General features: G+C 71.0%; 54 protein-coding genes and 3 tRNA genes (2 of these 57 only partly in view). 26 read left to right on the top strand and 31 right to left on the bottom strand.

From position 1 onward, the window contains the following. The 6 genes from OHS57_RS19860 to OHS57_RS19835 all read right to left on the bottom strand — a co-directional run. Positions 1–1,168, bottom strand: partial view of an ArnT family glycosyltransferase gene (locus OHS57_RS19860; protein WP_328582860.1) — the 5' portion only. 1,052 nt of this gene lie to the left of the window's left edge; the window shows 1,168 of its 2,220 coding nt (coding positions 1–1,168); the start codon lies at positions 1,166–1,168; its stop codon lies beyond the left edge, outside the window. Next, positions 1,165–2,538 carry a glycosyltransferase gene (locus tag OHS57_RS19855; protein WP_328582859.1) on the bottom strand — a complete coding sequence of 458 codons (1,374 nt, stop codon included), beginning with the start codon at positions 2,536–2,538 and terminating at the stop codon, positions 1,165–1,167. The genes OHS57_RS19860 and OHS57_RS19855 overlap by 4 nt, the downstream gene beginning before the upstream one ends. Before the next feature lie 26 nt (positions 2,539–2,564). Continuing rightward, positions 2,565–4,139, bottom strand: coding sequence for a sensor histidine kinase (locus OHS57_RS19850; RefSeq protein WP_328582858.1), 1,575 nt, complete (start codon positions 4,137–4,139; stop codon positions 2,565–2,567). Positions 4,140–4,213: 74 nt separating this feature from the next. Next, positions 4,214–4,969 carry a response regulator transcription factor gene (locus OHS57_RS19845; RefSeq protein ID WP_041987063.1) on the bottom strand — a complete coding sequence of 252 codons (756 nt, stop codon included), beginning with the start codon at positions 4,967–4,969 and terminating at the stop codon, positions 4,214–4,216. 76 nt (positions 4,970–5,045) lie between these two features. Continuing rightward, complete coding sequence (locus tag OHS57_RS19840) at positions 5,046–6,185, bottom strand: amidohydrolase family protein (RefSeq protein WP_328582857.1); 1,140 nt, start codon at positions 6,183–6,185, stop codon at positions 5,046–5,048. A gap of 55 nt (positions 6,186–6,240) precedes the next feature. Then, positions 6,241–7,134 (bottom strand): DUF2797 domain-containing protein, encoded by an 894-nt coding sequence (locus tag OHS57_RS19835; RefSeq protein WP_328582856.1) that lies wholly within the window; start codon positions 7,132–7,134, stop codon positions 6,241–6,243. Between the two features lie 151 nt (positions 7,135–7,285). On the opposite strand from OHS57_RS19835, the gene OHS57_RS19830 reads away from it, so the two are divergent. Further along, positions 7,286–8,251, top strand: a complete 966-nt coding sequence (locus OHS57_RS19830) for an aldo/keto reductase (RefSeq protein WP_041987071.1) — start codon at positions 7,286–7,288, stop codon at positions 8,249–8,251. A 161-nt stretch (positions 8,252–8,412) separates the two neighbouring features. Next, complete coding sequence (locus OHS57_RS19825; RefSeq protein WP_041987074.1) at positions 8,413–8,760, top strand: ArsR/SmtB family transcription factor; 348 nt, start codon at positions 8,413–8,415, stop codon at positions 8,758–8,760. A gap of 6 nt (positions 8,761–8,766) precedes the next feature. Here the strand turns inward: OHS57_RS19825 and OHS57_RS19820 are convergent, their stop codons facing one another. Further along, on the bottom strand, positions 8,767–9,459 hold the full coding sequence (locus OHS57_RS19820; protein WP_328582855.1) for a GntR family transcriptional regulator: 693 nt from the start codon (positions 9,457–9,459) through the stop codon (positions 8,767–8,769). Between the two features lie 118 nt (positions 9,460–9,577). Between OHS57_RS19820 and OHS57_RS19815 the strand changes: the two genes are divergently transcribed. Together OHS57_RS19815 and OHS57_RS19810 are read left to right on the top strand one after the other, a co-directional pair. Further along, on the top strand, positions 9,578–10,120 hold the full coding sequence (locus OHS57_RS19815; protein ID WP_328582854.1) for a YbhB/YbcL family Raf kinase inhibitor-like protein: 543 nt from the start codon (positions 9,578–9,580) through the stop codon (positions 10,118–10,120). Between the two features lie 66 nt (positions 10,121–10,186). Beyond that, positions 10,187–10,534 carry a VOC family protein gene (locus OHS57_RS19810; protein ID WP_328582853.1) on the top strand — a complete coding sequence of 116 codons (348 nt, stop codon included), beginning with the start codon at positions 10,187–10,189 and terminating at the stop codon, positions 10,532–10,534. Between the two features lie 39 nt (positions 10,535–10,573). Here the strand turns inward: OHS57_RS19810 and OHS57_RS19805 are convergent, their stop codons facing one another. Together OHS57_RS19805 and OHS57_RS19800 are read right to left on the bottom strand one after the other, a co-directional pair. Then, a complete protein-coding gene (locus OHS57_RS19805; RefSeq protein WP_328582852.1) occupies positions 10,574–11,230 on the bottom strand; it encodes a class I SAM-dependent methyltransferase in 657 nt (218 codons plus the stop codon). Positions 11,231–11,301: 71 nt separating this feature from the next. Continuing rightward, positions 11,302–11,802, bottom strand: coding sequence for a hypothetical protein (locus OHS57_RS19800; RefSeq protein ID WP_328582851.1), 501 nt, complete (start codon positions 11,800–11,802; stop codon positions 11,302–11,304). 220 nt (positions 11,803–12,022) lie between these two features. On the opposite strand from OHS57_RS19800, the gene OHS57_RS19795 reads away from it, so the two are divergent. Together OHS57_RS19795 and OHS57_RS19790 are read left to right on the top strand one after the other, a co-directional pair. Continuing rightward, complete coding sequence (locus OHS57_RS19795) at positions 12,023–12,775, top strand: DUF6879 family protein (protein ID WP_328582850.1); 753 nt, start codon at positions 12,023–12,025, stop codon at positions 12,773–12,775. Positions 12,776–12,787: 12 nt separating this feature from the next. Beyond that, a complete protein-coding gene (locus tag OHS57_RS19790; protein WP_328582849.1) occupies positions 12,788–13,639 on the top strand; it encodes a helix-turn-helix domain-containing protein in 852 nt (283 codons plus the stop codon). 202 nt (positions 13,640–13,841) lie between these two features. Here the strand turns inward: OHS57_RS19790 and OHS57_RS19785 are convergent. Both OHS57_RS19785 and OHS57_RS19780 read right to left on the bottom strand, forming a co-directional pair. Continuing rightward, a tRNA-Arg gene (locus OHS57_RS19785) sits at positions 13,842–13,914 on the bottom strand. Positions 13,915–14,074: 160 nt separating this feature from the next. Then, positions 14,075–14,165 (bottom strand) — tRNA-Ser (locus OHS57_RS19780). Between the two features lie 201 nt (positions 14,166–14,366). On the opposite strand from OHS57_RS19780, the gene OHS57_RS19775 reads away from it, so the two are divergent. Together OHS57_RS19775 and OHS57_RS19770 are read left to right on the top strand one after the other, a co-directional pair. Beyond that, positions 14,367–14,879: an SSI family serine proteinase inhibitor gene (locus tag OHS57_RS19775; protein WP_328582848.1), complete on the top strand. Its 513-nt coding sequence runs from the start codon at positions 14,367–14,369 to the stop codon at positions 14,877–14,879. Positions 14,880–15,152: 273 nt separating this feature from the next. Further along, positions 15,153–19,556: a response regulator gene (locus OHS57_RS19770; RefSeq protein ID WP_328582847.1), complete on the top strand. Its 4,404-nt coding sequence runs from the start codon at positions 15,153–15,155 to the stop codon at positions 19,554–19,556. Positions 19,557–19,628: 72 nt separating this feature from the next. Here the strand turns inward: OHS57_RS19770 and OHS57_RS19765 are convergent, their stop codons facing one another. The 4 genes from OHS57_RS19765 to OHS57_RS19750 form a co-directional block, all read right to left on the bottom strand. Next, positions 19,629–20,048, bottom strand: coding sequence for a PPOX class F420-dependent oxidoreductase (locus tag OHS57_RS19765; protein ID WP_328582846.1), 420 nt, complete (start codon positions 20,046–20,048; stop codon positions 19,629–19,631). Between the two features lie 120 nt (positions 20,049–20,168). Next, positions 20,169–21,824 (bottom strand): long-chain fatty acid--CoA ligase, encoded by a 1,656-nt coding sequence (locus OHS57_RS19760; protein ID WP_328582845.1) that lies wholly within the window; start codon positions 21,822–21,824, stop codon positions 20,169–20,171. 303 nt (positions 21,825–22,127) lie between these two features. Continuing rightward, the gene (locus OHS57_RS19755; protein ID WP_041987150.1) at positions 22,128–22,724 is read right to left on the bottom strand and encodes a SigE family RNA polymerase sigma factor; all 597 of its coding nucleotides are present in this window, start codon (positions 22,722–22,724) and stop codon (positions 22,128–22,130) included. Between the two features lie 366 nt (positions 22,725–23,090). Next, the gene (locus OHS57_RS19750; protein ID WP_041987152.1) at positions 23,091–23,396 is read right to left on the bottom strand and encodes a hypothetical protein; all 306 of its coding nucleotides are present in this window, start codon (positions 23,394–23,396) and stop codon (positions 23,091–23,093) included. Between the two features lie 388 nt (positions 23,397–23,784). Here OHS57_RS19750 and OHS57_RS19745 point away from each other — a divergent pair, with 388 nt between their 5' ends. After that, positions 23,785–24,687 (top strand): bifunctional DNA primase/polymerase, encoded by a 903-nt coding sequence (locus OHS57_RS19745; protein WP_041987154.1) that lies wholly within the window; start codon positions 23,785–23,787, stop codon positions 24,685–24,687. A gap of 48 nt (positions 24,688–24,735) precedes the next feature. On the opposite strand, the gene OHS57_RS19740 is transcribed toward OHS57_RS19745, so the two are convergent. From OHS57_RS19740 to OHS57_RS19730, 3 genes are all read right to left on the bottom strand, one after another. Continuing rightward, on the bottom strand, positions 24,736–25,566 hold the full coding sequence (locus tag OHS57_RS19740; RefSeq protein ID WP_328582844.1) for a DUF4097 family beta strand repeat-containing protein: 831 nt from the start codon (positions 25,564–25,566) through the stop codon (positions 24,736–24,738). 28 nt (positions 25,567–25,594) lie between these two features. Continuing rightward, entirely contained in the window at positions 25,595–26,050 is a 456-nt protein-coding gene (locus OHS57_RS19735; protein WP_328582843.1) for a lamin tail domain-containing protein, read from the bottom strand. A gap of 158 nt (positions 26,051–26,208) precedes the next feature. After that, a complete protein-coding gene (locus tag OHS57_RS19730; protein WP_041987163.1) occupies positions 26,209–26,976 on the bottom strand; it encodes a hypothetical protein in 768 nt (255 codons plus the stop codon). Between the two features lie 102 nt (positions 26,977–27,078). Here OHS57_RS19730 and OHS57_RS19725 point away from each other — a divergent pair, with 102 nt between their 5' ends. Next, entirely contained in the window at positions 27,079–27,306 is a 228-nt protein-coding gene (locus OHS57_RS19725; protein WP_041987166.1) for a hypothetical protein, read from the top strand. 113 nt (positions 27,307–27,419) lie between these two features. Then, positions 27,420–27,890: a PASTA domain-containing protein gene (locus OHS57_RS19720; protein WP_328582842.1), complete on the top strand. Its 471-nt coding sequence runs from the start codon at positions 27,420–27,422 to the stop codon at positions 27,888–27,890. Positions 27,891–27,973: 83 nt separating this feature from the next. Here OHS57_RS19720 and OHS57_RS19715 read toward each other — a convergent pair whose 3' ends face one another. After that, complete coding sequence (locus tag OHS57_RS19715) at positions 27,974–28,708, bottom strand: DUF4232 domain-containing protein (RefSeq protein ID WP_041987170.1); 735 nt, start codon at positions 28,706–28,708, stop codon at positions 27,974–27,976. Positions 28,709–28,763: 55 nt separating this feature from the next. Beyond that, on the bottom strand, positions 28,764–28,895 hold the full coding sequence (locus tag OHS57_RS19710; protein WP_277816756.1) for a hypothetical protein: 132 nt from the start codon (positions 28,893–28,895) through the stop codon (positions 28,764–28,766). Between the two features lie 147 nt (positions 28,896–29,042). Here OHS57_RS19710 and OHS57_RS19705 point away from each other — a divergent pair, with 147 nt between their 5' ends. After that, positions 29,043–30,329, top strand: coding sequence for a helix-turn-helix domain-containing protein (locus OHS57_RS19705; protein ID WP_328582841.1), 1,287 nt, complete (start codon positions 29,043–29,045; stop codon positions 30,327–30,329). A gap of 61 nt (positions 30,330–30,390) precedes the next feature. On the opposite strand, the gene OHS57_RS19700 is transcribed toward OHS57_RS19705, so the two are convergent. The 5 genes from OHS57_RS19700 to OHS57_RS19680 form a co-directional block, all read right to left on the bottom strand. Beyond that, positions 30,391–30,477, bottom strand: a tRNA-Ser gene (locus tag OHS57_RS19700). Between the two features lie 101 nt (positions 30,478–30,578). Then, entirely contained in the window at positions 30,579–31,184 is a 606-nt protein-coding gene (locus OHS57_RS19695) for a GNAT family N-acetyltransferase (RefSeq protein WP_041987189.1), read from the bottom strand. After that, a complete protein-coding gene (locus tag OHS57_RS19690; protein WP_328582840.1) occupies positions 31,181–32,353 on the bottom strand; it encodes a ThiF family adenylyltransferase in 1,173 nt (390 codons plus the stop codon). Before OHS57_RS19690 ends, OHS57_RS19695 begins: the two co-directional genes overlap by 4 nt. A 283-nt stretch (positions 32,354–32,636) precedes the next feature. After that, positions 32,637–33,032: a hypothetical protein gene (locus OHS57_RS19685; RefSeq protein WP_328582839.1), complete on the bottom strand. Its 396-nt coding sequence runs from the start codon at positions 33,030–33,032 to the stop codon at positions 32,637–32,639. Positions 33,033–33,076: 44 nt separating this feature from the next. Continuing rightward, positions 33,077–34,732 (bottom strand): S1C family serine protease, encoded by a 1,656-nt coding sequence (locus OHS57_RS19680; RefSeq protein WP_328582838.1) that lies wholly within the window; start codon positions 34,730–34,732, stop codon positions 33,077–33,079. A gap of 220 nt (positions 34,733–34,952) precedes the next feature. Here OHS57_RS19680 and OHS57_RS19675 point away from each other — a divergent pair, with 220 nt between their 5' ends. From OHS57_RS19675 to OHS57_RS19665, 3 genes are all read left to right on the top strand, one after another. Next, positions 34,953–35,756, top strand: coding sequence for a glycerophosphodiester phosphodiesterase (locus tag OHS57_RS19675; RefSeq protein WP_041987195.1), 804 nt, complete (start codon positions 34,953–34,955; stop codon positions 35,754–35,756). Between the two features lie 59 nt (positions 35,757–35,815). Continuing rightward, positions 35,816–36,463 carry an ATP-binding protein gene (locus OHS57_RS19670; RefSeq protein WP_328582837.1) on the top strand — a complete coding sequence of 216 codons (648 nt, stop codon included), beginning with the start codon at positions 35,816–35,818 and terminating at the stop codon, positions 36,461–36,463. Between the two features lie 236 nt (positions 36,464–36,699). Further along, positions 36,700–37,665 carry a DUF5926 family protein gene (locus tag OHS57_RS19665; protein ID WP_041987203.1) on the top strand — a complete coding sequence of 322 codons (966 nt, stop codon included), beginning with the start codon at positions 36,700–36,702 and terminating at the stop codon, positions 37,663–37,665. A gap of 310 nt (positions 37,666–37,975) precedes the next feature. Here the strand turns inward: OHS57_RS19665 and OHS57_RS19660 are convergent, their stop codons facing one another. Further along, complete coding sequence (locus tag OHS57_RS19660) at positions 37,976–38,521, bottom strand: hypothetical protein (protein ID WP_328582836.1); 546 nt, start codon at positions 38,519–38,521, stop codon at positions 37,976–37,978. A 238-nt stretch (positions 38,522–38,759) separates the two neighbouring features. Further along, positions 38,760–39,443 (bottom strand): bifunctional DNA primase/polymerase, encoded by a 684-nt coding sequence (locus OHS57_RS19655; protein ID WP_328582835.1) that lies wholly within the window; start codon positions 39,441–39,443, stop codon positions 38,760–38,762. Positions 39,444–40,022: 579 nt separating this feature from the next. Here OHS57_RS19655 and OHS57_RS19650 point away from each other — a divergent pair. Further along, positions 40,023–41,546, top strand: coding sequence for a PP2C family protein-serine/threonine phosphatase (locus tag OHS57_RS19650; RefSeq protein ID WP_328582834.1), 1,524 nt, complete (start codon positions 40,023–40,025; stop codon positions 41,544–41,546). A 99-nt stretch (positions 41,547–41,645) separates the two neighbouring features. Continuing rightward, entirely contained in the window at positions 41,646–43,136 is a 1,491-nt protein-coding gene (locus tag OHS57_RS19645; protein WP_328582833.1) for an aminopeptidase P family protein, read from the top strand. A 44-nt stretch (positions 43,137–43,180) separates the two neighbouring features. Here OHS57_RS19645 and OHS57_RS19640 read toward each other — a convergent pair whose 3' ends face one another. After that, on the bottom strand, positions 43,181–43,633 hold the full coding sequence (locus OHS57_RS19640; RefSeq protein WP_041987215.1) for an ATP-binding protein: 453 nt from the start codon (positions 43,631–43,633) through the stop codon (positions 43,181–43,183). A gap of 192 nt (positions 43,634–43,825) precedes the next feature. Here OHS57_RS19640 and OHS57_RS19635 point away from each other — a divergent pair, with 192 nt between their 5' ends. The 9 genes from OHS57_RS19635 (at position 43,826) to OHS57_RS19595 (ending at position 54,006) form a co-directional block, all read left to right on the top strand. Next, positions 43,826–44,722 carry a hypothetical protein gene (locus OHS57_RS19635; protein WP_328582832.1) on the top strand — a complete coding sequence of 299 codons (897 nt, stop codon included), beginning with the start codon at positions 43,826–43,828 and terminating at the stop codon, positions 44,720–44,722. Between the two features lie 151 nt (positions 44,723–44,873). Next, positions 44,874–45,650, top strand: coding sequence for a YcnI family copper-binding membrane protein (locus OHS57_RS19630; RefSeq protein WP_041987224.1), 777 nt, complete (start codon positions 44,874–44,876; stop codon positions 45,648–45,650). Between the two features lie 103 nt (positions 45,651–45,753). Further along, complete coding sequence (locus OHS57_RS19625) at positions 45,754–46,419, top strand: SCO family protein (RefSeq protein WP_041987227.1); 666 nt, start codon at positions 45,754–45,756, stop codon at positions 46,417–46,419. Further along, positions 46,416–46,904 (top strand): copper chaperone PCu(A)C, encoded by a 489-nt coding sequence (locus OHS57_RS19620; protein WP_328582831.1) that lies wholly within the window; start codon positions 46,416–46,418, stop codon positions 46,902–46,904. Before OHS57_RS19625 ends, OHS57_RS19620 begins: the two co-directional genes overlap by 4 nt. Before the next feature lie 14 nt (positions 46,905–46,918). Next, positions 46,919–48,988 (top strand): copper resistance CopC/CopD family protein, encoded by a 2,070-nt coding sequence (locus tag OHS57_RS19615; protein WP_328582830.1) that lies wholly within the window; start codon positions 46,919–46,921, stop codon positions 48,986–48,988. Between the two features lie 120 nt (positions 48,989–49,108). Further along, the gene (gene efeB, locus OHS57_RS19610; RefSeq protein ID WP_328585111.1) at positions 49,109–50,347 is read left to right on the top strand and encodes an iron uptake transporter deferrochelatase/peroxidase subunit; all 1,239 of its coding nucleotides are present in this window, start codon (positions 49,109–49,111) and stop codon (positions 50,345–50,347) included. A gap of 46 nt (positions 50,348–50,393) precedes the next feature. Beyond that, positions 50,394–51,329: a prephenate dehydratase gene (gene pheA / locus OHS57_RS19605; RefSeq protein WP_041987238.1), complete on the top strand. Its 936-nt coding sequence runs from the start codon at positions 50,394–50,396 to the stop codon at positions 51,327–51,329. 584 nt (positions 51,330–51,913) lie between these two features. Further along, a complete protein-coding gene (gene serS / locus OHS57_RS19600) occupies positions 51,914–53,191 on the top strand; it encodes a serine--tRNA ligase (protein WP_041987241.1) in 1,278 nt (425 codons plus the stop codon). Continuing rightward, a complete protein-coding gene (locus OHS57_RS19595; protein WP_328582829.1) occupies positions 53,188–54,006 on the top strand; it encodes an HAD family hydrolase in 819 nt (272 codons plus the stop codon). The genes serS and OHS57_RS19595 overlap by 4 nt, the downstream gene beginning before the upstream one ends. 557 nt (positions 54,007–54,563) lie before the next feature. Here the strand turns inward: OHS57_RS19595 and OHS57_RS19590 are convergent. The 3 genes in view from OHS57_RS19590 to OHS57_RS19580 are tightly spaced (at most 27 nt apart) and all read right to left on the bottom strand, a layout consistent with a single transcriptional unit that may run on beyond the window. Further along, on the bottom strand, positions 54,564–55,283 hold the full coding sequence (locus OHS57_RS19590) for an ABC transporter permease (protein ID WP_041987247.1): 720 nt from the start codon (positions 55,281–55,283) through the stop codon (positions 54,564–54,566). Positions 55,284–55,310: 27 nt separating this feature from the next. Beyond that, entirely contained in the window at positions 55,311–56,222 is a 912-nt protein-coding gene (locus tag OHS57_RS19585) for an ABC transporter ATP-binding protein (protein ID WP_041987250.1), read from the bottom strand. Then, positions 56,219–56,958 carry the 3' portion of an ABC transporter permease subunit gene (locus OHS57_RS19580; RefSeq protein ID WP_041987252.1) on the bottom strand. The gene runs 142 nt beyond the window's last position, so 740 of the gene's 882 nt are visible here — the last part of the coding sequence; its start codon lies off the right edge, out of view; the stop codon is at positions 56,219–56,221. The genes OHS57_RS19585 and OHS57_RS19580 overlap by 4 nt, the downstream gene beginning before the upstream one ends.

Raw genomic sequence — 56,958 nt, 5'->3', positions numbered from 1 at the left:
CCATGAAGCTGAAGACCGCCATGGTCATCAGCAGGGCGCCGCCCCACACCAGGAACGCGGCGCGCGCCGTGTCCGTACGCGCGGCCCTGCGGGTCACCACCAGACCGGCGACGAGCAGCAGCAGCGCGGCGGGCAGCAGCCAGGAGATCTGGCCGCCGACGGTCTCGTTGAACATCCGGCCGAGCCCGGTCTGACCCCAGCCCCTGCCGCCGCCAGCGCCACCTCCGCCGGGGCCGCCTGGCGCGCCGCCGCCCGGGGCACCGCCGCCTCCGACGCTGCCGGTCTCGTCGCCGCTGATCCGGCCGAAACCGTTGTAACCGAAGGTGAGTTCAAGGAACGAGTTGTTCTGCGAGCCGCCGATGTACGGGCGCGACGACGCGGGCCACAGCTGCACGATCGCGACCCACCAGCCGCCGGAGACCACCAGGGCGACTGTGGCCAGGGCGAGTTGGCCCAGCCTGCGCCGTACAGGGGTGGGCGCGCACACGGCGTACACGACGGCGAGCGGCGGCAGGATCAGGAACGCCTGGAGCGTCTTCGTCAGAAACGCGAAGCCAACGGCGACGCCCGCCCACAGCAGCCACTTCGTCCGCGCGTCCTCCAGCGCCCGCAGGACGAAGTAGACGGTGGCGGTCATCAGCAACGCGAGCAGCGCGTCCGGGTTGTTGAAGCGGAACATCATCGCGGCGACCGGTGTCAGCGTCAGCACGAGGCCCGCCGTCAGCCCGGCGGTCGCGCTGAAGCGGCGGCGTACAGCGGCGTACAGCAGCGCGACCGTCCCGACGCCCATCAGCGCCTCGGGCACCAGGATCTGCCAGGAGCCGAGGCCGAAGAGACGTACGGACAGGGCCATCGGCCAGAGCGCGGCCGGGGGTTTGTCGACGGTGATGGAGTTCGCGGCGTCGGACGAGCCGAAGAAGAACGCCTTCCAGCTCTCGCTGCCCGCCTGGACGGCGGCGGAGTAGAAGGAGTTGGCGTAGCCGGACGAGCCCAGGTCCCAGAGCTGGAGCAGCGCGGCGGCCAGCAGGAGTACGAGCAGGGCGGGCCGCACCCAGCGGGCGTCGTCGGCCCTGCCGCGCCAGAGCCGGCCGACGGCGGACGCGGCAGCGGCGGAGGCGGTGGTCCGGGACGGGCCGCCGTGGCGGTGGGGGGTGATGGTCGTGGTCATCGCGCGTTCCTCGGGTCGGGAGCGTGGGTGTCGACGCGGTCGGTGCGGTCGGGGGTTTCGGCGCGGTCGGGGCTGTCGGCGCGGTCGGGGCTGTCGGCGCTGTCTGTGTGACCGTGGGTCTCTGCCGGAGTCCGGCGGTCGGGGAAGACCCAGGCGCGCAGCAGCAGGAACCGCAGCACCGTCGCGGCGAGGTTGGCGGCGATCAGTACGGCCAGCTCGGTGGAGTGCGAGGGCGAGCCTGCCGCGGCGTCGAGCGCGGCGAGCGAACCGCTGGTCAGGGCCAGTCCGATGGCGAAGACGACGAGGCCCTGCGCCTGGTGGCGGGCGGCGCGGTCCCGGCCGCGCACACCGAAGGTGAGTCTGCGGTTGGCGGCCGTGTTGGCGACCGCGGAGACGAGCAGAGCGGCGGCGTTGGCGAGTTGTGGACACAGGGTGGCGCGGAAGAGGGAGTAGAGCAGAAGATAGAAGAGCGTGGACAGGGCGCCCACGAAGCAGAAGCCGACCAGTTGCCTGGCGAGTCCGCCCGGCACTCCACCGATCCGGCGGTCCCTTGGGTCATCACCGAAGGGCCTCACGAGCCGGTCCAGCGGCAGCGCGCCCATCGCCAGCGCGCGTCCCACCCGCCAGACGCCCTTGAGATCCTCGACGGCCGTGGACACGATCCGCACACGGCTGTCGGGGTCGTCCACCCAGTCCACGGGCACCTCGTGGATCCGCAGCCCGGCGCGTTCGGCGAGGACGAGCAGTTCCGTGTCGAAGAACCACCCGCTGTCCTCGACCATCGGCAGCAGCCGTTCGGCGACGTCCCGCCGTATGGCCTTGAAACCGCACTGCGCGTCGCTGAAGCGCGCGGAGAGGGAGGATTTGAGAATGAGGTTGTAGGCCCGGGAGATGAACTCCCGCTTGGGCCCGCGCACGACCCGCGACGACCGGGCGAGCCGGGACCCGATCGCCAGATCCGAGTGGCCGGAGATGAGAGGGGCGACAAGCGGCAGCAGTGCGTTGAGGTCGGTGGACAGATCCACGTCCATGTAGGCGAGGACCGGCGCGTCGGAGTGCGACCAGACGGCCCGCAGTGCGCGGCCCCGGCCCTTCTCCTCCAGACGGCAGGCCCGTACGCGGGGCATCGTCGCCTCTAGTCGGGCAGCCACCTCGGCGGTGCGGTCGGTGCTCGCGTTGTCGGCGACGGTGATGCGGAAGCTGTACGGGAAGGTGCGGGCGAGGTGGTCGTGCAGCCGCCGCACACAGGGTTCGAGGTCCCGCTCCTCGTTGTGGACGGGGATCGTCACATCGAGCATGGGGGCGGTGTCCGCACCGACCGGGAGGTGTTCCCGTGCCGGGAGGGCGCCCCAGGGCGTATCGGTTCGCATGCCGTCGACACTCGCCAAGAGCGCTGTCAGGGCTGTGTGGTGAGGCTGTGCCCAGGCTGTGAGTCGGTGGATTCGCCGTCCGGCGAACCGGTGCCGGGTGAACCGGTGTCGGCCGGCAGCCGGACCGTGAAGACGGTCCGTCCGGGCGCGCTGCGTACGTCCACGCTGCCGCCGTGCGCGGTGACCACGGCCCGCACGATGGCGAGACCGAGGCCGGTCGACCCGGCGGCGCGGGAGCGCGAGGCGTCGCCGCGCGCGAAGCGCTCGAAGACGCGTGGCAGCAGGGCAGGCGGGATCCCGGGCCCGTCGTCCTGTACGTCGAGGACGACCCACCGGCCGGCCTCGTGACGTATCCGCGCGGTGACGGTCGTGCCGGGCGGGGTGTGCGTACGGGCGTTGGCGAGGAGGTTGACGAGCACCTGCTGGAGACGGGAGGAATCACCCCGGACGACTGCTGCCGCGACGGCGGCGTCCGGCAGGTCGAGGCGCCAGTGGTGGCCCTGGCCTGCGGCGCGTGCGTCGCTGACCGCGTCCACGACCAGCGGGGTGAGGTCCACGCTCCCGTACGACTCGCTCGCCGGCAGCCGGCCGGCGTCGAGCCGGGCGAGGAGCAACAGGTCCTCGACCAGCCCGGTCATCCGCTGCGCCTCGGACTCGATCCGGCCGAGGGCGTGCCGGGTGTCGGGGCCCGTCTCCTCGTCGCCGCGGCGGGTGAGTTCGGCGTATCCCCTGATCGAGGCGAGCGGGGTGCGCAGTTCATGGCCGGCGTCGGCCACGAACTGGCGTACGCGCGTCTCGCTCTCCTGGCGGGCGGCAAGCGCGGAGCCGACATGGCCGAGCATCCGGTTGAGTGCGGCGCCGACCTGGCCGACCTCGGTGCGCGGGTCGGCCTCCGCCGCCGGCACCCGGACGAGGGGGGCCACCTCGCCGCTGTGCAGGGGCAGTTCGGAGACATGGGTGGCGGTCGTGGCGACCCGGCGCAGCGGGCGCAGCGCCACTCCGACGAGTACGGCTCCGGCGATGCCCGCCGCGATCAGTCCTGCGACGGTGACGCACACCTCGACCAGGACCAGGGTGCCGAGGGTGTTCTGGACGGAGGTGAGCGGTACGCCCACGAGGAAGGAGCCATGGCCGCTGCTCACGTACACCACGCGGTAGTCGCCGTGTCCGGGCAGCGAAAGGGTGTGCGGGGAGCCGTCGCGGGAGACGCCGGCGAGGGCGGCGTTCTGGTCGGCGGTGAGGGGCTGCCCGGCGATACGCGGGCCCTGGCCGTCGGTGTTCTGCTGGGTGCTGATCAGGGCGCGGCTGATGGATCCGGCGTCGGACAGTTCGGCGCCGACCGTGCCGACGGGCGCGCCACCGCCCGTCACGATCTTGAGCGCGTCGTCCCGGTCAGGCAGCAGGACCGGCGTGTCGGGGCCGGCGCCGCCGGGCGGTCCTGCGGCCCGCGCGGCTATCGCGTGGACCTGCTGGTCGAGCTGGTCGTAGAGGTACGAGCGGAAGGCGATCGTGGTGACCGTCCCGATCACGGCGGCGACCACGGCGATCAGCGCGACCGCCGACACCACGAGCCGGGTGCGCAGCGACCAGCGCCTGCGCATGCCGGTACGGGTCCGCGTGCGCGTGGGCGTGCCTGTGCCTGTGCCTGTGCCTGTGCCTGTGCCTGTGCGGCCTGTCACTGAGGTGCGAGGCTCGGCTCGCCGGGCTTGATCAGATAACCGGCGCCGCGCCTGGTGTGGATCATCGGCGGGCGTCCCGCGTCGATCTTCCGGCGCAGATAGGAGATGTAGAGCTCGACCACGTTGGCCTGGCCGCCGAAGTCGTACGACCACACCCGGTCCAGGATCTGTGCCTTGCTGAGCACCCGGCGCGGGTTGCGCATGAGGTAGCGCAGCAACTCGAACTCGGTCGCGGTCAGATGGATGGACTGGCCTGCGCGGGTGACGTCATGGCTGTCCTCGTCGAGGGTCAGATCCCCGACGACCAGCAGTGACTCCGACCGTACGGCGGCAGCGCCGGAGCGCCGGATCAGACCGCGCAGCCGGGCCACGACCTCCTCCAGGCTGAACGGCTTGGTGACGTAGTCGTCGCCGCCCGCCGTCAGCCCGGCGATCCGGTCCTCGACCGCGTCCTTCGCCGTGAGGAACAGGACGGGCACGTGCGGGAGTTCGCGGCGCAGCCTGCCGAGGACGGCCATGCCGTCCATGTCGGGCAGCATCACGTCGAGTACCACGGCGTCGGGCCGGAAGTCACGCGCCGAGGTCATCGCCGAGGCACCGTCGGCCGCGCTGGCCACCTCCCACCCCTCGTACCGCAGGGTCATCGAGAGCAGTTCGGTGAGGGAAGCCTCGTCGTCGACAACGAGTATGCGGACGGGGCTCCCGTCCGGCCTGAGCATTTCGGTACGCCCGCGGGGCGAGGTGATGGTCATGCTCCATACCCTGGGGACGCCCTCTGAGAGGGTTCTTGCGCCTTTCTGTGATTTCCCTGAGAAACGTGAAGGGCTCTCAGCCCGCCTGCGGACCACCCGGGTCCGTCACCGGGTCCATCGCCGGATCCGTTACCGGAGCCGTCACCGGAGCCGTCACGGCGTCGGCCAGGCCGAAGAGCCGGGCGCCGTTCTCGTAACAGACCGCCCGCAGCCAGGGGTCGCCGAGACCCAGCGCTTCCAGGGCCTCCAGCTGGTGGACGTACGGATACGGAATGTTGGGGAAGTCCGACCCGAGGAGGATCCGGTCCCCGAGGTCGGCGAGGCGGCCCCGCGCCTCCTTCGGGAACGGCGCGAAGCCCTCGCCGAAGTCCGTGAAGGCGATGGTCGTGTCCAACCGCACCTCCTCGTAGCGCGCCGCCAGCTCCAGGAAGCCCGTGTACTCCGGCATCCCCAGATGCGCGATCACGAGCGGCAGCCGGGGATGGCGTGCCAGCAGCCGTGCCACCGGTTCTGGCCCGGTGTACTTGCCGGCGACCGGACCCGAGCCGCAGTGCATCACCACCGGCACCGCCGCGTCGCTGAGCAGCCCCCACACCCCGTCGAGACGCTCGTCGTTGGGGTCGTAAGCCCCCACCTGCACATGCGACTTGAAGATCCGCGCGCCGCCCTCGACCGCCTCGCGTACGTACGTCTCGACGCCGTCCTCGGGGAAGAGCGTCGCGGTCTGCAGACAGTCGGGGGTGCGGGCGGCGAAGCCGGCGGCCCAGCCGTTCAGCCAGTCCGCCATGCCGGGCTTGTGCGGGTAGAGCAGCGAGGTGTAGGCGCGCACGCCGAACGCGCGGAGCAGGGCGACCCGTTCGTTCTCCTCGTGCCGGTAGGTGATGGGCCACTCCATCCCGACGAGCGGACCGGCCGACTCGAAGTACTCCCAGACCTTCTTGAGGACGCGTTCGGGCATGAAGTGCGTGTGTACGTCGACGAGTCCGGGCAGTCCGACCCGCGCGCGGAACCGCCGTACGGCCTCGACCTCGGCGTCGCCGCCCGCCACCGTGATGCCGTCGGCCGTGACCGCACCCGCGGTGACCGCGCCCGACGTGACACCGCCCGCCCCGGACCTGCCCGTCGCGGCTCGGGCCGCCCCGGACCTGCCCGTCACAGACTCGCCCGTAATACCGGCACCCGCGCCGCTGACCCCACCCGCCTCTTGATCGTTCATGTGCTCCACCTTCCGACCGGGACCGGCGCCGTGTCCACCGAACGCGGAAGTGAGGTCAAAAGAGCCCGTCCTGCCCGGTGGGAACGACATCCGCGCGCAACTCCCGTACGGGAACGGTCAGCGCACCGCCAGGATCGGACGAGACCAGTTCCCAGCCGATCATCAGCCGGGTGTCGAGGACGACGAGGCCGCCGTCGGCCGTGGCCAGATGCAGATCGGGTCCGGCGGCGGCGACCAGCCGTCCCGCCACGTGACCACCGTCGACCAGTTCGCCCACCACGCCCGTCGCCGGGCCGAGCCCGTCGAGTCCGAAGGCGTCCGCGTGGTCCACCGCGCCGAACCCGGCGCGTTCCAGGGTCTGCGGCCACGCTTCGAGCGCGACCGCGCGGGCGTGCAGCGCGCCGACCTCGGCCGCCCGTTCGCCGCGCGGCGGCAGCGCCGTACGGACGGCCCGCTTGCGCTCGTACGGGATACGGTCCGGCACCCCGAGCGCGGTGCGCAGCACCTCCTCGGTCCGCCGGGCGGCCATCAGCGGCCCGCGCCCCAGCCACGAGAAGGTGACGGCGCCCTGCTCCAGCAGCCGCGCCGAGCCCCGCGCCTCGGCGGTGATCCCGACCTTCACCAGACCGGGGCCGAACCAGGCGAGATAGACGCGGTACGGGCGCGGATCGTCGAAGGTGTCGGCGGCGACGGAGTGCGCCCGGTCGAGCCGCGCGCACTCGGGGCACTGCCCGCCGGTGCTGCGCCCCGCCACGACCGCGCCGAGGGGGCAGACGTTGCCGCGGGCGCCGGGGCAGTACCGGCCGCCGACGGCGCGAAAGGCCAGCTCACGCCCGTACACCAGCTCGCTGGCACGGGTCCGCACGCGGCTGCCGTCGCCGCTCAGCCACTGGAGCGCGGGCGCCCCGCCGGGCCACCGCAGCCCGGCCGCCCGCCAAGCGCCACTCACGCTGTGCCCCCTCCGTACCGAGGGATCCACTCTAGGGGGCGCGCGGGGCGCGGAGCTGAGCGCCGGAACGCGGCGCAGGACCGATGGCGCTAGCGTCGGAGGGGAGAAAAGCCGCATTTCACCAACCGCCCCGCTGAAGGACGCGATTCCCATGAAGCACGCGAAACTCGCCGACCTCGACGTCGCGCGTATCGGCCTCGGATGCATGGCGATGTCGGCGTACTACACCGGCGCCGGATCGGACGACGCCGAGGCGATCCGCACCATCCACCGGGCGATCGACATCGGAGTGACCCTGTTCGACACCGCCGAGATCTACGGCCCGTACAAGAACGAGGAACTCGTGGGCCGCGCGCTCGCCGGCCGGCGCGACCAGGTGGTGCTGGCGACGAAGTTCGGCGCCCTCTCGCACCGCGAAGGCGTGGACGGCGACCTCGACAGCACGCCGGAGAACATCCGGCTGGCCGTGGAGGGCTCCCTCAAGCGGCTCGGCACGGACCACATCGACCTCTACTACCAGCACCGGGTCGACACGAACACCCCCATCGAGGAGACGGTGGGCGCCCTCGCCGAGCTGGTCGCCGCGGGCAAGATCCGCCATATCGGCCTCTCCGAGGCCGCCCCCGCGACGATCCGCCGCGCGCACGCCACCCACCCGGTCACGGCGCTGCAGACCGAGTACTCCCTGTGGGCCCGCGAGCCGGAGGCGGAGCTGCTGCCGCTGGTACGGGAGCTGGGCATCGGCTTCGTACCGTACTCACCGCTCGGCCGCGGCTTCCTGACCGGCGGCATCCGCTCGACGGACCAGCTGGCCGACGACGACTTCCGCAGGACCGACCCGCGCTTCGCGAACATGGCGCAGAACGTCCACATCGTCAACGAGGTCGAGGCGGTGGCCGAGGCGGCGGGAGCGCGGCCGGCGCAGGTCGCGCTGGCCTGGCTGCTGGCCCAGGGCGACGACATCGCGCCCATCCCGGGGACGAAGCGGGTCTCCCGGCTGGAGGAGAACGTGGCGGCCGACGCCCTGACCCTCACCCCCGACCAGCTCGGCCGTCTGAACGCGCTCAAGCCGCCGACGGGCGACCGCTACGCGGACATGACCACGCTCAACAACTGACCCGGGCCTTGCTCCGCGGGTGCCGTGTCGGCGTACCGTTCGTCGGGAAGCGAACGGCGAGCGAGTGACGCGGCGACGCGTATGCGACATACACGGCGTATGCGACGCACGTGCCGCGCGTGCTGCAGCACGCGACGTATGCGAACGGAGGCACGGACGCCATGGCGGCACCGGAAGCACGGCCCACGCCCCACCACCGCGCACCCCCGGTCCACACGGACCCCGCGGCGGTCACGCTGGAGACCGCCCTCCTGGCCCTCGCCGATCCCGTACGCCGCATCCTGGTACGGGAACTGGCAGCCGCCGCCGACTGGGAGCGCCCCTGCGGCAGCTTCGACGTACCGGTCACCAAGGCCACGCTGAGCCGCCACTTCACCGTGCTGCGCGACGCGGGCCTGCTGGAGCAACGCGACGCCGGCGCGAAACGCCTGAACCGCCTGCGCCGCCCGGAGTTCGAAGCCCGGTTCCCGGGGCTGCTGACGCTGGTGCTCACCTCGACCGAGAGCTGAGCGCCTTCACTCCTCACCGGCGGCACGGTCGGTCAGCCCGGCGGCGGTCTGGGTGAGGTGCTGGACCAGCACCTCGACCGCGGTGTCGGCGTCACCGGCCAGCGCCGCCTGTTCCAGCCGCCGGTGCTCGGCGACGCCGTCCCGGCCGGGATTACGGTGCGCCGACCAGCGGCGGGCCAGCTCGCTCGCGGTCCACATCCGGTCGAAGGTGTCCATCAGGACCGGGTTGTCGCAGCCCTCCAACAGGGTGCGGTGGAAGACCCGATGAGCTTCGGACCACGCGCCGCTGTAGTACTCGCCCTCCTCCGGCAGATAGACCGGGGTACGGCTCAGCCGGTGGTGCGCGGCGCGCACCCGGGCCTCCCAGCCGACGTCGCCGCGCTCGACGGACATCCGCAGCAGGACCGGCTCGACGGTCCTGCGCGCCTCGGCGATCTCCTGCCAGCGGCGGTCGGAGAAGGCAGGCACGGCGAACCCGCGGTTCGGCAGCCGATCGGCGAGCCCGTCCCCGACGGCCCGCACCAGCGCCTCACGCACCACGGCCAGACTCACGCCTTGCTCCTTGGCGAGGTCCTGCGGCTTGAGGGCGGCCCCGGGGGCGTGGTCCCCCCGCATGATCGCGTCCCGCAGGCGCACGTAGACCTGCTCGGAGAGCATCTGCTTGCCCTGGGCGGCCGGGGGCTGGGAGGTCTGACTCATGTCGTCACAATAGACGATGGTTTGAATAATCGATTATCACTGCTATCGTCGATTGAGTGAGCCCGGAGCACACCGGACCACACCCGAGCAACGCATCACCCCCGAAAGGAACAGCACGATGACCGCGAACGACCCCTTCGCCCGGCTCCCCGAGGCGGCCACCTTCACCGTCACCAGCACCACCGTCACGGAAGGCTCCGCCCTGCCCCCCGCGCAGTTGTCCGGCATCTCCGGTGTCCCCGGCGGCCAGGACATCTCCCCGCAGCTGTCCTGGACCGGCGCCCCGGAGGGCACGAAGAGCTACGCCGTCACCGTCTACGACCCCGACGCCCCCACCGGCTCCGGGTTCTGGCACTGGGCGGTCGCCGACATCCCCGCAACCGTCACCGAACTGCCGGCGGGCGCGGGCGACGACACCGGCTCGGGCCTGCCCGAAGGCGCCTTCCAACTCCCCAACGACGCCCGCGCGTCCCGCTACATCGGCGCCGCCCCGCCGGCCGGCCACGGCCCGCACCGCTACTTCACCGTGGTGCACGCACTCGACGTCGACTCCATCGGCATCCCCACCGACGCCACCCCGGCAGTCCTCGGCTTCACGATGGCCGGCCACATACTCGGCCGAGCGGTCCTGACCACCACGGCCGAAACCCCTGGCCGATGAGTTGAGGGCTCGCCAGCCGTCTACAGGGGAGAACACCCAAGAAGAGCCCGAGGAAAGGTGATCGCCATGGACGTGGCGCGCGTACTGATGGTCGCACCGGTACGAGACATCGAGGTGGCCGTGACCTGGTACGAACGACTCCTGGGCCGCCCGGCCGACACCCGCCCGATGCCCTCCCTGGCCGACTGGCACCTCACCCCCGGCGGCTGGCTCCAGGTCTTCGAGGGCCCCGAGCACGCGGGCACCACCCTCCTGAACCTGGAGGTCCCGTCCCTGGACAAGGCCCTGTCAGAACTCAACACGCGCGGCCTGACGACGACCCCGGTCCAACAGGGCGGCAAAACCACCCGCATCGCCTCCCTACAGGACCCGGACGGCAACCGAGTAACCCTCCTGGAAAACCCAGTCACCTGACACCCCCGGGCATTACCTGCCGCCCCGGGATCCCTCCGCTCACGGAGCGACCGCGCGGACCAGGAGCGTCCCGATGTGGCCGGGGTGAGGCGCGTCGAGCACCTGGGCGTGGGCGGTGGCGAAACCGGCCCGGGTGAGCAGGCGCTGCCACACGGCCGGGCGGTAGCTGTAGCGGTAGGTGAACATCGCCTTGCCCGCGAACCCTCCCTTGTACATGCCTTGCGGACCATAGGCGCCGGGGATGGCGGGGGGTTGCGAGAAGACGAAGACGCCGCCCGGCCTGAGTCTCTGGCGAACGAGTGGGAAGAGACGGCCAGGGTCGCTGAACCAGGCGGCTCCGAAGATCGAGTAGACCGCGTCGTACACGTCCTCGTGCCGGCTCAGGTACTCCAGCACCTCGGAGTGCACGAACTCGGCCCCGGTGCCTGCCCACCTCGTGGTGGTCTTCTCGACCATGACGGGCGACAGGTCGACGCCCCGAGCGGCGATGCCGCGACGGGCGAGGCAGGCGAGGGCGCGGCCGGTGCCGCAGCCGATCTCCAGCACGGATCGCGGGTTCCCAAGCAGCTCTGGGCCCGGCCCGTGACCGGCGTACTGGGTCCAGCAGAAGCTCGGCTCGACGTCATCCTTGAAGGCGGAAGCGGCGAAGGTGTCCCACAACTCCGCCTCGGCGGCGATGTCATGTTGTGCGGGCAAGGCGATTCCTGTTCACAAGGGCCGGCCCCTGTCCTCCGCAGGAGCGAGGACGGAGGCCGGCGCAGAACTGTTCAGTGACTGTCGGGGACCTTGTTGTCGCACGGCGAGCAGGCCGCACCGTCGATCTCCCACAGCTCCTCGTCGATGTCGAAGCCGATGGACTTCAGGAAGTCCGCCGTACGCAGGCACAGCCCGTCACCGCGGCGCTCGATGAACGGTGCGTGGTGCTTGTAACGGCCCTCGTTGTACGCGTCACAGAGAGCCCACCACACGGGCGTGTCGAGGATGAGCTGGTGCACCCCGACATCGACGAGCTTGCCGACCCCGAGGTGTACCTCGGGATGCTCCATGCAGCCGACGGTGTACATGACGGCGTTGGCGAGGATGCGTTCGGCCATGTCGCGGACCATCGTGTGGTCGCGCAGCAGCAGGGCGACCTCGCGGTCCCAGAGCGTCATGCCGCTGTCCAGCACGTTGATCGTCAGGTGCCTGATGCCAGGCTGGACGGTGTTGAGGAGTTCCTTCGCGTCCCGCGTACGGGTGTGGACGGGCCGGTCGAGCGTAACGGTCATGGACATACTCCTTCGAAGACAGGTCTTGGGGAGCGCGGTACCGATGAACAGGACGGTATGCAGGTGGGATTGCCGGCCGCGATGCTGTGTTCTCGGATGTTCTCCTGATCCGGCCGAATGTTCGCGTCTGGTCTCGCGCCACAGCGTGTACGCGGTAGCGCGGGCACCTCGGCGCTGGCGATGCTGGTGAGGACAGGACCCCACCCCACGGGAGGCGACCGTGCCACGACGACTGCGTTTCAACGGCACCGACAGCAAGAACGGTGGCTGTCCAGCCGTTCACGAGGATCTCGACTCCGGTGAGATCCTGGTCCAGGGGACACCGCTCACCGACCCCGAGGACATCGCCCAGCTCCAGCACTTCGGCGCTGACGATGCCGTGGTGGTCGTGCCACGTGAACTCCTCGTCCATCACGGGCCCAAGGAGGTCATCCACGTGCCCGAACTGATCGACCGGAAAGAGTTCGGCCGACTCTTCGAAACCTTCGCGCACTCGGCCTGGCACCTGGAGACCCGGCGGGGCTACGCGTCGGATCGGGAGGACCCCGGGTTCGCGGAGTTCCTCACGACCGGCACCGCCCCGTCCGACCTCGACAGCGAGTGGTGCGCGAACATCCGTCGACAGACGGGCGACGGCAAGTACGTGGGGCGGGTGCGCGTCGTCGACAACCCTCCGACGGAGGGACAGCTGTTCCTGCTCGACTACGCGAAATGCAACGCGGCCACAGGCGAGGACGTACGGAACCTGTGGCGCGAGGACGCGGAACGGCTCCGGCTGCCCGCCGAAGACTTCTGGATCTTCGACAGCCGCCTGGTGGCCGTACTGGGCTTCGATGACGAGGACGTCCTCCGCGACGTCGAGGTCATCACGGAGCCCGCCACGGTCTTGCGGTACTGCCAGATCCGCGACGCCGCGGTACACAAATCCGCGCCGTACGACGAGTTCACGGCGCACGTCGACGCCCAACCCTAACGAGCGGAACCAGTGAGCACAGACTTCCAGCAGGCCAGGGAGGCCCTCGGGCTGCGCTTGAGGGAACTCCGGCTGTCGACGCCGGGCGGACGGCTCACCGGTACACAACTCGCCCGACGGCTCGGCTGGCCGCACTCCAAGATCTACAAGCTGGAGAACGGCCGGCAGACCGCCACGAGCGAAGACCTGCGGGCCTGGGCCGAAGGCGTCGGCCGTCAGGACGTCTTCGACGAGCTGAACACCCTGCTGCGGGGCTTCGAATCCCACATCCGCTCCTGGCGCCGACAACTGGCCGCCGGTCACAGGCCCGTGCAGGACGGCTGGAACCTCGAAGTCGCGCGGTCCCGGGCCATCCACGCCTGGGAGGAGTCTGTCGTTCCTGGCATGTTGCAGACGGCCGACTACGCGCGGCACGTCTTCCTTCGGTACGCCGACCTTCAGGGTTCGGTCCGCGACACCGACGCGGCGGTCCGCGCCCGCATGCGGCGCCAGGAGTGGCTGTACGAAGCGGGCCGCAAGCTCCACGCCCTCGTGTGGGAAGCGGCCCTCCACGCCCTGATCTGTCCGCCGTCCGTCCTCGCCGGCCAACTCGACCGCCTCGCGGGCACCATCGGCATGGACACCGTGGAGCTGGGCATCATCCCCCTGAATGCCCCGCTCAAGATCCCGGCGGCCAACGGTTTCTGGGTCTTGGACGACAGGCTCGTCATCGCCGAGGACTGGCATGCGGAGCTGTGGCTGGACGACGCGGACAGCGTGGCCGCGTACCTGCGAGTCTGGAACACGCTCCGCGAATCCGCCGTGTACGGCGCCGAGGCGCACAACGTCATCAACGCGGCACGAAGGGGCCTCGCTTCACGCTGAGACGCGGAAACCTCCAGGCCAGAACTGCCAGAACGAGCACCAACGTGGCGATCGAGACGGGGCCGACTCGGAGCGCCCCTCACGCGAAGGACGCACGCCGATGCACCTCGCGTTCCAGTCATGCCGCGGTTGCGGTACTTCGGTGCTGTGCGGGGCACGCAAAAGGCCCCCCGGTTTTCTCCGGGGGGCCTCTGAGCTGCTGTGCACTCGGCAGGATTCGAACCTGCAACCTTCTGATCCGTAGTCAGATGCTCTATCCGTTAAGCTACGAGTGCTTGGCGTTCCGGGTTTCTGTGGCCCGGGCGGCGTTGCTTGAACAACATTACATGACCTGTGGCGCCAGGTGAAATCCGTTAGTCGGACCGCTGCTGACCTGCGAAGACGCCTCAAACGTACCGAAGCCCCGGCCAGGTGGCCGGGGCTTCGGTGGTGGTGCGGAGGCGGAGGGATTTGAACCCTCGATGGGCGTTAAGACCCAAACCGCATTAGCAGTGCGGCGCCATAGACCGGACTAGGCGACGCCTCCAGCACGTCCGCGCGGGCGCGGACGGTGCGTGCAGATGATGACACAGCCAGGTGGGGTGTCACCAATCGCTCCACACGGTACTAGGCAGTCGGGGGCCAGGGCAAAGCCGTACCGGTGCGCAACGCCGGGGCCGTACGCGCGTTAGAGAGGGCGGGCGCCGTCCGCCCGTCCCGGCACACGCCATCCCCGACAGGAGCCTCCATGTTGCGTCGCAGCCGTCTCGTCCTCACCGCCGCCTCCCTCTCCGCGCTGGCCGCCCTCGCGCCCGCCGCATCCGCCTCGGCCGTCTCCGCCGCTTCGGCGGCCTCGGCGGTTCCCGCGCGGCTCGGGCTGCCGTTGCCGCTGCCGTTGCTCCAGACGCAGGACAAGCTCGACCTCACCGTCACCGACCCCGCCGTACAGAAGACGGCCGGCGTGTACGAGTTGACCTGTGGGCCCGCCGGCGGGACCCACCCGCGGGCGCAGGAGGCCTGTGACCGGCTGGCGGAGCTGGCCGAGGGCGGGCGGGATCCGTTCGCGCCGGTGCCCGAGGGGCAGATGTGCACCCAGATCTACGGCGGCGCCGCCACCGCGCGCATCACCGGCACCTGGCACGGCCGCAGCGTCGACGCCAGCTTCAACCGTTCGAACGGCTGCGAGATCGCCCGCTGGCAGGGTCTTGAGCCCGTTCTGCCCAGCACCAGGCCCACCGCCCGGGCTGAGGACAGGGGCTGAGGACAGCGGCTGAGGACAGGCGCGGACAGGGGAGGACGGGAGGTGAGCCCCGGCAGGGCCCCGCCTCCGGGTGTTCCGACGGCCACCCGTCGAGGGGTGTGCGGGCGTTCGTACAGGGCATTCGCACAGAACCTTGATGAGAGCTCCTTCTCATCCGCAGCCGCGCTCGCACCCACAGCCTTTAGACTCCCTCCAGTGACAGGCTGAGACCATAGGGGCAAGATGGGACGCGGCCGTCCGCAAGGTGCAGTAGGTCAGGGAGGAAGCGTCGTCGTGAGCAGCAGGCCATCCCGAGGCGCTGCTCGCCTCGCGGCGATACTCGACGCACTCCCCGACGGCTTGGTGCTCGTCAACGCCAACGGCACGGTCGTCAACGCCAACACCATCGCCCTGGAGATGTTCGAGACGCCGGGTACGGCGCTGGTCGGGCGCGGGCTGCTGGACCTCCTGCCGGAGTTCGACTCCAAGCTGATCCCCGGTTCCATGCGCCGCCCCGACTCCGCCGACGCGCGGGGCCGTACGAAGCCGACGCGGATGACAGCCCGGCGCACGGACTCCAGCGAGTTCCCCGTCGAGGTCACCAGCGCGAGCCTGGAGGACGGGCGCGACGCGTACAACGACATCCACAGCTACACCGGCGACGAGCTGCTGATGCTGATCGTCAGGGATCTGTCGGGGACCGTCGACACCGAGGCCGAGCTGGCCCGTTCGCAGCGGCAGACCGAGATGATCCTGCGCGCCGCTTCGGAGGGTGTCGTCGGTACCGACACCGACGGCCGCGTCGTGCTCGTCAATCCGGCGGCCGCGCAGATCCTCGGCTTCCGCGCCACCGACCTCGGCGGCCGTGAACTGCACACGCTTGTCCTGCACTCACGCGCGGACGGCGAGCCGTTCCCGTACGAGGACTCCCCGCTCGCCGACACCCTGCGCTCCGGCCGCAAGCACCGGGTGCGCGGGCAGGTGCTGTGGGCGAAGAACGGTTCGGCGGTGCCCGTGGACCTGACGACCGCCCCCGTACGCGACGGCGACCAGCTCGTCGGCGCCGTGATGACGTTCACCGACCGGCGCGCCCACGAGGAGCTGCTGAAGCAGCACAGCGACGAACTCACCGAGGCGAAGGAACGCCACGCCGCCGAGCTGAAGGACATCACCGAACGGCTCGGCGCCGAACTGGCCGAGACGACGGAACGGCAGACGGCGGAGCTGGCCGACCGCAGTGACCGGTACGCGGCGGAGATCGAGGAACTCACCGAGCGGTACGACTACGTCGCCGCCCGGCACTCCCAGCTCACCGCCGTACTCGGCGAGTCCCTGCGCGGCCCGCTGGAGGAGCTGCGCGGCGAACTCGCCACGCTCGCCGCCGACCAGGCGGGCCAGCTCTGGCCCGAGGCCAACCAGATCCTGCACCATCTCGCCGCCGGCTACTCCCGGATGACGACGCTGGTCGACAACGTCCTCGGCTACCAGCGGCTCGACGACGGCACGGAACAGCTCACCAAGATGACGGTGCTGCTCGACGGTGTCGTGGCGGCGGGCGTCGAGGGCGCCATCGAGCTGATCGGGCCCGGCAGGGCGCAGTTCGCCGTGCACGCGCCGCCGATCGAGGCCGAGGTGGACCCGGGCAGGCTGGCGACCGCGCTCGCGCATCTCGTCGCCGACGTGGCCGGGGTCGACTCGACGGGCCGGGCCCGGATGATGCCGGCCGGCGGTTACGTCGACTCGACGATCGTGGTGGCGGCGGCGCAGCGCGGCAATGTCGTACGGATCGAGGTGCGCGGCCCGTTCCCCGGCGGCGACCCGGTGCACGAGCCGATCGTGCGCGGGATCGTACGGGCGCACGGCGGCGTGCTGCAGACGCACGAGGTGCCGGGGATGAGCGGCAGCGCGTACGTCCTGGAGCTGCCCCTGGGCGAGGGCTCGGGTACGGTCCCGCCGCCCGCGCAGCCCCCGCAGGCGCAGATCCCGGAGCAGTCGGCACCCGCCGTGGCGGGTCCCGGTACGGGTGCGGGTGCGGGTACGTCGGGTGGCGGGCGCCGGCGCGCGCGACGCGCCTCGACGGACGCGTTCCTGGAGGCGCCCGCCGAGGACGTCGCCGGGGAGCCGACCGGCCGCCGCAGGGCCCGCGCCGCGCAGCCGGGCCAGGAGACGCCGGCCGGCGGAGTCGGCCCGGTGACGGGCCAGGACACCGGTGGTGCCGGCGTCGGGGGCGGTGGCGGTACGGGTCGTCGGCGCGGCCGGCCGAACCCGGCGGAGGAAGCCGCGGCCCCGCCTGGCGCCCTGCCCGGCGCACCGCCGGGTGCCGTCAACCAAGGGCCCGTCGGCCCCGGTCCGGTCGGTCCGGGTGCCATGGGCCCAGGTCCGGTCGGTCCGGGTCCCGTCGGTCCCGGGTCCGCTGTCGCACTGCCGGCGGCCCCCGCGTCCGAGGGCTCCGTCGTCACATCGGCCGAAGGCGCGCATCCGACAGGGCGCGCCGCGCGCGGCGCCGCCGTGCCGCCTCGGGGCGTGCCGGTGGACGCCGCTTCGGCGGGTACGGCTCCGGCGGGTCACCGCGGCCAGCAGCAGCACGGCGGCCAGAACGCCCTGCCGGCCCTGACCGCGGGACCCGTCACCGCCGCCGGCGGTCAGCATGCCCCCGGCCAACACCCGACCGGCCAACACGCGCCAGGTCAGCACCCCACGGGCCAGCACCCCACCGGCCAGGAAGCCGCCGGGCACACCGCGCCCGGGCGCCGTGCGCGCCGCGCGCTCGCCCCGGCGCAGGAGCGGCACGTACCGCCGCCCCCGGCACCGGCCGACGCCGTACGTTCGACGTTCGCGCTGCCGCCTGCGGAGGCCGACCGCGCCCCGGCCGCCGGCCCCGTACCCGCCCCTGGTCCCGTACCCGGCTCGGTGCCCGGCCCCCGGACCGGTGCGGGGCCCGACGCCTCGCTGCCCGGCCGCCACGACATCGCACGCGTCGGGCCGGACGAGGACCACACCCCGCCGCAGGCGCACCCGCTGCCCGCGCGGCGCCCGCTCGACCCCAACGGCTGGTCCACCCCCACCGCCCCGCCGGAGGCAGCCGCCGCGCCGGACGGCGCGGACGCCGCCCCCGGCATGACAGCTCCCGGCATGCCGACCTCCAGTGGCTTCGGCACGATGGGCGGTCGGCCCGGCTGGCCGGACCCCGACCCCGGTGACGGCGACAACGGACCGGACACCTCCGGCCCGCAGTCCTCGGTGGGCCCGCCGACGGCCGACTCGTCGGCCCCGCATCCGCCCCGCGCGGCGCACCAGCCGCTGCCGCCCGCGCAGCCGCTGCCCGAAGAGGCACCGGCGGCGGACTCGGCGCAGGGGCGCGCGTACAGCGTGCGTACGCTCGGCCAGGGCGTCCCCTTCGTGCAGCAGATCGCCAAGAAGCAGGCGCAGGCCCAGAGCCAGCACCAGACGCAGGGCCAGCAGGTCCAGAGCCTGCATCAGGCCCAGGCCCAGGCGCAGCAGGCACAGGCACAGCAGCAGGCCCCGAGCCGGCAGAGCCACCAGACCCAGGGCCAGCACGTCCAGGGGCAGCAGATCCAGGGTCAACACGCCCCCGCCCCGCAGGCTCCCGGCCAGCACGCCCCCGCCGGCCAGCACGCCCCCGCCCAGCACCCCGCGCAGGATCACTCCCTCGGCGGCCAAGGCCAGTCCGGCCAGTCCGGCCAGTCCGGAACGCTCGGTTCCGGCAGGCGTCGCAAGCTCGGTTCGCGCGCCGACGGCGAGTCCGCCGAGCCGGACGCCAGGTCACACCCCCAGCCGCCCGACCAGCCCGCGCAGGGCAACGGCTCCCGGCTCGCGGGCGGCCGCCCCGAGGGCAGGTCGTACGCCATAGGCGCCCCCGACGAGGGCGCCGAGGGCCCCGAACCGCTGGACGGCCCCGGTGGCGCAGTCGAGGTGGCCAACCGGCCCCAGCCGCAGCCCGTGGACGACGAACTGCCCCCGGAGCCGCTCGACAACCCGCGCCGGCTGCTCGTCTGGCCCGCCCCCGACGTCTCCACCTCGCAGGCGCTCAGCGACCGCGGCTACCGCCCGGTCGTCGTGCACTCGCGCGAAGAGGTGGCGGCGCAGATCGCCGCGTTCCCCGCCGCCCTTTTCGTGGACCCGCTGACCGGGCCCATCACCCGCACCGCGCTCCAGTCGCTGCGCCAGGCGGCGGTCGCCGCCGAGGTCCCCGTCCTGGTCACGGCCGGGCTCGGGCAGGCCACCAGGGAGGCGGCGTACGGCGCCGACCCCGCCGTCCTGCTCAAGGCGCTCGCGCCGCGTGACAGCGAACAGCACCCGCCGCGCGTGCTGTTGATCGAGGAGCACGAGGAGATCGCCATCGCGCTGACGGCGACGCTGGAGCGGCGCGGCATGCAGGTCGCACGGGCCGCCGACGACAACGAGGCGGTCGCGCTGGCCGCGCAGATGCGGCCGAACCTCGTGGTCATGGACCTGATGCAGGTGCGCCGCCAGCGCGCCGGAATCATCGACTGGCTGCGCTCGAACGGCCAGTTGAACCGTACGCCGCTGGTCGTCTACACCTCGGCCGGCATCGACCCCGCCGAACTGCCCCGGCTCACCTCGGGCGAGACCGTACTGTTCCTCGCCGAGCGCTCGACGAGCGTCGATGTGCAGTCGAGGATCGTCGAGTTGCTGGCGAAGATCGGCACGAACTAGCCCCCGAGCGGCGGTTCGGGGGCGTTCGGGGCGTGGGGGCGCTGGCCCGGCAGGGAAGCAGCCGGCAGGATCTCAGACCCCGCCCCAGCCGTACGCACGGGTCAACGGCAGCCGGACGAGCAGCCGTTGCTCGCTCACCATCGCCTCACGGAACTCGGCCCAGTCGGGGTGCTCGCCGCGCAGCGCGCGGTAGTGCTCCACGAGCGCGTCGGCGGACTCGTCGTCGCTCCGCCGCGTGACGGCGCCCAGTTCGGCCACGCCCTCGCCGACGCCGTAGGCGCCGAAGTCCGGCGATGTCACGTAGTAGCTCGCCCGCGGGTCGCGCCGCAGGTTCCGGGTCTTCGCGCGGTCGTCGGTGACCGAGATCAGCAGGACGCGGGAGTCCGCGTCCCAGAGATGGCCGACGTTGGACAGCTGCGGCCGTCCGTCGCGCTTCAGGGTCACCAGGGCGCCGGTGGTGGCGGCGCCGAACAGACTCCAGATGTCGGACATATGAGCGCTCTCCTGGTCTCGAAGTACTCGCGAACTGCTCGCGAACTCGTCTCGGCATGCTCGTGGGAGATGAGAAGGGCGGCGCCCCCGAAGAGCACCGCCCCCTCGAACGCTACGAACCTACAACCGCGTCACGTCCAGCTCCCCGTTCGCGTACTGCTTACGGATCCCCTTCTTGTCGAACTTCCCGACGCTCGTCTTCGGCACCGACTCCACCAGCACCCACCGCTCCGGCACCTGCCACTTCGCGACCTTGCCGACGAGGAACGCCTTGAGCGCCGCGTAGTCGACGGACGCGTCCTCCTTGAGTACGACCGTCGCCAGCGGCCGCTCGCCCCACTTGTCGTCCGGTACGGCGACGACCGCAGCCTCCGCGACCTCCGGATGGGCCATGATCGCGTTCTCCAGCTCGACGCTGGAGATCCACTCGCCGCCGGACTTGATGACGTCCTTCGCGCGGTCGGTGAGGGTCAGATAGCCGTCGGGGCTGATGACACCGACGTCGCCGGTGCGCAGCCAGCCGTCCGGGCTGAACTTCTCCTCCGGCACCAGCTCCTCGCCGCCCGCGCCGCCGTAGTAGGCGCGGGCGACCCACGGCCCGCGCACTTCGAGCTCGCCCGCCGACTCGTTGTCCCACGGCAGGATGTCGCCGCCGGGGCCCACCAGCCGGGGCTCGACGCTCGCGGGGAAGCGGCCCTGCGTGATGCGGTACGGCCACTCCTCCTCCTCGGTGAGCCCAGCGGGCGGGTTCGACGTCGTACCGAGCGGCGAGGTCTCCGTCATGCCCCAGGCGTGGCAGAGCCGTACCCCGAGCTTGTCGTACGCCTCCATCAGCGCCGGCGGGCAGGCCGAACCGCCGATGGTGACCCGGGTCATCGAACTCAGGTCGCGCGGGTGCGCGGTGACCTCGGCGAGCAGCCCCTGCCAGATGGTCGGGACGGCGGCGGCGTGGCTGGGCCGCTCGCGCTCGATCATCTCGGCGAGCGGTGCGGGCTGGAGGAAGCGGTCGGGCATCAGCATGTTGATGCCGGTCATGAACGTGGCGTGCGGCAGGCCCCAGGCGTTCACATGGAACTGGGGGACGACCACCAGGGTGGTGTCCCGGTCCGTCAGACCCATCGACTCGGTCTGGTTGACGTTCATCGAGTGCAGATAGATCGAACGGTGCGAGAAGACGACGCCCTTGGGGTCGCCGGTGGTGCCGGAGGTGTAACACATCAGCGCGGCCCGGCGTTCGTCCAGCTCGGGCCAGGCGAAGCTCTCGAAGGCGGCGGAGTGACGGGCGAGCAGTTCCTCGTAGTCGTGCACCTCGGCGGCCGCGCCGTCCAGGACCGCACGATCGCCTGCCCCCGACACGATGATGTGCTCGACGGTCGGCAGGTCGTCGAGGAGCGGGGCGAGCAGCGGCAGGACCGTGCCGTTGACGATGATGACGCGGTCGGCCGCGTGGTTGACGATCCAGCTCAGCTGCTCGGCGGGCAGCCGCAGATTGAGGGTGTGGAGGATCGCGCCCATGGACGGGACCGCGAAGTACGCCTCGACGTGCTCGGCGTTGTTCCACATGAGGGTCGCGACCCGCTCGTCGTCCATGACGCCGAGTTCGTCACGTAGCGCGTTCGCGAGCCGCGTCGCGCGCCCGCCGATCTCGGCGAAGCTGCGTCGCTGCGGTTCACTCTCCCCGGTCCAGGTGGTGACCTGTGCCTTTCCATGGATGGTCATCCCATGGCGCAGGATGCGGGTCACAGTCAGCGGTACGTCCTGCATGGTGCTCAGCACGGCGTCCTCCCGGTCGGCGATAGCGCTACGTGGCAGACAATGCCTCCGAGGATTCTGCGCACGTACCGCTTGGTATGTCACTACCCGGGAGTAGATGGGCCGCGTCACGCCGTCTGTCACCGCTACCGCTACCGCAATTCGCTGCCGCTGCCCAGCCGGCGGCTACCGGTGCCGCTGCCGCTGCCCAGTCCGCGGCGCGCTCGCCGATGCGCCGTTCCCCGTCCGGCGCTCCTCGTGCGGCGCTCCCCGATGCGCCGCTCCCTGATGCGCCGCTCCCCGATGCGCCGCTGCTCGGGCCGCCCGCTACCGGACCGGCGAAAGCTCCGGGTCCTCGCGCAGCTTGCCGAGGGCGCGGGACACCGCGCTCTTGACCGTACCGATCGAGACGCCCAGCACCTCGGCGGTCTGGGCCTCGCTGAGATCCTCGTAGTACCGCAGGACCACCATCGCCCGCTGCCGGTCGGGCAGCCGCAGCACCGCGCGCCACATGGCGTCGTGCAGCACCTGCCGCTCGGCGGGGTCCGGCTCGGGCACGCCGGTCGGTTCGGGCAGCTCCTCGCAGGCGAACTCGTCGACCTTGCGCTTGCGCCACTGCGAGGTGCGGGTGTTGAGCAGGGCCCTGCGCACATACCCGTCGAGTGCGCGGTGGTCCTCGATCCGGTCCCACGCCACATACGTCTTGGTGAGCGCGGTCTGGAGGAGGTCTTCGGCGTCGCTCGGATTGGCGGTGAGCGAACGCGCCGTACGCAGCAGGACCGGCCCCCGGGCCCTGACGTACGAGGAGAAGGAGGCGTAGGGCGGACGGGCCGCGTGCACGGGGTTCCGCTGGCGCGGAACGTGCCCCGTGCGAGCCCCCGCTCCGGCGGCTTCGGAGGAAGTCGTGCAGACAGACGTGGTCATGGCTCCACGCTAGGAGTGGGCGCCTCGCGGGGGATCGGCCCCAGGTCCCGAAACGATGTCCGCCCTAGGGTGTAGGGCTGGGGCCTGCCCCACCTCCTGAAGGTGGAGGTGACGTGGTCCTGAGCCTCGGGGTAGACCCCGAGGCGGCAGCGGTACGGGGGCGCCGCGGGGCCGGGCGCGGGCGGGCCGCCACGTAACGTACCGCGCTCGCCGTACGGACGACACGGACATACGGACGACACACACGACACACACGACACGGACGAAGAGGTCTGCGCGACGGCGCCTCGGCTCCGTCGCGCAGACCTTCATTCATTCCCAGCTCACCCTTCGGCCCCCCGGCCCCCCTGGATATCGGACCGGCTGTCACCAGAGATTGGTGAAGTTCACGGCGGTGTTCGACTGCTTGATCGCGGTGAAGGCGGAGCCCGCCACGCTCGCGGTGTTGTTCTGGTTGGAGGCCCCGGCGCCGGACGCCACCTGCTGCGTGGTGGTCGAATTGCCGGAGTTATTACCACCCACACCGCTGCCCACGATCGTCGCCACCGTCGCGTTCGAGCCGTTGCTGGCCGCTCCGCCGTTGTCGGCAGTGGCAACCCCGGTGAACAGGGCGGCGGCGAGGGGCAGCGCGGCGACTGTGGCGATGACGCGGGCGGTACGGATGCTTGCCATGTCTTTTCCTCCAGGAACGAGAAGAACGAGAAGTACGGCTTTTTCCAGGGAAGTTGGCCGACCGCCCCGGACGTTGGCTCGACGTCGCGACCTCAGAATTGCCCACCGAATCCCTCTCGAACCACCCCTCAGGCCCCAATTCCCCCGCAAGCGTGATGACATGTCGATAAACCCCCGTTGCCCCGACAAAACCGCCGCGCGTGTTCGTGAACGGGTGAAACGCGACGGCCGCCCGGGCGCCGCAAGGGAGGAAGCGTTCCGGCAGATTTCCGGCCAACCTCTTTCCGGCCGCCCCTGAGCGGCCCGTAGGGGCCCTTCGGAGCCCGTCGAGACCCTCCGGGAGCGGATCCCTCTTCCCTTATTCGAACGAGTGTACGAACATAGAGCTATGGCCACCACCGTCCGGCACTCCGCCACCCTGGCCCTCGCTCACGCGCTGTCCGCCGCCGAGCGCGGTCTCCCCGTCATCCCCTTGTCCCCCACCAAGCTCCCGGCTCTGCGCTCACCCCACCGCGGCGAGCCCGAGCCCGTCCTGTGCCACGGCGAGTGCGGCCTGCCGGGCCACGGCGTGCACGACGCGACCACCGACCCGGACGGCGTGCGCGCGCTCTTCGCCGCCGCGCCCTGGGCCACCGGCTACGGCATCGCCTGCGGCCGGCCCCCGCACCACCTCATCGGCATCGATCTCGACATCACGGACGAGGACCGGAGCTCGCACACCACCCCCGACTCGGTGGCTGCGCTCCAACAGATCGCGCTGCAGCACCTGTTCACGCTGCCGGAGACCGTCACCGTTCTCACCCCGAGCGGTGGCCGGCACATCTGGCTGAAGGGGCCGCCGAACGTGGTCGTGCCCAACTCGGCGGGCCGGCTGGCCCCCGGCATCGACGTGCGCGGCGCGGGCGGCTACCTGGTCGGTCCCGGCTCGGTCAGCGCACGCGGCGCCTACCGGCTGGCCTCCGGTACGGAGGACCTGGCGCCGGCACCCTGCCCGCGCGCGCTGCTGCGCCTGCTCACGCCGCCGGTGAGGGCGCACCACGGTGACGACGTACGCGCCGGCGCCCCCGTACCACCGCCCCAACAGGGTTACGGCCTGGTGCAGTTCGTCCTCGCGGCGCACGCGGGGCAGCGGAACACACGGCTGTTCTGGGCTGCGTGCCGGGCGTACGAACACGGCTTCGGCGCGGAGTTGGCGGACAGCCTGGTCGAGGCGGCTGTTCGAACGGGGCTGAGCGAACACGAGGCGCGACAGACGATCGCGTCGGCGGCGCGTCTGACGTCGGGCGGGTAGCCGTCGTCGCGGCCGTGCCGGCTCACGACCGGGAGGGGCCCGGCCGGGCTAGCGGCCGAGGCCGGGGGACGCGGTGACGTCGCCGTTCACCGTACGAAGAGTGAGGGTGCGCTTCGCGGACGCGGGCGGCGGCGGGACGGTCGGGACGGTGATGTGGGGCCGCCCGTTGTTGGTCGTCGCGTCGACGTTGTACGGAGCCGCGTCGTGCGGGACGGTGAGGTCGACGGAGCCGTTGGTGGTCCTGGCGTTCACGTCGGTCGGGGCGACGGCGCAGTCGAGGACGACATCGCCGTTGACGGTCCCGGCACCGAGGTGCGCGGCGCGCAGACCGGTCACCCTGATCGACCCGTTCCGTGTGGTCAGCGTGACGGAGGCGTGCGCACTGCCGGTCTCGACGCCGGTGACGTCACCGTTGACGGTGGTCAGATGCAGATCGCCGGTGAGCCCGCCGACGTCGATGCCCGCGTTGCGCGCGGAGACGGTCACGGCTGTGCCGTCGGGGACGGTGACGGTGGGCATACGCGTACACCCGGCACCGTCGCCGTCCCCGTCCCCGTTGTGGTCGCCGTCATCCCCGTCGTCCGCCTGCCCGGGGCAGTCGAGATCAAGGACGCTGGTGGAGTCGTGGTGCGACCAGTGGGCGGTGATGTGCCCGTCGAGGGAGACGTCGTGAGCGTCCGTCGGCCGGAGCCGTACGCCGTTCTCGGTCTCGATGACGAGCCGGCCGCCGGCCGGGATGGTGGCGGCGGAGGCGGCGGCCCCTTGGCCGCCGCCACGCCCGTCACCGGGGACGCCCCCGTGTCTGTCCCCGCAGCCGGCCAGCAGCCCGACGGCGGCCAGAAGTCCCAGCGGGATCGCGGCCGTTCGACCTTTGCTCATGCTGGTCGTCTGCCCACCGTCGTCGCGGTCAGCACACCTTGGATGAGACCTTTGTCGAGTTGTACGAGCAGGTGTCGGCGACCGTGCCGTTCGCCTTCTTGAACGTCGCCTTGTCCTTGTCGTTGTTCCAGACGTACGCGGCCCGCCCCTGGTAGCGGCTCACGGACGTGTTGGTGCCCTTGCCGGTGTGCACGGTGACGGTCTTGCCCTTACCGAGCGTGAACGTACCGAAGGTGTACTTGTGCGCCGAGGCGTCCACCAGCGTCCAGCCCTTAAGGCTCACGGACTTCGTCGTGGTGTTCTTGATCTGCACGTACTCGGCGTTGAGGCTCTTGGTGGAACGCGTGTCCGAGCCCGGCGAGTTGTAGTAGATCTTGGTCAGGTGGACCGACCCGGCAGCCGCCTGCGCCTGGGTCGGCAGCAACGCGGCCCCGGCGAGAGCCGTCGCGGCGACGGCGGTGGCGATGGTGCGTATCTGGAGCATGAACGTCCCGTCCTAGAGCCGGGGCACCCCCCACGGGTCCCGGCGGAAGCTCAGAGTACGAACAACACACCCACACCGAGGCGCAGTTACAGAATCCGGACGTCAATCGGATAAACCTGGCGGTTGACTCCCCTCCCGGACAGGCCCCCGCCACCCCATCAGGACGAGAACAGCCCGGGATGCCGGTCCCGGTCGAACGCCTGCCGGAACTGCGGAAATCGCACCGCCTTCGGATCCAACACCTCGACGAGAGCGATCAGTTGCTGCTGAATGCCCTCGATGCGGGCGAACGAGGGCCCAGCGTCGTCCGCGAGCCGGTCGACGTCGTCGAGCGGCTGCCGGAACCACTCACGGAACTCCTCGTCCGCGTCCAACCGCGCGCAGAACTCCACGTACCCCAGACACCGCCGCCGGCCGGGCTCCCCGCCCGCATGGATCATCAGCTCACCGATCGCGCGCTGATGCGTACGGAAGAGACGCAACTCGTTGCCGTCCGCCGAGATCTGGCTGAGCGCCGACCCGATCTCGGAGATCTTGACCATGACGTCCCGATTGACCCGGGACCGGCCGAGATCGAGGAACTGCACGTCGCGCCGGAGCATCTCCACCCAGCCGAGGTACTCGGCGAGCACGAACACCGTGCTCCGCCGTACGTACTCGCCCTCCTCCGGGGTACCACGAGACAGGAACGAACTCAGAAACCCCGCCCCCGCTCCGGGTGTTCGGTCCAGCACGTGCCCGCGCAGAATGTTGAACAGCCTGCTCTGCAGGTCGAAGGCCGCCCATGCGAGCGAGGCGCCGTACTGGTCCATGAGATTGCGCTGCTCCATGGTCCGCAACCGCCGCTGCTGCCAGTAGCCCAGCACGGCGGCCACGGAAGCGCTGACCACGGCCACCCCGGCGGACAGCAGAGTCACCAGATCCATCGCGCCGAACTCCCTCACCGTGAACTGACGTTGCCCTCAAGGATGGCGGAACTATGGCCTCCGTCACAGCGCATATCTGCCTGGACCTGATGAAGTGCGGCCATGCTCGGACTGCTGCTCAACTTCCTCCCGTTCTGGGTCCGCGAGCCCCTGTTCATCGTGCTCGGCGTCCCCTTCAGCGGCTTCCTCTTCTACCTGGCCGCCACCGACGGAAAGCCGGTCTTCGCCGTCCTCGGCCTCGTGGTCCTCGCCTTCACCGCGGTACGCGTCCACAGCGTGATCCGCGCACTACAGGCCCGCCGCCTGGCGAAGGAGACCGCCGGCGCGTGACGCCCGCGTTCGACCTCCTCCTCACTATCGGGTGGTCCTTCGCCCTTTCCGCATATGTCCGTCCCTCAACCCCCATGCTGGGCGCCCTGATCCGCGACGTCCTTGGGGGGACCATGCACATCCGCATCACCACAGCAGGCGTAGCCGCTGTCGCACTCCTCGCGCTCACGGCCTGTACGGCGGGGTCACCCGATACGGCTTCGACGCCGCCGCCGCAGGAGCCGACCGCCGGCCAACCCGCGGCGCCTGTCGCGACATCGGCTGACCCCGACACACCGGACGACGGTGCCGCACCGGACGACCCCGCCGCATCGGACGACGGTGCCGCACCGGACGGCGCGGACGCCGCGGGGGACTCCGCCGCCCTCCCGGATCTCACCGGCCAGGACCTGCAGTCGGCCCAGGACCAAGCACAGGCGGCGGGGTTCTACGTACTCACCTCGCACGACGCCCTGGGATCCGGCCGCATGCAGATCCTGGACCGCAACTGGACGGTCTGTTCGCAGACGCCCACCGCGGGAGACCGGCCGACGGACACCAGGGTGGACTTCGGGGCAGTGAAGACCGAGGAGTCCTGCCCGTAGTCCGACCCGCGAACAGGCCAGGCCACTCCGTCGTGGAGTGGCCTGGCCTGTGTACGCCCCGAGGATGACGGAGCGCAGGTGCGTCACCAGGTGAGGGCGTCGGCCATGTCCGACTGCCAGTACGTCACAGAGGTGTCGTCGGCGATGCGGGTTCCCGCGGGGAGGGTGATCGGGGCCGAGGCGGCACCCACCGAGCCCTGGTTGTCGCGGCCGGGGAAGGACACGGTCAGCTTCTTCGCCGGGAGCTGCGGGTTCCCGTCACCGTTCAGGGAGATCGAGGCGTAGGCCGCCTCCCCCGGGGCGAGTGTGACGACGGCCTGCGGCTGGCTGTCCTCGATGATCTGCGTCGCGGCCTGGGCCTGGTCGAAGCGGAGGAAGGGGGCGTAGTAGGCGTCGCAGTTCGTGCTGCCGGTGTTGACGACCGTCAGGAGCAGGTGGTTGATGGGCCGGCTCACCTGGCTGATCTTGACCTTGGTGTTGGAACCGGTGCAGGTGACGTACTTGGTGCTGGAGCCGCCCTTGCTCCCCTTACTCCCCTTGCTCCCACTGCTCCCCTTGACGCCCTTGCTGCTGACCTGAGCTGCGGGCGCCTGCTCCTTGCTGTCCGTGGAACCCGTCGAGTCCGAGGAGCCCGCAGACCCCTGGGTGGGAGCGTCGGTTGCCGCCGACTCGTGCCCGGACACCGCGGTCTCGGTGGCACCCTTCGCCGTGTCCTTCGCGGCGCCGGAGGATTCGCCCGACCCGCAAGCGGTGAGTGCGAGGGAGGCGACGAGCGCGGTGGCGGCAAGGGTGACGTTGCGGTTACGGATAGTACGCATGCGGATGTAGCCCCGTTTCGATGAGGTGATGGATCTTGAGGTGGTTGCGACGTGGTCAGTGACGGTTGACGATCGTGATCACGATCGTCGTGGAGACGATCAGGACGATGACGGCCAACCAGTCGACCAGACTGATACGGAGTCGGATTCTGATGACGGCTCCCCGTTCGGTTGGTGCTGCACTCACCTTGCGGGGCGGCCGGAAGCGCCCGCAACCGGCAGCGGACAATGGGGGATGCTGGAACGCTCACGCACCATCTGACCTGGTGATATGTGGTCTCCCTGGAACGCGTTCCTGGGACGGTCCCGCAGGGACGACGAGGAGGAACAACGGGTGGCGACGACCGAGGCCGAGGCTTTCGCTGAACTGCTCAGGGAGTTGAAGGACCGCTCAGGACGCAGCTACGGCGTCCTCGCGGCCAAGCTCCATGTGAGTACGTCCACGCTGCACCGCTACTGCAACGGGGACGCCGTACCGACCGACTACGCGTCGGTCGAGCGGCTTGCACGGCTCTGCGGAGCGAGCGCCGAGGAAATGGTCGAGCTGCACCGCCGGTGGATCATGGCCGACGAGGCGAGACGCCGGGCCCGCTCGGCGACGCCCGCCCCGGAAACTCAGGCCCCGGCACCTGAGCCCACCAAGCCCGAGGCCGCGGTACCGACCCCAGCACCAGAACCGGCCGCGCCGACCCCCGCCACCGACACCCACCCGCACGACGAGACGGAGCCCCGTACCAAACGCCGGCGCCTCCGCCTGACCCTCGCCGCGGTGGCAGTCGTGGCGCTTGCCGTCCCGGCCGTCGCGTACGGCATGGGGGCAACCACTGGCACCAAAGACCGGTCAGCGGCCACGGCCGTGTCGGAGAGCCCGGACCAAAAGCCGGGGGACAACACCACGTCCTCCCCCTCCCCGTCGCACCGCAGCTCCAAGAAACCGTCGTCCCCCGCCCCGCCCTCCGCCTCCGTCTCGCACCCCACGCAAGAGAAGCCGAACCCGCCGGCTTCCCACCAGGCAGGCAACGCGGTCCCGGTGGCGGTGTCCACCCGTCCGTACGCCTTCGAGGACCCGTGCAGTCAGCACTACTTGATCGACAGCCCGCCGACCCAGGTCCCCCCGCCGCCCACCGAACAGGACGCACCCGGCTGGGTCGGCGCACTCGGCGGGGTCGCGAGCGACAACCAGTTCATCGAGCTGACGGTGCAGGGCACGGGCAGCGACACCGTCGTACTGACAGCCCTGAACGTGCACATCGTGAAAAGCGACGCCCCCCTCCCCTGGACGGACTACGCGATGGGCGTCGGCTGCGGCGGGGGCGTCTCCACCAAGTCCTTCGCGATCAACCTGGACGCCGGCCGCCCCAGCTCCGTACCGAAGGCGGGCCAGCGGGACTTCCCGTACAAGGTCAGCGAGTCGGACCCCGAGGTCTTCTACATCTCCGCCGGCTCGAAGACCCGCGACGTCAGCTGGTACCTGGAACTGGAATGGTCCAGCGGCCCCCGCACCGGCAAGCTCCTGGTGAACGACCACGGCAAACCCTTCCGCACCAGCGCCTCGACGGGCCGCCCGAGGTACGACTACCCCCTGGGCGGCTCGGAGTGGGAAGTAGCCCAACAAGGCTGACCCTCACCGCCACATAAGAACGGCCCCCGACCGAGTCACCCGGTCAGGGGCCGTTCACGTGCGGTGGGTGTGGGATTTGAACCCACGGTGACATCGCTGCCACGACGGTTTTCAAGACCGTTCCCTTAGGCCGCTCGGGCAACCCACCTCCGCCCCGCCGACCAGCGGTGGAGCGGCTACAGCCTACCGGCTGTGGGGGGTCCTTGCTCGTGCCTGGGCCGTGGGGGCCGGGCGGGGGGTGAGGGAGCTTCAGACTCGGTCGAGTTGGGGCGTTCTGTCCAGGATCGCCAGTTCCGTTTCGGTGGCCTGGAGTTTCCAGTCCGGGGCGACCGTGGCGTACGTGGTGACGTCGTGCCAGCAGCCCTGGGTGTGGAAGAGCTGACGGAGGGTGGCTTCGGGGCGGAGGCCGGCCGCGTGCATCACCTGGGGCATGTAGTGGTGGTCGCTGCGGTGGCCGGCCCAGATGCGGTGGAGGTTCAGGCTGCCGAAGCCGTACGCCATCAGCAGGCGGCCCGCTTCGTGGCCGTGGCCGCTCACCGGGGCGCCGGGCAGCAGGGCCAGGCTGGTGAGCATCGCGTTGCTTCCGTAGTCCTCGACCAGCATGCCCATGGTGCCGACGAGGGCGTCGTCGTCCAGGGCGCAGACCGCGAGGGTGTACTTGCGTCGCGGGTGGGTGTGGGGCTGGGCGAGGCACTGGGCGAAGGTGTCGTGGGCCTGGTCAGCGTCCATGCGGTCGATGCCGAGGAAGCGGGTCAGTACGCGGTGGGTGAGGATGCTGGCGAACCGGTCGTGGTCGTCGGCGTGCAGCTCCCGCAGGCGCAGGTGGTCTCCTCGCAGCTCGGGGATGCGGTTCACAGGGTGGCTCCGAGTGGTGTGGGGAGGGCGGCGGCCCGGGCGGGGATGTGGGAGTCGAGGTCGATGTAGTGGCGGCCCGAAGGCACGGGTTCGCCGAGCAGGATGCGGCGGGCGGTGTCGGTGACCAGGGCGGCGCCGAGCATGACGCCGCCGGCGAGTTGGGGCCAGCTGGAGAGGGTGCTGCCGACGCGGGTGAGGGCGTCGGTCATGGCGGGGCTCAGCCCCTGTTCGTCCACGACGCGGAGCAGGAAGCGGACCGTCTCGGCCCGGTCAAGGCCGCGTACGTCGGCGGCGGTCGTGTCGCCGGTGCGGCCGTGGAAGAGCGGGCGGTCCGGCTCGATGTCGAAGCGTTCGATGTCGAGCAGCCCGCGGTCGTTGGTGTCCATGAGGACGGGAATCCGGCGGCGGCGTGCGTGTTCGCGGGCGGCGACCTTCACCCACGGGGTGTCGCACTCCTCGATCAGCAGGTCCAGGCCCCGGCCGCCGTCACCGCCGTCACCGCCGCTGTCACCGTCACCGCCGAAGAAGTCTTCGACCGTCTCGTCCGTGACGCCGGCGCGGTAGACCTCGATGTCCAGGTAGGGATCCAGCTCGTACATGCGCCGGGCGCACAACAGGCTCTTCTCCACGCCCAGTTCGTGGACGCCTGCGCGCAGCCGGTTCAGGTTCGACAGGCTCAGCCGGTCGAAGTCCGCAAGCCGGAAGGCTCCGCCGACACCCTCCATCGCGCAGGTCAGCGCGGCGCTGCTGCCGACCGACAGGCCGATGACACCCACCCGCCGCCGGAGCAGCGTCTGCTGCTGCTCGCGGGTGATCTTGTCGCGGTTGCGGTCGAAGCGCACCAGACGGAACTCGGTTTCGGGCAGTACGTGGACCAGCTGGCCCGACCACGGGTACCAGGCCCAGCTGCCGTACGTGTCGGGCCGTCCGCCTGTCGCGTCGGCGACCGCGCGGTCCATGGCCTGCCGAGTAAAGGTTTCTCCAGGTGCCAGGCAGCGGACGAGTTCCGCGACCTGGTCCGCGATCCGGTCGTGGATCTCGTGCACGAGCGGCGAATCCCGCAGTGCGGCCAGGGCGGCGGCGTCAGCGGCGTCTGCCGGGTCCAGCAGCATCGGACGAAACGATTCGCTCGGTTCCGATGCCGACCCGGGGTGGATGGTGTCGATCACGGCGAGGACGCTAGCAAGCGGACGATCTTGGACGGCGACACGTCACCCTCGGGGGCACACTCGAATTGATCTTCTACTCCGTCCCCGCGGTTGGGGTGGGCGGGGCGGCGAAGGTCGTGTCCGTCGGGGCGCCGAAGGTTCGGTGAAGGCCACGGTGACTCGGTACGTTCCCGTGCGGGCCGCCCGGCTCGTCACCCGTACTCGCGCTGTGGGGAGGCCCGTTGACGGGTCTCGCCGACAGGACGTGACGGTGACCGTCCTGGTCCCGCCGGTCTTCCGGGCGTCAGCCTCTCGGCCGTTTCTGCTTGGCGGCCGCGTAGGCACGGAATTCGTGGAGGGTGTAGAGCATCCAGCACCAGCCCCTGCCCTCGTGCCAGTCCGCGTGCAGGACCACCGGCTCGTCCAGGTGTTGGGCTTTTCTGCGGGCCGCCGTCAGTGCCGCCAGCAGCTCCAGGTGCAGATCCGGGGGCAGTTGGTCGCCCACGCGGTCGCTTCGCATCGCGACGAGCGCAACGCCCGGGCGGTCCAGGCCTGTTGTCTGGGCGACGAGGGTGGTGCGGGACGCGCGGTCGATGCTGAGGCTGCGGATCTCGTCCGCGTGGACCAAGTCGTACGAGTCGGGCGGCAGATGGTCGTAGAGCCGTCCCTCTCTGTTCGTTGCCACCCAGACGTCAGCCATGCCTCATCCTCGCGCTGCTTCGGGTACGACCCGTCAGCTGCCCGTCAGCTGTCGCCCTTGCGCTCGCCCAGGGTCAGTTGGACGGTCGACTGCTTGCCGTCGCGCTTGTAGGTGATGTTCACCTTGTCGCCCGGCTTGTGTGTCCAGATCTCGCCGATCAGGGTCGGGCCGCTGTCGATCGCCGTGTCGTTGAACTTGGTGATGACGTCGCCCGCCTTGAGTCCGGCCTTCGCCGCCGGGCCGTCCGGGGTGACCGCCGGCGTACCGCCCTCACCCTGGGTGGTGATCTGCGCGCCGTCGCCGCCCTCGGTGCCGGCCTGGCTCTCGTCGCCCATCGAGACCGTGGCGCCGATGACCGGGTAGACCGGCTGGCCGGTCTTGATGAGCTGCTTCGCCACGGTCGACGCCTGGTTGATCGGGATGGCGAAGCCGAGGCCGATGGAGCCCGCCTGCGACTGGCCGTTGCCGCCGCCCGACGGCTGGATCGCGGAGTTCATGCCGATCACGGCGCCGCGCGAATCCAGCAGCGGGCCACCGGAGTTGCCCGGGTTGATGGACGCGTCCGTCTGCAGGGCGCTCATGTACGAGTTGCTGCTGCCCGTCTCGTCACCGGAGGCGACCGGGCGGTTCTTCGCGCTGATGATGCCCGTCGTGACGGTGTTGGACAGGCCGAACGGCGCGCCGATCGCGATCGTCGAGTCACCGACCGCGACCTGGTCCGAGTTGCCGATGGCCAGCGGAGTCAGTCCTGACGGCGCGTTCTTCAGTTTGATGACAGCGACGTCGTACCCCTCGGCGCGGCCGACGACCTCGGCGTCGTACTGCTTGCCGTTGGAGAAGGTCGCCGTGATCGCGGCGCCGTTGGCGGCCGAGGCCACCACGTGGTTGTTGGTCAGGATGTGACCCTGTTTGTCATAAATGAAGCCGGTGCCCGTGTCGCCCGAGCCGTCGCCGCTCTTGGCTTCAAGCGTGACCACGCTCGGCAGCGCCTTGGCCGCCACTGCGGCGACCGTGCCCGAGGCGCGGTCGCTGACCTTCGGGGCCTCGCCCGCCGAGACCGTCGTCGAGCCCGTCGAGCCTCCGTCGTTGCTCTCCGCCGCCCAGTAGCCGATCCCGCCGCCGACGCCGCCCGCGACCAGCGCGCCGACGATGATCGCCGTGATCAGGCCGCCCGCGCGCCTGCGGGGCGCGGGTGCGTGGTGGTGGCTGGAATCGGGCGCGCCCCAGGCGGGCCCGCCGTTCCCGCCGTCGTTACCGCCGCCACCGCCGCCGTACGCGGGGTAGACGGGCGGGGGCGGCGGCCAGCCGGCACCGGACGCCTGGGCCGGCGGCGGAGGCGGGGTGTCGGGACCGCCCGCCGACGCGTGGCCGTGTCCCTCTCCTTGGCCGGGGCCCTGTCCCTGCCCCTGCCCCTCGCCGTACCCGGGGCCGGGCGACGGCGGCTGGTCGGACGGCCGGTCCTGCGCCGCGTAGCCCGGCTGAGCGGGCTGAGCGGGCCGGGCATGCTGACCGGGCTGGGTCGGCTGACCGGACGGGGCCGGCGGGTGGCCCGGCTGCCCCGGGTACCCCTCCGTCGCCGACGGCTGCTCGTACGCTGCCTCTCGCGGAGCGGACGCGGGTGTGCCATCGGGAGCGGCATCCGGCACGGGAGGTACGGACGGGGCGGCCGGGGCCGCAGTGCCCTCGTTCTCGGTGCTCACAGCTCTTTCTCCTCAAGGTTCCACATCAGTCTTCGGCAAGAGTCCCGCTGTGCAAGTGTCTGCGGTCAGCTTTTCCCACAGCACGTCAGGCCACTGTAAGCAGGACCTGTGCGTATTCACGCCATCCTTTACTTAGGGCAAAAGGGACGCATCCGGAGTCGACCGGCCATAGAACCCCGCCGTTCACCCGGCTACCCCTTCACGATGGCACCATGACGCGGTGACCCAAGCTCGTCAGTCCAGTATTCAGGTCGTCGCTCACCGGGGAGCGTCCGAGGACGCCCCCGAGCACACCCTCGCCGCCTACACGAAGGCCATCGAGGACGGTGCGGACGCCCTGGAGTGCGACGTACGGCTCACCGCCGACGGACACCTCGTCTGCGTCCACGACCGCCGCGTGAACCGCACGTCCAACGGCCGCGGCGCCGTATCGGCCCTGGAGCTGGCCGACCTCGCCACCCTCGACTTCGGCTCGTGGAAGGACAGCGAGGAGAGCCCCGACTGGCGCGATCCGGAGCTCACCTCCGTACTGACGCTGGAGCGCCTGCTGGAGCTCGTCGCCGACGCCGGGCGTCCCGTGCAGCTCGCCATCGAGACCAAGCACCCCACCCGCTGGGCGGGCCAGGTCGAGGAGCGGCTGCTCCAGCTGCTGGGCCGGTTCGGTCTCGACGGACGGCCGGAACCCGGCGAATCGTCCGTACGGGTCATGAGCTTCTCCGCGCGCTCCCTGCACCGCATCGCCTACGCGGCGCCCCAGCTGCCCACCGTGTACCTCATGCAGTTCGTCTCACCCCGGCTGCGTGACGGCCGACTGCCGGCCGGGGCGCGGATCGCGGGCCCCGGCATGCGGATCGTGCGCAACCACCCGGGGTACATCGCGCGCCTGCACCGGGCCGGTCACCGTGTCCATGTCTGGACGGTGAACGAGCCGGAGGACGTCGACCTCTGTGTACGCCTCGGAGTCGAAGCCATCATTACGAACCGTCCCAAACAGGTACTTTCCCAGCTCGGCCGCGCGGTCTGAGCGGCGGAACCGCCACAGGGAGTGCACCGGCGCGTTCGGTCCGCTGCCGCCCGTTACGAATGCGTCAAAGGGTCGCCCTTGGCCGGTTTCCGGTCCAGGCCAATGGGGCATCCACACCGTGGCGTGGGGCGAAGGAGGTCTCGGGGGTGGCATTCGTGGTGGCACAGGAAGTGCCGACGTCGTCCAGCATGGCCGTGACCCACGGCCCTGCGGGCGTGGGCGAAGCCCGGCATCGTATGCGGGAGCAGTTGCACCGCAGCGGCATGTCGGACTCGGTCGTGGACGACGCTGTTCTGATCCTGTCCGAACTGCTCAGCAACGCCTGGCGGCACGGCAGGCCGCTGGGCCACACGGAGATCGGTGACGGGGACATCCGCGCCGCCTGGCAGGTCGACAAGTCCGGCCGGCTGACGGTCGAGGTGACGGACGGCGGCGGCCCGACCCGGCCCGTTTCGTCGACCCCCTCGGTCACGGCGCGCGGCGGCCGCGGGCTGAACATCATCACGGCGCTCGCGCAGGACTGGGGCGTACGGGACAGCGCGTCCGGCGAGGTCACGGTCTGGGCGCTCGTCAACGAGGGACACCGCCGCGAGGCGCAGCGCCGCGAGGACTTCGCGAGCCGTATCGCGGCACCCGGGCTGCGCGGGCTCGACGGCCTCGACGGGCTGGACTTCGCGGATGCCTTCGACTTCGAGGACGCGGACTGAGCGGATCGCTCGTCCCTGACCTCCGGTCCGTCCCTTACGAGGACGGCCGCCGCGCTCTGCGCGCGAGCGAGGGCCGGTGCGGGTGCGGGGTGCGGGTGCGCGTGATGTACGGGTGATGCAGGGGCGACCGCACGGCAGCCCCGCGTGCCGGGAGCCGCGACAGCGCGAAGCCCGTCGGGAGGGGCGCTAGGCTCGCGGCCTGTACCGCATCGCCGCTCCCGGGAGAAAGCCACACCATGGCCAAGAAGCGCCCCCAGACCAAGGCCACGAAGGCGCAGCTCAACGACGGGCCGATCCCGGTGGTCGGGGCCCGCGAGCCCTGTCCGTGCGGCTCGGGCCGCCGCTACAAGGCATGTCACGGCCGGGCCGCGGCGCACGCCGTCACAGAGCTGGTCCAGCGCCCGTTCGAAGGACTCGCCGGCGAGTGCGACTGGGTCGCGATGCGCGAGCTGGTCCCGGCGGCGACGGCGGAGCTGACGCTCAAGGACGGGCTGCCCGAAGGCGTGCCCTCCGTGACGCTCGCGACCGTACTGCCCATGGCGTGGCCCGCGCTGCGCCGCGACGACGGTTCGGTGCTGCTCGCCCTGCAGAACGACACCTCGTCCGGCGACCTGAGCCGCGATCTCGCCGACACCCTGCAGCGCGCGCTGGTCGCCGAACCCGGCAACCCCGTTGCCGCCGAGCGGGTTTCGGCCGACGGTCCGCGGTTGCAGGATCTCCTCGACCCGGACGCGGACTTCACACCGGTCGTGCACCCGGGCTTCGAGTTCTGGGTGCCGGACGCGGAGAACGCGTCAGCAGAGGTGACGGCCTCCCTGGAGCGCGCCAACGCGGCGGCGATCCCGACCGTGCTGCTCAGCGGCTCGGACGCCGCGTACTGGTGCGAGACGCCGGAGAAGAACCATCTGCGCTGGGTGATGCCGTACCCGGAGGAGAAGCTGCTCGACGCGCTCGCGCGGCTGCACGCGGCCGGTACCTCCGACCTCGGCGAAGGGACCCGGCTCGTCGGCTCCTTCCGGGCGCACGGCGTGACGGTGCCGGTGTGGGACCTGCCGACGACGATGGGCGCGGACGACTGCGAGAAGCCGGCGGCGGAGTTCGCCGAGCGGCTGACCGCCGCGCTCGCCGTCGACGCGCCGCTGACCGGCGACGAGCGCCGGGCGCGCGGCGGCCTCACCAACCGCCAGGTGACGCTGAGCTGACGGTGGGACGGCGCCCGTACGGCGTTCGTACGACACCCGGCACGACCACCGGCACGACCTCCGCGTGACAGTGGGCGCGGAGGCGGTGGCGATCCGTGTCCGGGACACGCGACCGGCATGCGCGGGTGCGGTGAGACCGGTCACACGCTTTCTGCGCAAGTGCCGTACTGGCAGGTAATTCGATGCGTGAATATGCCGGATCGAATTTGCTAACCGCCGATCTCTTGTTACGGTTCTAGGAGCCCGGTCGCTGGTGCATCCCCCGTCGCCAGCGACCGGGTCTTTTCATGCGCCGACGGCTGCCGGGGTGTCAACGCCCCCCAGGCTCCGTCGAGTTGCTGCCCGACCTCAGCAGCAGCGGACCGACGTCCGTGCCGTCGACCGGCGTCGCGAACTCCGCCACCGCCGTGTACTGCGCCGATCCCCCGGCGGACGGTTCCCTGGGTGTCTCACACGTCGCCGGGTCGTCCTGCGCCTCGACGGCGCAGTGTGTCTGTACGGTCCGCCCGCCGGGTCCCATGAGGCTGAGTGCCGCGAGCAGTTCGCCACCCGACGTGTTGCGGTAGTACGTACGCGCCCACGTGTCGGGCGCCTCGGTCAGCACGCAGGTCTGCGCCTCGATCCCCTCGGGAGAGGTCACTTCGGGCCCGCACCGCTCGGCCGTACGCACCGGAGACATCTCGCGTGGCGCCCGCGCGGCACCCGGCTGAGCACCGCCGCGGGCCTTCGCGTCACTCGCCACGTCATGGGCACGCGGCGCCTCGGCGTCCTTGCCCGCAGGTCCGGCCGACGCCACCAGCGGCAGCAGCGCCGCGACCACCACGACGGCGGCGAGCCCGAGCATGCGGAGGTTCATGGCGGGGCCCACCTGTCACTGCCGGGAGTTCGCTGCGGTCGGCAAAAGATAACGGCGGATCGAAGCGGGCCACGGCGCCGCGCGCCCAATTCCCGTACAACTGGGATCCGCTCGCACCCGTACGAGTGAGGAAACGCCGACGGGCGGGCCGACGGGCCCGCCCGCAGTCGTCTGCGTAGCTCTGCTGCTCGGTGGAACGAGAACTCAGGTGCTCAGAGTGCTCAGGTGCTCAGGGTGCTCAGTACGCGAGCCTGCTGCCGCCGTCCGGCGCGCTCGTACTCGCCTCGACCAGCGCGTCCACCACCGCCTCCACCCCCGGCAGCCACGGCGCCGCGGAACCCGGCAGCGGAGCCCGCTCCCAGCGGACCTGACCGCCGGCGGCCTCGGACGGCGGCAGGACGATGTAGCCGCCCTCCCCGTGGAACCGCAGCGAGCTGGGCACCCAGTCCTTCGCGTACAGCAGCTCGCCGAGCTGTTCGAGGGAGTACGGGGCGACCAGCAGCGACCAGCGCGTGGGCGTCGCGACGACCGGGCCGAGCCGCATGCCCATCTCGTCCAGCTCCGCCAGGGCGCGGGCTGCGGCGACCGCCGGCAGGCTCACGGCGCACGGCGCGCTGCCGCCGGTGGCCAGCACGATCGGGGCCGCCGGGCGGTTCTGCCACCACCAGCGCACCATGCGCCCGTCGGTGGTCGCCGCCAGCAGCCCGGGGTCGAAGGGGTGTGCGCCGGGTACGACGCACTCGGGGTCCGGGCAGGCGCAGCCGCGCCCGCGCGCTCCCCGGCCGCCGGCCGATTTCAGGCCCGCGCCCGGCAGTACGGGCCAGTTCCACGCCGTGGCGCAGGTGAGCGCCGCTTCGAGTTGGGCAGGCATCCCATTGCGCCGGAGCCGCAGCCTGCGTCGCCTTCCGAGGATCTCGCGCATGAGCGCTCGTTCCTTTCCGTTGAACGCCGAGGTCCACATGACACTGACACCATGTGTGTGCATCACTTCGCTGTGCGTACTCGCTGTGCGTATTCGCTCTGCGTACACGTGTGTGCCGTCGACGCCGCGTCCGTAACGCCGCGCCCATGACACTGTGCGTTTGACACTGTGCACTTGACGCTATGCCCGTGACGCCGTGATCGGACCGAGCTTGACTGTATTCCGCGAGTTTCCGCGAATTGCCGCGAACGTATGGCGAGTGGTGGCGTGCGCATGGCGCTCGCTGTTCCGCTGTGCTGTCCTCGCCACTCCGGGGGATGGGGCACGGCCTACGGCGGTTAAGACGCCCGGGCCGACCGCCAGGTTCCGGGGCGGTCCCAACTGCCCCTGTCCGTCACCGTTTACGTACCCATCACGTTCGGAATGACGCTCCACCGGGGGCGGCGTATGCACGTCGGCCCTGGCAGATCCCCTGTTGAGCGTCCTCAGTCGACAGCAAAACCAAGCCAGGTGGGTCATTTTTCAGCCAACTTGATTCGGCTCGGCTGCGCCACGGACACCGGCCGTCCCCCCAGGACAATGCTGGACATTAACGCTGTTGTGCGTGTACATGTGGATGCATCGACAGCTGCGCGAAATGACCTGAGGTTTTGCCCGACTGTCGAGCGAAACGCACCAGTCAGAAAGTCGGCTGCCATGAGCGCTCCGAACATGCCGAAAGTGGCTGGAATCGATTCCACAGTTCCGGCCCCCGCTCACACTGTCCCGCCTCTTGACGATCTCCAGGCCCCGCCGGTCGTACTGATCCAGGACCGGCTGGCCGGCTGGGTCTCCGATCTGACCACCCTCCACGAACTCACCGAGCGGCTCGCCAGGACCCGTTCCCTGGCGGACGCCCTCGACGAGCTGCTGCGGGCGGGCGCCGCGCTGGTCGGCGCCAGGCGGGGGCTGGCCGTGCTCGAACCGGCCGACGGCCTCGGCCCCGTCACCACCCTCGGCCTCGGCCTCGCCCATGCCGACCTCGGCCATCTGGAGACGGTGCCGCGCGGCGTCACCTCGCTCGGCCCGCTCCTCGACAGCTCGGGCGCCCCCGCCGAACACGTCGCCGTACCCGACCTGCTCTCCGACAGCGCCCTCGACCCGCGCCACCGCGAGGTGGCCGCCCGGCTCGGATACGGCGCCAGTTACGGCGTACCGCTGGCCACCGACCCCGGGAGCAACGAGGCGGGCGAGCCGACGGGCGCGGCGCCCGTCAAGCTCGGCGCGGCGATCTGGCTGTACGACGAGCCGGCCGAGCCGATGGAGCGCCAGCGCCATCTGATCTCGCTCTACGCCCGGTACGCGGGCGAGCATCTGGCCCGGCTGCTGGAGCTGGAGCGGGCCCGCGCGCGGGTCGCCACCATCGCCGACGAACTGCTGCCGGGGAGGCTCCCCCGGGTCTCCGGCGTCCAGCTCGCCGTGTGCCACCGCACCGGGCCGCGCGGCGGCGGCGACTGGTACGACGCGCTGCCGCTCCCGGAGGGCGCGCTCGGCCTCGCCGTCGGCTCGGTGAGCGGTTCGGGACCCAGCGCCGTGGCGGCGATGGGCCGGCTGCGCGCCTCGCTGCGGGCGTACGCGGTGATGGAGGGCGAGGACCCGGTCGCCGTCCTGTCCGATCTGGAGCTGCTGCTGCGGCTGACCGAGCCGGCCCGTACGGCCACCGCGCTGTTCGCGTACGCGGAGCCGGTGCGGCGGAAGATCGTGCTGGCCGGGGCGGGACACGCGCCGCCGCTGGTCGTCGGGGACCGGCGTACGGAGTTCGTCGAGACGTCGCTCTCGGCGCCGCTGGGGATGCTGGCGTGCTGGGAGGCGCCGAGCGTGGAGCTGTATCCCGAACCAGGAGAAACGGTGCTGCTGTACACCGACGGGCTGCTGCGGCGCACCGGCGAGCCGATGGACCGCGCCTACGCCCGGCTGCACGCGGCGGCGGCGAGTGTGCCGTGCGCGCTGCGGGACGATCCGGCGGCGGTCGCCGGGCACGTCCTGCGGACCGTCCTGCCCGACCTGCCGCCGGCCGGTGACCCGATGGAGGACATCGTGCTGCTGGCCGCCCGCTTCGACTGATTTCTCACATCACACACGCAGCGACCTGGGCCGTCTTGCCCTCGCACATACGATGGAAAACGGTCCAATGCCGGGCCGGTGTCGTAGCGAGGAGAAGACGTGGCTGAGGAGCTCACCCCGGAGCACCTGGAACTGCCGGAGACGGAACCAGTGCTCCCGGAGGCGGAAGAAGAGCCGATCAAGCAGCGGAAGAACGGACTGTACCCCGGCGTGTCCGACGAGCTCGCGGAAAACATGAAGTCAGGCTGGGCCGACACCGAGCTGCACGGCCTGGAGCCGATCGCGCAGGCGGCCGAGACCGCGGCGCGCCGCGCGGCGCTGTCCGCGCGCTTCCCCGGTGAGCGGCTGGTGATCCCGGCGGGCCGGCTCAAGACCCGGTCCAACGACACCGACTACGTCTTCCGCGCCTCCACCGAGTACGCGTATCTCACCGGCGACCAGACGCAGGACGGCGTCCTGGCGCTGGAGCCGGCCGGCGAAGGGCACACCGCCACCGTCTATCTGCTGCCGCGCTCCAACCGGGAGAACGGCGAGTTCTGGCTGGACGGCCAGGGCGAGCTGTGGGTCGGCCGCCGGCACTCCCTGGCCGAGGCGGAGCAGCTGCTCGGCGTCCCCGCCAAGGACGTGAGGGAACTGCCCGCGGCGCTGACCGAGGCGACGGGCCCGGTCCGTAACGTACGCGGGCACGACGCCGTCATCGAGGCCGCGCTGAGCGACAAGGTCACCGCCGAGCGCGACGAGGAGCTGCGCGTCTACCTCTCCGAGGCGCGCGCGGTGAAGGACGACTTCGAGATCGGCGAGCTGCAGAAGGCCGTCGACTCGACCGTGCGCGGCTTCGAGGACGTGGTGAAGGTCCTCGACAAGGCCGAGGCCACCAGCGAGCGGTACATCGAGGGCACGTTCTTCCTGCGCGCCAGGGTCGAGGGCAACGACATCGGCTACGGCTCGATCTGCGCGGCCGGACCGCACGCCACGACGCTGCACTGGGTACGCAACGACGGCGACGTACGCTCCGGCGATCTGCTGCTGCTCGACGCCGGTGTGGAGACCCACACCCTCTACACCGCCGACGTCACACGCACACTGCCGATCGACGGCCGGTTCAACGAGCTGCAGCGGAAGATCTACGACGCGGTGTACGAGGCGCAGGAGGCCGGCATCGCCGCGGTCAAGCCGGGCGCCAAGTACCGCGACTTCCACGACGCGGCGCAGCGCGTGCTCGCCGAGAAGCTCGTCGAGTGGGGGCTGCTGGAAGGGCCGGTGGAGCGGGTCCTGGAGCTGGGCCTGCAGCGCCGCTGGACCCTGCACGGCACGGGCCACATGCTCGGCCTGGACGTCCACGACTGCGCCGCCGCGCGCAGGGAGGTGTACGCCGAGGGGACGCTGGAGCCCGGCATGTGCCTCACCGTCGAGCCGGGGCTCTACTTCCAGCCCGACGATCTGACGGTGCCGGAGGAGTACCGCGGCATCGGGGTGCGGATCGAGGACGATCTCGTCGTCACCGAGGACGGCAACCGGAATCTGTCGGCGGGGCTGCCGCGGCGCTCCGACGAGGTCGAGGCCTGGATGGCGGAGCTCAAGCGGTCGTAACGCGCGAGCGGCCGGCCAGCGCCTGCGAGGCAGGCAGGCGGGCGCTAGCCGGCCCGCAGCAGCGCGTCCTCGCGCCACTTCAGGGTCTTGTCGAAGCTGACGACGGCGCCCTGGCCCGGACGGTTGCGGAAGTGCACGTGGTCGGCGAGCTGCTCGATCAGACACAGCCCCCGGCCGCTCTCCGCGGTGAGGGGCGCGGGCGCCGGGCGTCTGACCACCCGGCGGGCGGGGAAGCCGGGGCCGGAGTCGGCCACTTCGATACGGCACGTCGCGCCGTCCAGATACGCGGTCACCCGGTAACCCCCGGGCGCCTCGCCCGTCCCTTCGTCACCGCCGTGCTCAACGGCGTTGGCGCAGGCCTCGGTGAGCGCGACCGACAGGTCGAAGGAGATGTCGGGATCGACGCCCGCGGTGTCCATGGCGTCGAGCAGAAGGCGGCGGGCGAGTGGAACACTCGCGGCTTCGCGCCGCAAATGGAGAGACCACCAGATGCTCATGCTCCAGCCTCCTGGCTGCGGCTCGACATACCGATACGTATTGCCCTTCCGGACCCTCCGTAAGCGCGCCGGGGGTGTGAGACCCCTCATTCGGCGGACGCGTATGTGACGTAGAGCGGTGTATGGGACGGAGACTGACCTTCCGGACCTGCCCTACGGAGCGGGGGGACGCAGTGCGATGATGAGCCCGCCATGTCTGCCCCTGTCGTACACGCAGGAACCGGCCCCCGGCTGGTAAGGGCCGCGGTGTTCACCGCGGTCTGTCTTGTGCTGTCCGCGACGGGACACGTCGTCGCCGCCTGTGCGCCCGTGCCGTGGTGGACCCTGCTGGCCGGCTTCCTCCTGCTGTTCGCCGTCGTGGCGCCACTCGCCGGACGGCCGCGTTCCACCGCGACCATCGTGTCGGCGCTGACGGCCGGACAGCTCGGTCTGCACAGCCTGTTCGGACTCGGCCAGCAGCACATGGTGATGCCGGCCGGCGGCAACGACGCCCTGGTCAGGATGGCGGCGAAGCTGCTCTGCGGAGCCGGCCCCGCCTCACTCAGCCATGTCGACGCGCAGCGGATCGTGGCCGAGGCCGGCATCGGCACGTCAGGCGCCTCCGGTGTACCGGGCCTGTCCGGTACGGCGGGGACGGCGCACGGCATGGCGGGCATGCCCGGGATGGACATGCACGGCGGCACGATGGCCATGGCTCCCGCCGCCGGTACCGCCGCCGGGCTGCTGCCCTCGCTCCCCATGGTGCTCGCGCACCTGCTCGCCGCTCTCGCGACGGGCTGGCTGCTGCGCCGCGGGGACCTCGCACTGGTCAGGATCGCGCGGCTCTCCGCCCGGCTCTCGGCGCAGGGCATCGGCGAGGTCAGGGAGAGCGTGGCGGAAAGCCTCACGGACAGCGCCCAACTGCGCGCCCTGCGGGCCGCTTTCACGCTGGCCCGCGCCCTGCTGGCCGGGCTGCCCTGCGGCTCGGCGCCCGAAACCGCACGGGCCGCGCGCTTCTCGTACGAACCACCGCCCGCACCTGCCGGGCGGGCACTCCAGCACACGGTGATCAGGCGCGGCCCGCCGGCCGCACTCGCCCTCGCAGCCTGAAGCGACGCCCTCCGCACTCTCCGCCCGTCGGGACGCCATGTCCCGCAGGGGATCGGGGCGGTGTCGCGATGCCGCCGTGCGGACGCACGCCGGCGCCTGTTCTGCCTCCGTCCTCCTCCCACAGCCACTGGAGTGTTCTGTGTTCCCAGCCGTGAAGTTCTCAGCCGCGAAGTTCCCAGCCGCGAAGACCGCCCGTTTCGCCGTCGCGGGCGGTGTGGCCGCCGCTTCCGTCCTGCTGCTCGCCGGACCCGCGTCCGCCCACGTCGGCGTGTCGGCGGCGGGCGAGGCCGCCAAGGGCGGCTCGGCCATCATCAACTTCAAGGTGCCGAACGAGCGCGACGACGCCACGACCACCAAGGTCGAGGTCAACATCCCGGCGGACCACCCGCTGGCCTCCGTGATGCCGGAGCCGATCCCCGGCTGGAAGATCGACATCGTCAAGACCAAGCTCGCCAAGCCGATCGACCTGCACGGCTCACCGGTCAACGAGGCGGTCTCGAAGGTCACCTGGACCGCCGACGCCAAGAGCTCGATCCCGGCGGGGCAGTTCCAGCTCTTCCCGCTGTCCGTGAGCCCGCTGCCCACGGACACCGACCAGCTGGTGTTCAAGGCCATCCAGACGTACTCCAACAAGGAGGTCGTCCGGTGGATCGAGGAGCCGAAGGAAGGCGCGGCCGAGCCGGAGAACCCGGCGCCCGTGCTGAAGCTGACCGCCGCCGCCCCCGAGGACGGACACGGCGGGGCTGCCGACAGCAAGGCCAGTGACACCGCCGCCAAGCAGGACGACACGAAGGCCGGTACGACCGCGGCCTCGTCCGACTCGGACAGCAGCGACAACCTCGCGCGGGTCCTCGGCATCGTCGGCATCGTCGTCGGCATCGCCGGTGTGGCCTTCGGCGTACTCGCCGGCCGGCGCCGCACCGCCTGACGCACCAAGCACCCGCGGCGCGCGAGGCTGGGACGGCATGCCATCCATGGCGTCCCGGCCCCGCGTGCCCGGTGCCCCGCACACCACCACCAGGAAATACCTCATGCGTAAGAAGACAGTCCCGCTCGCCGCCACCCTCGCGGTACTCACCGCGCTCACCCTCACCGCCTGTGGCAGCGACGGCGACAGCAACGACTCCTCCTCCAAAGCGATCGCCGACGTCTCGCAGCCGGCCGACAAACCGGCGACCGTGCTCGACACCCCCTTCAAGAAGCCGGACCTCGTCCTCAAGGACACCCACGGCAAGCCGTACGACCTGCGCGAGCGCACCAAGGGCAAGCCCACGCTGATCTACTTCGGCTACACGCACTGCCCGGACATCTGCCCGCTGACGATGAGCAACCTCGCCATCGCGCGGAAGTCGCTCACCAAGGCCGAGCAGGCGCAGCTGCAGGTCGTCTTCGTCACCACCGACCCGGACAGGGACACCCCGGCCGAACTCGGCAAGTGGCTGCCCAGCGCGGGCGACCCGTCGTTCGTCGGCCTGACCGGCGACTTCCCCACGATCCAGGCCGGCGCCCGCCAGCTCGGCATCGACGTCGAACCGCCGGAGAAGCACAAGGACGGCACGATCACGTCCACACACGGCGCCCAGGTCATCGCCTTCTCGCCGAAGACCGACGGCGGGTACGTGCTGTACGACTCGGAGGCGACGGCCGACGACTACACCAAGGACCTGCCCAAGCTCGTCAAGGGAGAGACGCCGTGAACCGGCGCGCCCCGCTGACGGTCGCCATAGGCCTCACCGCCGTACTGGCCCTGGCGGGCTGCTCGGCGGACTCCTCGGCGAACTCCTCGGCCGACGCCGGCAAGGCGTCCGGCGCGAAGCCCGAACTGAAGGTCACCGGCGCCTATATGCCGCAGCCCCCCGTCACCGACCTGGCGGCCGGATTCCTCATCGTCACCAACGACGGCGGCGCCGACAAACTGACCTCTGTCACCAGCGACATCTCCGACAACATCTCCATCCACCAGACCGTCAACGACCGGATGCAAGAGGTCACGTCGTTCGGAATTCCCGCCGACGGCACTCTTGATCTGGAACGTGGTGGCAACCACATCATGTTCATGGACCTCAAGCGGAAGCCCTTGCAGGGCCAGAAGGTCGACGTCGTACTGCACTTCGAGAAGTCCGGCCCGGTCACGGTCGAGCTTCCCGTGAAGGAGCCCACGTACAACCCGCCCAAGCAGTGAGGGATCAGGACGCCATGACAGCCACCGCCCCACGCTTCGGACCGCCATCCCTGACGGTGCGACTGCTGCTCGTCGTCTCCGTGCTCGTCGGGACCGTCTTCACGGTCCTGTCCGGTACGGCGTCGGCGCACGCCGCTCTCACCGCCAGCGATCCGGCGGACGGGGCGGTGGTTGCCACTGCTCCCAAGGACATCACCCTCACTTTCTCCGAAGAGGTCTCTCTCGGCGACAACGGTGTCCGCGTACTCGACCCGGCCGGCAAGCGCGCCGACGCGGGCAAGGTCCGGAGCGCCGGCGGCGGTTCGGGCGCCCGTTACGCCGTCGCCCTGCACGCGGGCGTGCCCGACGGCACGTACACCGTCGCCTGGCAGGCCGTCTCCGCCGACAGCCATCCGGTCTCCGGCGCCTTCACCTTCTCCATCGGGGCGCCCTCCAAGACCACCGTCCATGTCTCCGACGACGAGGCGGGCGGCGGACTCGTCGGTGTCCTGTACGGGACCGCCCGCTATGCCTCGTACGCCGGGTTCATCCTCCTCGTCGGTGGCGCGGCCTTCGTGCTCGGCTGCTGGCAGCGCGGCGCGAGCGCCCGGCCGCTGCAACGGCTCGTCGTACGCGGCTGGGTCACGATCACCGCCGCCACTCTCGTCCTGCTGTTGCTGCGCACCCCCTACACCGGCTCCGGCAAACTCGCCGACGCCTTCGATCTCGGCGGACTCCAGGACGTACTCGCCACGAAGGAGGGAGCGGCCCTCATCTCCAGGCTGCTGCTCCTGGGCGCGGCAGCCCTCTTCATCGCCGTGCTCTTCGGCGCCTACGCCAAGCGTGAGGTGGCCGCCGGGAGCGAGCAGCCCGATGGCGAACACACCGACAGTGAGCAGCCCGACAGCGAGCAGCCCGGCACGGACGCGGGCAAGGAGAAGCAGGACCTCACCTTCGGCCTCGCGATAGGCGGCGCCGTCGTCGCGGCGGGGATCGCCGCGACGTGGGCGCTGTCCGAGCACGCGTCGACCGGGATCCAGCCCGGCCTCGCCATGCCCGTCGATGTCATCCACCTGCTGGCCGTGGCCACCTGGCTGGGCGGTCTCACCGCCCTGCTCGTCGCTCTCTACCGCACCCCCTATATAGAGGCAGCGGCCGTACGGCGCTTCTCCGGCACCGCCTTCGTCAGTGTCGTCGTACTCGCCGCCTCCGGCCTCTACCAGAGCTGGCGGCAGGTCGGGTCGTGGTCGGCGCTCGGGGGAACCTCATACGGACAACTCCTTCTGGTCAAGGTCGGGCTTGTCGCCGTGCTCGTGGGGATCGCCTACTTCTCCCGGCGGTGGACGGGACGGCTGGCGACGACGGCCCCGGAAGCGGTCGCGGAGACGGAGGCCGGGTCCGAGTCCGCCATCGCGACCGATACCGAAGCCGCTCAGGAGACCGAGAGCGTGACCGTCCCGGCCGCTGCTTCGGCGGGCACAGCGGCTGACGCGGAGACCGGGACCGCCGCCCCGGTCGGTGACACCCGTAGAGCTACCCAGCTGGAACGGCAGAAAGCGGCGTTGGCGACTGCACGCCAAAAGCGGCTGCGTGACGCCGATCCGAGCCGTTCAGGACTGCGCCGTTCCGTCCTGGCCGAGGCCGGTGTTGCCGTCGTTCTCCTCGCCGTCACCACCATCCTCACCACCACCGAACCCGGCCGCACCGCCGAGCAGGAAGCGGACCGCACCGGCGGCGCGAGCACCGCGGCGCCCGCCACAGCGGGTCCCGTGGACGTCCTGCTGCCCTTCGACACCGGCGGCGAAAACGGCAAGGGCACGGCGGAGGTCTACATCAGCCCCGCCCGCTCCGGTGACAACCTGATGCACATCTACGTCAACGGCCCCGACAAGCAGCCGCTCGACGTCCCCGAGGTGCGGGCCTCCATCACCCTGAAGGCGCAGAAGATCGGCCCGCTGCCCATCGCGCCCAAGCGGTTCGCCCCTGGACACTGGAGCGCGGAGAACATCCAGATCCCGTTGCCGGGCGAGTGGCAGCTCCAAGTCACCGTCCGCACCTCCGACATCGACGAGCAGACCGTCTACAAGAACGTCAAGATCGGCTGAACCACCGTGAGCGAGACCTCCACAGGCCAGGACCAGGACCGGGACCAGGGCCAAGACCGGGACCAGGGCCACCCTGCCGGCACCGGCAGCGGCACCGGCACCGGCGTTTCCAGGCGGCGCGTGCTCGGGACTGCGGGCGCCGCCGGGGCGGCCGGGCTGGTGCTCGGCGCCGTCGGCGGAGCCACCGGTTACGCGGCGAGCCGCCCGGCCGCCCCGGCGGCGCCGACGGCGCTGAGCACCGTCGGCGCGGACACCGTCGCCTTCCACGGCGCCCACCAGCCCGGCATCACCACCCCCACGCAGGCCGCCGGGCATCTCGTCGCCTTCGACCTCTCCCCCGGCGCCGGCCGCAAGGAGGCGGCGGCGCTGCTGCGCCGCTGGTCGGCCTCGGCGAGCGCGCTGATGGCGGGTCAGCCGGTCACCGGCGCCGCGGCGGCAGGTGAGCACGACACCGGTGTCGCCCTGGACGCGGGCCCTTCGTCCCTCACGGTCACCTTCGGCTTCGGCCGCAGCTTCTTCGGCCGTACGGGACTGACCGGCAGCCTCCCCGCCGCCCTCGACCCGCTGCCCGCCTTCTCCTCCGACCAGCTCGACCCGGCGCGCAGCGAAGGCGATCTGTGGATCCAGATCGGTTGCGACGACCCGCTCGTCGCCTTCCACGCCCTGCGCGCGCTCCAGAAGGACGCGGGCGGGGCGGCCAGGGTCCGCTGGCAGATGTCCGGCTTCAACCGGGCGCCCGGCGCGACCCCGCACCCGATGACCGTCCGCAACCTGATGGGCCAGGTCGACGGGACGGCCAACCCCAAACCGTCGGCGCCCAACTTCGAACGGGCCCTGTTCGTACCCGCCGCCCCGCCGGCCGGCACCCCCGCCTGGATGGCGGGCGGCTCCTACGCCGTCGTACGGCGCATCCGGATGCTCCTCGACGACTGGGAGAAGCTGCCTCTCGCCCGGCAGGAACGGGTCATCGGCCGGCGTAAGTCGGACGGCGCCCCCCTCACCGGCGGTACGGAACACACGGCACTCGCCCTCGACAAGCGGGGCGCCGACGGCGAGCTGATCATCCCCGCCAACGCCCACGCCAGGATCTCGGCGCCGGCGGCGAACGGCGGCGCGACGCTGCTGCGCCGCCCCTTCTCGTACCACGACGGCATCGGCAAGGACGGAACCCCCGACGCCGGGCTCCTCTTCATCTGCTGGCAGGCCGATCCGCTCAAGGGGTTCGTGCCGGTGCAGCGGAAGCTCGACCGGGGCGACGCGCTGTCGGAGTTCGTCCGGCACGAGACGAGCGGGCTGTTCGCCGTACCGGGCGGCGCGGCGAAGGGCGAGTACGTGGGCCAGCGGCTGCTGGAGTCCTGAGCCCGGGGCGGGGCGGGGCGCTCCGTCGGGCTATTAGGGTGACGGTATGTCGGCCACGCGCTACACGTATCTCGGCCCCGAGGGCACCTTCACCGAAGCCGCCCTCCGTACCCTCCCGGAAGCGGCCACCAGGGAACTGATCCCGATGGTGTCCGTACCCGCGGCGCTCGACGCCGTACGGAGCGGGGAGGCGGCCGCCGCACTCGTCCCGATCGAGAACTCGGTGGAGGGCGGTGTCACGGCGACCCTCGACGAACTCGCCGCGGGCGAGCCGCTCATGATCTACCGCGAGGTGCTGCTCCCGATCACCTTCGCCCTGCTCGTACGGCCCGGCACGGAGCTGTCCGAGGTGAAGACCGTCACCGGCCATCCGGTCGCCCAGCCGCAGGTGCGCAACTGGCTGCGCGCCCAGCTGCCGGACGCCGTGTGGGAGTCGGCCGCATCCAACGCGGACGGCGCGCGGCTGGTCCAGGAGGGCCGGTACGACGCGGCCTTCGCCGGTGAGTTCGCCGCCGCCACGTACGGCCTGGTGCCGCTCGTCACCGAGATCCATGACGCGCAGAACGCGGAGACCCGGTTCGTGCTGGTGGGCAGGCCGGCACGGCCCGCCGCGCCGACCGGCGCGGACAAGACCTCGGTCGTCATCTGGATGGGCGACGACCACCCCGGCGCGCTGCTGGAGCTGCTTCAGGAGTTCGCGGTGCGCGGGGTCAACCTGATGCTGATCCAGTCGCGGCCGACGGGCGCCGGCATCGGTAACTACTGCTTCGCCGTGGACGCCGAGGGCCATATCTCGGACCGGCGGGTCGGTGAGGCGCTGATGGGGCTGAAGCGGATCTGCCCCAAGGTGCGCTTCCTCGGGTCGTACCCGCGCGCCGGTGTGGCGGTCGCGGATGTGGCGGCCGCCCGGCCGGGGACGTCCGACACTGCGTTCATCGAAGCCGCCGAGTGGCTGGCACGCAGCCAGGACGGCCGCGCCTGACACCGGGACCGCCCCGGATCCACCGCCCGACCCCCTCCCCTGTGGATAACCCACCGGGTTATCCACAGGCTTGCTTCTCGACCTGGGGACAAGTCGACACGGCAAGCCGACATGGTCGACAAATCGCTCCAGTTACCCCACTTCCGTCCACAGGGCGTCAGGTCACCCTTGTCACCCCAATTCCACTCGGCAACTCGTCAGAGTTAACGAATCCCACCCGAATGAGCATGTGAAGCGGGTTTGGCCGGGGAATTATTCGGCCCGCACACCGACCTCGGAACGATCACTTCCACGATCCACAGATCCACCGCACAGCCTGTGGATAACTTTTCCCCCGTAGTACAACGCTGTGGACAACCGCCGGGTCAAGTACCGCCTCCCACAAGGGAGGTGAGTCAAGGCGAGTCGACCGGAATGCTTCGTTCCGGGGAATTGCATTCCCCTCATTGACGAACAGCGGGAGAAGCGCACCCACCTTCCTACCGCTTTCCCGACAGTTTTCCCAATTGCCGCAATTTGGACAAAGGGCCGCACCGGTGGATATCGAGTGGGGTGGTGTCACCGCGCACCGGTAGCCTGGTGGGGTGATTGACCTTCGCCTGCTCCGTGAGGACCCCGACCGTGTGCGCGCCTCCCAGCGTGCCCGTGGAGAGGACGTCGGCCTCGTCGACGCCCTGCTCTCCGCCGACGAGCGGCGCCGGTCCTCCGGCCTGCGCTTCGACGAGCTGCGCTCCGAGCAGAAATCGCTCGGCAAGCTGATCCCGAAAGCCTCGCCCGACGAGAAGGCCGAGCTGCTCAGGAAGGCCGAGCAGCTCAAGACAGCCGTCAAGGCCGCCGACGCCGAGCAGCACGAGGCGGACGAGGACGCACGGCGGCTGCTCCTCCAGCTGGGCAACGTGGTGCACAGCGACGTCCCGGTAGGCGGCGAGGAGGACTTCGTCGTCCTGGAGACGCACGGCACGATCCGCGACTTCGGCGAAGAGGGCTTCGAGCCCAAGGACCATCTGGAGCTGGGCGAGGCGCTGGGCGCCATCGACGTGGAGCGCGGCGCGAAGGTGTCCGGCTCGCGCTTCTACTACCTGACGGGGGTCGGCGCGCTGCTGGAGCTCGCCCTCGTCAACGCGGCGATCGCGCAGGCCGGCGAGGCCGGCTTCACCCCGATGCTCACCCCGGCGCTGGTCCGCCCGCGCGCCATGGAGGGCACGGGCTTCCTCGGCCAGGCCGCCGAGGACGTGTACCACCTGGAGAAGGACGACTTCTACCTGGTCGGTACGTCGGAGGTGCCCCTCGCCGCGTACCACATGGACGAGATCATCGAGGCCGACAAGCTCCCGCTGCGCTACGCGGGCTTCTCGCCGTGCTTCCGCCGCGAGGCGGGTACGTACGGCAAGGACACCCGGGGCATCTTCCGGGTCCACCAGTTCGACAAGGTCGAGATGTTCACGTACGTCGACCCGGCCGAGGCCGAGTCGGAGCACCGCAGGCTGCTGGAGTGGGAGAAGCAGTGGCTGTCGGGGCTCGGGCTGCCCTTCCAGGTGATCGACGTCGCTTCGGGCGACCTCGGCGCCTCCGCCTCGCGCAAGTTCGACTGTGAGGCGTGGATCCCGACCCAGGGCAAGTACCGCGAGCTGACGTCGGCGTCCAACTGCGACGGGTTCCAGGCCCGCAGGCTCTCCGTGCGGATGCGGGAGGGCAAGCAGGTCAAGCCGCTGGCGACGCTGAACGGCACGCTGTGCGCCGTACCGCGCACGATCGTGGCGCTCCTGGAGAACCACCAGCAGGCCGACGGTTCCGTGTGGGTGCCCGAGGTGCTCCGCCCGTACCTGGGCGGCCGCGAGTTTCTGGAGCCGATCGCCAAGTGAGCACCACCCCCGCGCCGTTCCCGTACCGGCTTGTCGCGACCGACCTCGACGGCACGCTGCTGCGCGAGGACGGCACGGTCTCGGCCCGTACGCGCGACGCGCTCGCCGCCGCCACGGCGGCGGGCGCCGCGCACATCATCGTCACCGGACGCGCCGTGCCGTGGACGCGCCATGTGCTGGACGACCTCGGTTACGACGGCCTGGCCGTGTGCGCCCAGGGCGCGCAGGTCTACCACGCGGGCGAGCACCGGCTGCTGACCTCGGTCACCCTGGACCGGCAGCTGGCCGCGCTCGCCCTGTCCAAGATCGAGGCCGAGACCGGTCCGCTGGCGCTCGCCGTGAGCAGGGACGGCCTAGACGGCGACGTACTGTTCGGCCCCGGCTACCGCGTGCAGGACGGCCCGCTGGCCTCGTTGCGGTCGGAGGACCCCGAGGAGCTGCTGGCGGCCCCGATCAACAAGGTCTACATCCAGCACCCGGAGCTGGACGACGACGCGCTGGCCCTGGCCGCGCGTGCGGCGGTCGGCGGCCTGGTGAACGTGGTGATGGCAGGCGCGGGCGTCGTGGAGGTACTGCCGCTCGGCCTCACGAAGGCGACGGGCCTGTCGCTGGCCGCACGGCGGCTGGGTGTGACGGCGGCGGAGACGATCGCCTTCGGTGACATGCCGAACGACATCCCGATGTTCGGCTGGGCGCGGTACGGCGTGGCGATGGCGAACGCGCACGAGGAGCTGAAGGCCGTGGCGGACGAGGTCACGGCGTCGAACGACGAGGACGGCATCGCCGTGGTGCTGGAGAAGCTGCTCCAGGGCTGAACCTGCCCCCGTGTCTCGATGTTCGGCGGCGGAGGATGCGCGGATCGAACGCGCGCGGGGTTCACGCCCCGACGACGGCTCGGGGTCTGTCCGGTGGATCATGGCCGGGCCCCCGACGTCTGACACGGCACCTCGCGGCGTTACCGAAACGCCCCGATAGCTCCGCTATCGAAACGTTCCGGCGCCTTGCGATGCACCGCGCCAGACGCCGCGGCCTGTCCGACCCTGATCCACCGGACAGACCCCGCAAGCCGCTGCCTTACCACTCGGCCAATCCTCCGGGAGGGGCGGCCCGCGCGGATGCGCGCTCGAAGCGGCCGCCCCCGGACAGTGCCTGCGGCACCCGGAGCGGTCGGTGGCTACTCCGGTGCCTGCGTGGCGCTGCCCTGCTGGGAACTCGACGGACTCTGCGTACTGGTCATCGCCGCGCTCCCGTCCCGGTCTCTGATGTGGCCTCGGCCGGCCTGTCACGGCCTGTCCGTACCTACGGTGCCCGAAGGCGGAGTTCGCCGCCACCGATTATTCGCGGTGGCGGCGGGGCTCCGTCAGTGGTCCGCTCACTCATCGCCCGCGAGGGTCAGCGTGCGCAGCTTCTGGCCGGCGTACCAGGTCGCGACGCCCGTCACGACCACCAGCAGCACCACGGCCACCGGCAGCCCCACGTCCGAGGTGACGATGCCGCCGCCGCCGATCTTCTCGGCGAGGGCGAGCGACCACTGCTGGACGCTGAGGGTGCGGGCTCCGGAGACCAGACTGCCGAACAGGGTCTCCCAGACCAGCGCGTAGACGAGGCCGAGGACCACCGCGTGCCGGCTGACCGTCCCCAGCAGCAGGAACAGCGCGCTGTAGGCGATCGAGGCGACCAGCGCGGCGACGGTGTAGGCGACGGCGATCTGCTGGCCGTTGCCGTTGAGGATGTAGCCGGCGATGAACGTCGGGATGGCCGAGAAGGCCATCGTCACGCCGATCGCGACGATCAGTTTGGTGAAGATGATCGTCGGCCGTTTCACCGGCTTGGCCAGCAGATAGACGATCGAGCCGTCGTCGATCTCGGGCCCGATCGCTCCCGTACCGGCGATCACGCCGATCAGCGGCACCATCGTGGCGATGGCGAAGCCGCCCAGCACGTCCGAGGCGATCTGGTCGTCGGCGCCGTTCAGGGCGCGGACGGCCGCGCTGATGACGATCAGCAGGGCCGGCAGGACGAAGAGAATGGCGGCCCGGCGCCTGCCGAGCAGAGCCCGGTAGGTGAGCCGGGCGACAGTGGGGTTGTACATGGACTGTCTCAGCTCCTTTCAGGCCGCTCAGGCCGCTACGAGGTAGGAGAAGACCGACTCGAGGGACTCGTCGGACGGCGAGACCGTGAGCAGGCTGATGGAGTGTTCGACGGCGACCTTCGGCAGCAGCTCCGTGAAGCGGCCGAAGTCGACCGCCTGGATACGCAGCGCGCCTTCGGTGAGATCGACCTCGATGCCGGCCGTGGACGGATCGGCGATGAGCGCGGCGGCGAGCGCGCGGTCGTCGCTGGACCGTACGAGATAGCGGTGCGGGCGATCGGTCATCAGCCTGCGGATACGGCGGAAATCACCGCTGGCGGCATGCCGGCCTGCCACGATCACCTCGATGTGCGAGGCGAGTTGCTCGACCTCCTCCAGGATATGGGAGGAGAACAGCACCGTACGGCCCGTGGCGCCCATGCGCCGCAGCAGCTCCATGAGCTGCATCCGCTGGCGCGGGTCCATACCGTTGAACGGCTCGTCGAGCAGCAGCACGGACGGGTCGTGGACCAGCGCCGACGCCATCTTCACGCGCTGGCGCATGCCCTTGCTGTACGTCGCGATCTTGCGGTCCTGGGCGTACTCCATCTCGACGGTGGCGAGCGCAGCCTGCGCCTCGCGCCCGCCCAGCCCGTGCAGTTCGGCGTTGGCGACGACGAATTCGAGGCCGGTGAGGAAGTCGTACATCCCCTCCCGCTCGGGCACGATGCCGATCTGCTTGTACGCGGACTCGTTGCGCCAGATCTTCTCGCCGTCGATGGTGACGGTGCCGGTGGACGGGGCGAGGAAGCCGGCCATCATGTTGATGAGCGTGGACTTGCCGGCGCCGTTGGGGCCGAGGAGTCCGGTGACACCGGGGCCGATGGTCATGGTGACGTCGTTGACGGCGACCACGTTGCCGAACCAGCGGGACGTGTGGTCGATGTTGAGGGTGGTCACAGCCCGACCTTCCGGTAGCGGCGCATCAGGACGGCGTACGAGCCGGCGATCAGGCCGAGGATGACCAGCAGATAGACGATGCCGACGCCGGCCGAGGGGCCTGCCTCGCCGGGGAAGGCGGAGGTGGCGCCGAGGAAGGCGGTCTGCAGGCCGTCGATGAGGGTGATGGGGGAGAACAGGCCGATCCACTTGACGACGGAGCCGGAGTCCGTGGACCAGGCGATCGCCTGCACCGTGGAGACGGCGCCGTACGTGATGGTCAGCGTGGCGATCACGGCGGCGACGCCGAAGCCGCGGCGCGGGGTGAGGGCCGCCATGACGAGGCCGAGTCCGCCGAAGAGCAGGGACAGCATCGCCACCGACACGATTCCCTGCCCGAATCCCTTGGTCTGGTCGGCGAAGTCCAGCTTCGCCAGCAGCGCGCCGACGTAGAGGACGACCAGCGGCGCCGCGGTCAGTACGAAGAGCGCCGACGCCATCGCGCCGAACTTGGCGAGGACGTAGTCGACACGCTCGATGGGGCGGGAGAAGTAGAGCGGCACCGTCTTGAAGCGCAGGTCGCGTGAGACGGTCTGCGGCGCCTGTGCGGCGAGGAAGAGACCGATGACGGCCTGGGTGACGATGGCGTAGCGGGTGTAGTCGAGGGGCAGGCTCTTCGCGTTGGTCGCGACGGCGACGGCGACGATGATGCCCGCGGGCAGGCACATCACGCCGAACAGGATCATCGGCAGGACCT

Origin of the sequence: Streptomyces sp. NBC_00370 (genome assembly GCF_036084755.1) — a bacterium.
In the GTDB taxonomy this organism is placed as follows: domain Bacteria; phylum Actinomycetota; class Actinomycetes; order Streptomycetales; family Streptomycetaceae; genus Streptomyces.
This window is presented reverse-complemented; position numbering and strand designations above follow the sequence as displayed.

Coding starts and splice junctions, on each gene's coding strand:
- OHS57_RS19855 (WP_328582859.1), bottom strand. CDS start 2,538: ATGCGAACCGATACGCCCTGGGGCGCCCTCCCGGCACGGGAACACCTC.
- OHS57_RS19850 (WP_328582858.1), bottom strand. CDS start 4,139: ATGCGCAGGCGCTGGTCGCTGCGCACCCGGCTCGTGGTGTCGGCGGTC.
- OHS57_RS19845 (WP_041987063.1), bottom strand. CDS start 4,969: ATGACCATCACCTCGCCCCGCGGGCGTACCGAAATGCTCAGGCCGGAC.
- OHS57_RS19840 (WP_328582857.1), bottom strand. CDS start 6,185: ATGAACGATCAAGAGGCGGGTGGGGTCAGCGGCGCGGGTGCCGGTATT.
- OHS57_RS19830 (WP_041987071.1), top strand. CDS start 7,286: ATGAAGCACGCGAAACTCGCCGACCTCGACGTCGCGCGTATCGGCCTC.
- OHS57_RS19825 (WP_041987074.1), top strand. CDS start 8,413: ATGGCGGCACCGGAAGCACGGCCCACGCCCCACCACCGCGCACCCCCG.
- OHS57_RS19820 (WP_328582855.1), bottom strand. CDS start 9,459: ATGAGTCAGACCTCCCAGCCCCCGGCCGCCCAGGGCAAGCAGATGCTC.
- OHS57_RS19815 (WP_328582854.1), top strand. CDS start 9,578: ATGACCGCGAACGACCCCTTCGCCCGGCTCCCCGAGGCGGCCACCTTC.
- OHS57_RS19810 (WP_328582853.1), top strand. CDS start 10,187: ATGGACGTGGCGCGCGTACTGATGGTCGCACCGGTACGAGACATCGAG.
- OHS57_RS19800 (WP_328582851.1), bottom strand. CDS start 11,802: ATGACCGTTACGCTCGACCGGCCCGTCCACACCCGTACGCGGGACGCG.
- OHS57_RS19775 (WP_328582848.1), top strand. CDS start 14,367: ATGTTGCGTCGCAGCCGTCTCGTCCTCACCGCCGCCTCCCTCTCCGCG.
- OHS57_RS19765 (WP_328582846.1), bottom strand. CDS start 20,048: ATGTCCGACATCTGGAGTCTGTTCGGCGCCGCCACCACCGGCGCCCTG.
- OHS57_RS19755 (WP_041987150.1), bottom strand. CDS start 22,724: ATGACCACGTCTGTCTGCACGACTTCCTCCGAAGCCGCCGGAGCGGGG.
- OHS57_RS19750 (WP_041987152.1), bottom strand. CDS start 23,396: ATGGCAAGCATCCGTACCGCCCGCGTCATCGCCACAGTCGCCGCGCTG.
- OHS57_RS19745 (WP_041987154.1), top strand. CDS start 23,785: ATGGCCACCACCGTCCGGCACTCCGCCACCCTGGCCCTCGCTCACGCG.
- OHS57_RS19740 (WP_328582844.1), bottom strand. CDS start 25,566: ATGAGCAAAGGTCGAACGGCCGCGATCCCGCTGGGACTTCTGGCCGCC.
- OHS57_RS19735 (WP_328582843.1), bottom strand. CDS start 26,050: ATGCTCCAGATACGCACCATCGCCACCGCCGTCGCCGCGACGGCTCTC.
- OHS57_RS19730 (WP_041987163.1), bottom strand. CDS start 26,976: ATGGATCTGGTGACTCTGCTGTCCGCCGGGGTGGCCGTGGTCAGCGCT.
- OHS57_RS19725 (WP_041987166.1), top strand. CDS start 27,079: ATGCTCGGACTGCTGCTCAACTTCCTCCCGTTCTGGGTCCGCGAGCCC.
- OHS57_RS19720 (WP_328582842.1), top strand. CDS start 27,420: ATGCACATCCGCATCACCACAGCAGGCGTAGCCGCTGTCGCACTCCTC.
- OHS57_RS19715 (WP_041987170.1), bottom strand. CDS start 28,708: ATGCGTACTATCCGTAACCGCAACGTCACCCTTGCCGCCACCGCGCTC.
- OHS57_RS19685 (WP_328582839.1), bottom strand. CDS start 33,032: ATGGCTGACGTCTGGGTGGCAACGAACAGAGAGGGACGGCTCTACGAC.
- OHS57_RS19670 (WP_328582837.1), top strand. CDS start 35,816: ATGCGTCAAAGGGTCGCCCTTGGCCGGTTTCCGGTCCAGGCCAATGGG.
- OHS57_RS19665 (WP_041987203.1), top strand. CDS start 36,700: ATGGCCAAGAAGCGCCCCCAGACCAAGGCCACGAAGGCGCAGCTCAAC.
- OHS57_RS19660 (WP_328582836.1), bottom strand. CDS start 38,521: ATGAACCTCCGCATGCTCGGGCTCGCCGCCGTCGTGGTGGTCGCGGCG.
- OHS57_RS19655 (WP_328582835.1), bottom strand. CDS start 39,443: ATGCGCGAGATCCTCGGAAGGCGACGCAGGCTGCGGCTCCGGCGCAAT.
- OHS57_RS19650 (WP_328582834.1), top strand. CDS start 40,023: ATGCTGGACATTAACGCTGTTGTGCGTGTACATGTGGATGCATCGACA.
- OHS57_RS19640 (WP_041987215.1), bottom strand. CDS start 43,633: ATGAGCATCTGGTGGTCTCTCCATTTGCGGCGCGAAGCCGCGAGTGTT.
- OHS57_RS19635 (WP_328582832.1), top strand. CDS start 43,826: ATGTCTGCCCCTGTCGTACACGCAGGAACCGGCCCCCGGCTGGTAAGG.
- OHS57_RS19625 (WP_041987227.1), top strand. CDS start 45,754: ATGCGTAAGAAGACAGTCCCGCTCGCCGCCACCCTCGCGGTACTCACC.
- OHS57_RS19615 (WP_328582830.1), top strand. CDS start 46,919: ATGACAGCCACCGCCCCACGCTTCGGACCGCCATCCCTGACGGTGCGA.
- pheA (WP_041987238.1), top strand. CDS start 50,394: ATGTCGGCCACGCGCTACACGTATCTCGGCCCCGAGGGCACCTTCACC.
- OHS57_RS19590 (WP_041987247.1), bottom strand. CDS start 55,283: ATGTACAACCCCACTGTCGCCCGGCTCACCTACCGGGCTCTGCTCGGC.